The following is a 57,377-nucleotide window of genomic DNA, read 5'->3' as shown; positions in this document are numbered from 1 at the left end:
TATGTCACCGGTTTCCAACATGATGACCGTTGCCCGTACTTCACCCACGCCGGGCATCGTCTTCAGCAACAAATATTCAGGTCGTAGTTTGGGTTGTTGCAGCAGTCGCGCTTCAAGTCCGGCGATTTGTGCCTCGAGCGTCTGGATAACCACCACATTGGCCTTCATCGCCAAAGCCACATCTGTTGGCAGGCCCAGCCTGTCAACAGATGTGGCGCAAAAGCCTTTGATTTCATTACAGCTGAAACCATGGCCGAACTGGCGTGCGGCGATGTTCTCGACCGCCAGAATGTGCTGAGTCCGACTGCGTACCAGTTGAATACGTTTTCGTGCCAAATCTCGCAGCGCACGTTCTTGCGGCGGGTGGATGTATCCGGTCGGTAGAATCCCGAGTCGCAGCGAATGCGCCAGGAAAGTCGCATCATCCTTGTCGTCTGATGCTTCAAACCGTCGTAGCGTTTCATCGCCACGGGGTGGGCCAGCTTGACCTCGAAGCCCGCCGCCTTAAGGCCATCGACCAACCAATACCAGTTGTAGGTGGACTCAACCACGACGCCAACCAGTTCAGCACGATGTGGTTCGAGCAGCGAAAGGATTGGCGTCAGCTCGTTGGGGCAGCGTCGACTGACCAGTACCCGATCCGTTTCGTCGGTAACCACCACAACACTGTTGTTCGAATGCAGGTCTATGCCACAGAATTTCATCACGGCCTCCTCAGCAAAAGTCTAAGTTCGCACCTTGAATTTTGCGCCACCTCCGTGAGGTGGGGAGGCCGGCCAGATGATTCTCAGATTTATTTGTTTGGCCGTGCAATGGATAGAAAATAAATCTGTCCCATTTTTCCCTGTGGAAGAGACCGTCACAAAGATTGTGGAAAGAAATCGTCAGACAGGAGTTATTAAGTAATGAGTTCTTGGCCGGATTTAGTCGCAGCGCTGTGTTTAGGTGAAAATGATGAGGCTGTCAAACAGGTTTTTTTGAAAATTAAGGAATCTCCGAAAATTTCGGAAACTCCAATAAGTTATAATGATCCACTTGGGAAAACAAGGTTCTATAAGTTTCTCAAGACGGGGTTGGAGTTTGGGTTTCGCTTGGAAAAGTTGAATCACGTGCATTTTTTTGTACAGAGTCACGAAGGGTGCTCGGCATACAACGGAGATATTTTCGGAAAAAAAGCGCAAGCCTGGAACCACCAAGAGATCGTTAATCAATTTGGTCATCCCCGCAAAGAAGGCGGAGGTAAGGTCGATATTCTTATTGGATATGTGCAACCTTGGGTTATTTACGATTTCGATCAATATAGTTTTCGTGTTGAGTTTACCGCAGACGGTGGCGTGTGGAAGGCGACTTTGATAGGGCATTAAGGCTATGTCTGGAAAAAAAGGGGACGGATTTATTTGTTTACCGTTTACCCTCTATACAAACCTTAAAGCAGGAAAGAAAAATGGTACTGAAGTTTTACTATGTTTACGGGGGGCGCCACGCTATTGCAGGGGAAGTGTTTTACCGGGGGGCGATGGTTTCTTCGGGAGAAAATGCACAGCGCTATGAACTGTATATATGCTCTGTGCTGGACGCTATTGCCCAGATCCAAGAAGATTGCGATCAATTGCTTAACTATATTGCATCTGTCGAAAACGGCTCGGAAAGGTCTGTCGAAACAGGCGGGAACGATGTTGTTCTGACCATGGACGCCTCAGGTGTACAAGTCGATATCCGCATCAACGACGATTGGAATGGACAGCCCGAGGGAAAATTTACCCTACAGGAGTGGCGTATCGTCCTAGAACAGTGGAGGTGTTTTCTGGGGTTGCCTGAGTCGTTAGATTCAGTAGTTACAGTGAAACTACCGTGAGAAAAATTAACAGCGGAAAGACGTGGGGATTGGTTTATGGCTAAGGAGGGCGGGAGAAAGACCCATAAAAGGAACGATAAAAGGGGGCGATTTATTTGTTTGGCTGTTCAATCGTCAGAAAATAAATCTGTCCCCTTTTTTTGGTCCCCTTTTTTTGGGTGTCCCCTTTTTTTTAGAAGGTGCGGGTTCTACGGTGCTCACCGCATCATCAACCCCCCATCCACCGCGTACTGGCTGCCAGTAACATAAGCCGCATCATCTGAAAGCAAAAATAGCGCCACTGCCGCCGCTTCGCTCGCCGTTCCCATGCGTTTCAATGCCAGCCGGTTTACAACGCCTTCCTCAAATTCCTTGCGCATGTGCTCCAGCATAAAACTCCGAAATGGGCTTTCTATAGGCCCCGGCACTAACACATTAACCCTGATACCACGCTCACCCATCGCTGCCGCAAAACAGCGCGCCATGGATACCAGCGCACCTTTGCTGGCCGCATAAACACTCGCCAGGGGCGCGGCTTCATAGGCAGAAGTAGATGAAGTGAGGACAACCGAGGCGCCTGGGTTCAGCAGGTTTGTCAGGCTGGCGATTTGCAGCATCGGCCCTCGGGCGTTGGCGTTCATCATGCGGTCGAAAAACTCGAAGCGGGTGTCCTCGATCCCTGCGACTCGCGCATAGCCGGCGTTCAGCCATAGTCCATCGAGCCCGCCCAACGTTGCGACGGTGTTGGCCAGTTCTTCGGCTGCTGTCGGTTGTGAAGCGTCGTTCTGGAACACCAGGGCCCCGGCAGGTAGCTTCCGTCGGGCATCATCCAAATGCGCCCGGCTGAGCCCTGTCACTGCCACTGTTCCGCCTTCTTCCACAATACGGATAGCCCCCGCCAGCCCGATGCCGCTGGTGCCCCCAGTGATCAGAATGCGTTTTCCGGTAAATCTGCCCATCCGTCGTCTCCTTGCCGTTTTGGACTCCAATCCAGTATTACGCCAAGGGATTGCTTTGATAATGCGTTAGTATCGGGACGACTTATTAAGGAAACCATACATAATGCGAGGCAGTGAATACGCCCAGCTTCGGGCCTTTGTCGCGGTGGTCGAGCACGGCAGTTTCGTGCGGGCGGCGGCTCATTTGGGGATGTCGGCGTCGGCGCTGAGCCAGACCATCCGCCAACTGGAAGAGCGGTTGGACGTGCGCTTGCTCAACCGCACCACCCGCAGTGTGTCGCCGAGCGATGCCGGTGCGCGGCTGTTGTTGCGCCTGCAACCGGCGCTCAATGAGGTGGACGCGGCTCTGGCCGGGGTTACGCAAGCGCCGGGTACGCCCAGCGGCCGGCTACGCATCAATGCGCCAAGGATCGCTGCGATTCATTACCTGGCGCCGCTAATTGGTCCGTTCCTCAATACCTATCCTGGCGTGAGCCTCGACATCGTTACCGACGAACGTTTGGTGGACATGGTGGCGGGCGGCTTCGATGTCGGCATCCGGCTCGGTGAAAGCCTCGATCAGGACATGATCGCCGTGGAGTTGAGCGGGCACCTGGAAATGATGGTCGTGGCCTCACCGGCGTACCTCGAGCAATTCGGCACGCCGCACACGCCTCATGATTTGGGTGAGCATCAGTGCCTGTCCTATCGCTGGCCCACCGATGGCAGCCTTTATCGCTGGGAGTTCGAGCGTGCGGGTGAACGCCTCGCGATCTCGGTCAACGGTCCGCTGGTGGTCACCGAACCGGAAATGCTCACCCGTGTGACGCTTGAGGGCGCTGGTATTGCGTACCTGTTCGAGCATCAGGTTCGGGAGCACATCAGCGCTGGCCGGTTGGTCCATCTGTTGCAGGACTGGACGCCGGCCTTTCCCGGTTTTTACCTTTACTACCCGAGTCAACGGCAGATGGCGCCAGCGCTGCGGGCGTTTCTGGATTTTGTGAAAAAGCCGATGCCACCGGATTCCTGAGATTGTCTGTGGGAGCTATCCCCCATGACAGCAACTGGACGCCCCCCCGTCTTCATATTTGTCGTGATGCTTCACCCACTCCATGATTTCCTCTTCATTGCGGCCCTTGGGTGTCAGGTCAAGGTAGTTGTAGGCGCCGACCAGCATGTCCAGACCCCGTTCGTAGGTGGAGTAGGTGTGGAAAATGTCGCCGGCTTCGTTGCGATAAAACACGCTGAGGCCGGGGAGTTCTTCTTCGGGCCAATCGGATTTTTCGTAGTTGTAGGTAGCCGTTCCGGCGGCGAGGTCTTCGGCTCGGGCCGACACGCCAAAGTCGTAGTTGAAATCGCAACCTTCCGACGATACCCAATCAAATTTCCAGCCCATGCGCCGCTTGAAGGCCTGGAATTCGGCCAATGGTGCGTGGGAAACCGCCACCACCGCCACGTCATGGTGAGCGAGGTGCTGGTTGGCGCCGTCGATGTGGTCGGAGAGGAACGAGCAGCCGGGGCAACCCTCGTCCCAGCCTTTGGCGAACATGAAGTGATAGATGACGAGTTGGCTGTGGTCGCCGAACAGGTCGGCCAGTTTCAGTTCGCCGTTTGGGCCCTGGAAGCGGTAGTCCTTGTCGATCTTCACCCAGGGCAGGGCGCGGCGTTCGGCGCTGAGTTTGTCGCGCTCTTTGGTGAAGGCTTTTTCGTGGGCCAGGTGTTGCTTGCGGGCAGCGAGCCATTCTTCTCGCGATACGACGGGATGATTCTGAATGTTCATCGGATTTCTCCTGCGCAGTGCTGGGGAGGTCACTTACACCGATTAGTCGTTTGACCTGTGCAAAATTCGACATACCGCCGGTCAGCGCTGTTCAAAACCTCGGCTGAACGGCTGCCCGCCGCGCCGGTCACAACCTATGAAGGCCATCTCACTCTCTGGCTTGGAGGTTGAATCAGGATGACAACTTATAACTGGGATTTGATTGAGCGCTTGCTCCACGAAGTGCAACACGGTGAAGGCAGCTACACGCCACGCGCCTATGCCGAGCAATACGCTGCGGAGAAGGCGTCCGAAGGCGAGCAGACTGAAAACCTGGACCATCTGAAAGCGGTGGCCGGCGAGTACGAAAAATTACTGCTGGAGCGCGGTTATATCGAGCCACGGCCCGAAGAGCAGGGCGGCTCTGGCTCAAACTACATATTGACGCCGCGGGGCTCGAGTCTGTTGAGCCTGATCGACAGCAGCATTCCGGGTAACGACCATCCACGGCAAGTGCTGGATGAACAGGCGGATGCGCTGGATGAAGTGACGTTTGATGAGGTGGCGTCGAAGGCGCAGATTGCTTAGATCGATAAAAGCATCGCGGGCAAGCCTTGCTCCTACAATTCACACGGACTGTAGGAGCAAGGCTTGCCCGCGATAAATCTCACTGTGCCGACGTTACTCCTGCTTCACCGCCTTCAAACATTTCAAATCGTTGAAATCCTTCCTGACCCCATCGATCTTCTTCAATAACCGCTCGCGTTGAGCCGGCGTGCTCTCGGCCATCAAATCCACCAGCAATCCGCGAGCCTGATCTTCGGTATTGGCGTAGGCCTGGCGGTAATCCGGTGTCCATAAACTCTCGCGATTGACCAGAAGCGTCTCGATTCGTTGTGGGAATTCTGGACTCTGGCGCTGCGCGACGGCCGCGCTGAACTGCTTCTGCCAATGCACGCGGTTGGCGATCCATTGCTGGTTTTGATCGCCCAGGGCGTTCGACCAGGCCATCACCCGTTGCTGCTGGGTGGGGCTGAGCGGGCCGAGCCAGTCGTTCAGGCGTTTGTCCATGCGCGCGCCACGATCCTTGATTTGCTGGTCGAGGGATGGTTTGAGGTAGTCCTCCTGGCGTTTACGCTGGTCCTTGGCGAAGGCGTCGTTCATCTCCGCTACTTGCTGGTCATTCAGCCCCTGCAACAACTCGATGGCCGACGGGGTGATTTCCCGGGCAGTCTGGGCGATGGCTTGCTTGGCTTCCTGAGTTCGGGCCTTGAGCGCGTCGTCGGTGACCTGATTGGTCTCGACCATGGTTTGCAAGCGGTCCAGCCAATCAAGGTAACCCGGCAGCTGGGTGGTGCAGTGCCAGCTCAGGTGTTCCTTGAGGCGTTCGTTGAACCAGCCTTTTTGCTCGCCGTTCATGTCCAGGTAGTCGCTGAGCGTCCACGGGATGATCACGTCGAGGTTGCGGTAGGCCAGGCCCACGCGGCTGCACGCGCCGAGGGCCAGAGTGATGGTGATGAGGATGGCAACGCGTTTAAACCAGCGCGACATGGGCGAGTCCTTGCGAAGGCCTGGCTTCTTCAATGTGATTGTCTATGTGAACGCAAGATAAGCCCGGCAGTTCAAGCCAATCAATAGAAGGCGCGTTCGGCCTTGAGGGTCACCAGCCCGTCGCACTGGCTGTTATGCCCGGAGTAGGCGGAGCAGTCGCTGCCGCTGAGGTTGGAGTCGCTGTAGATCAGGTCGAGGTCGACGCCCATGAACGCACGGGACAGTTGCAGCGACCAGTCGGTAAAACTGCCGACCATGCCACCGTCGACGGACACCGGCGCGTTGAGCTGGTGGGTGGTGTATTTCATGCTGATCCCGATGCCGAACGGCTGATTGCCGCCCAGATCGGCGAACACCGTGCTGTTCTGTTTATCCGAGTCGTTGCTGAAAGCGGCGCCGAAACGGCTGCCGAGAAAGGTCAGGCCACCGAACAGCTCCTGGCTATCGAGGGTGTCCACTTTCGGATAGCTGTAATGGATCATGCCGACTTCGTAGCCGAGGGTTCGGTCGAAAGGCTGTTTAAAGCCCATGTAGGAATCGATTTCGAGGTTGCTGCCCGGATTCAGCCCGGCGCTCGGTGACCATTGGCCTACGTAGAAGCCGCTGTCGTGGCTTAAGTCGAGGCCGCCGTGGAATGAGCCGGTGCTGGCAGGCTTGACCAGCCCCTGGGCCATGCTGCGGCTGGGGGTGGTGCCAAGCTTGAGGTCGAAGTCACCCAGTTCGCGCTGGAAGATTTGCGCGTGGGCGGCCGAGCACGACAAGAGCAGGCTGCCGAGCAAAAAGTGGGAGAATTTGAGCATGCGTCACTCCATGACAGCGAGGGAGCAGTCACCAAAAGTCTGCTGAAACGCTTAATCTAGACGTGTGCAAGCATACCGGCGAATGCTCGGCATCGAAGGCCGTTCGTCGATTTCTGAAATATTGATGGGTTTTGCGGGGTGTGGCGGAAGGGTTCCAGTCCAAGCGCTTCGAAGCTCAAAGCGCTTACGGACCAGTTAAAGCAGGTATTACTTCTTGCCGAGCGTGATTTGCTTCGACGGGCCGAATGTCTGGCCGCTGACGCCTTTGGCAATTTGCTGAATCTCGCCGCCGGATTTGAGGAACGCAGCGATCTGGTTGTTGATCGATTCGCTGGTTTCAACGGCTGGAGCTGGCTTTGCTTTGCTGTTGGATGCTTTTACACGCATGGCGGCCATTAACCTGTAGAAAATTAACTTGGCCAGGCATCGTACAGGAAATACTTGACAATTGCTTGGCAAATATCCTCCTGAAATAACCGAGGCCATCACTCGATTATTCACAAGTTGTTGTTCGAAATACCCGGCTAAGCTGCTGTTTTAAATAAGAAGACGCGCCGGGAGAAAGCCCATTTGGCGAAGCGGATGCTGGCCAAGGGCGCCGGATTCGTCTGACGAGCGGCCGGGAGCCTGCCGTGAAAACCCAGGAAAATGAAGGCCTTCGCAGGATTTTCGTGCGCCACCGGGCTGGCTGGCGAACGCTGCCCGCAAAACCGGGTAGAATGCCGCCCACGCAATGAGGGTATTGGAAATGGCTTTAGTCGGGCGCTACAACAGTTTGCAAGTGGTTAAACACACTAACTTCGGTTTATATCTGGACGGTGGCGCGGATGGCGAAATTCTTTTGCCTAATCGTTATATCCCTAAAGATATTCCCAGCGAAGATGAAGATTGGCTCAACGTTTTTGTTTATCTGGACAGCGATGACAAACTCATCGCAACTACCGAAACGCCGAAAGTTCAGGTCGGTGAATTCGCCAGTTTGAAAGTCGTTGAAGTCAACAGCATCGGCGTGTTCCTTGATTGGGGTCTGCCGAAGGATCTGTTGCTGCCGTACTCCGAAGAAAAGCGCCAGATGACCGCCGGCGAGTACGTCGTGGTGCACGTTTACCTCGACAAACACACCCGCCGTATCACCGCGACCGCGCGTCTGGACCGCTACCTGGACAAGACTCCGGCCAACTACACCCCGGGCCAGGAAGTTGATTTGCTGGTGGCCGAAGCAACTGACATGGGCTTCAAGGCGATCATCAACAACAAGCATTGGGGCTTGATCCACAAGAACGAAATCTTCAAGTTCATGCGCGCCGGTAAAGAAGAGAAGGGCTTTATCAAAGAAGTCCGTACCGACGGCAAGATCAGCCTGAGCCTGCAACCGGTCGGCGAAGAAGCCGCCACCAGCCTGAACTCGAAGATCCTCGCCAAGTTGCGCGACAACAACGGCACCCTGCCGATCAGCGACAAGAGCGATCCGACCCTGATCAGCAGCATGTTCGGCGTCAGCAAGGGCAACTTCAAGAAGGCCATCGGCGCGTTGTACAAGAATGGCCAAATTGTCATTCATGCCGATCGCATTGAACTAAGCTGACCGCTCGCCGGCCCATGTAGGGGCAGCCTTCGGCAGCTCGCGAAGTTCACATGAGGCCGGATATCATGAAAAAGGCGTGGTTCGCTTACGTCAGCACCTTGCTGGCGTTTCTCCTGCTCGACGGCCTCTGGCTCGGCGTGTTGATGGCGCCGACCTACAGCGCGCTGCTCGGCCCCTTGATGCTCGATCAACCGCTGCTGGCCCCGGCAGCGGTGTTCTATCTCCTTTATGTCTTCGGTTGTGTGGTGTTCGTGGTGTTGCCGGCCCTGAGCTGGCAGCGGGCCGCGCGCCTGGGGGCGTTGTTGGGGGTGGTGGCTTATGGCACTTATGACTTGAGCAACTGGGCGACGCTGCAGGGATGGTCGGCGCAGTTGGCATTGATGGATATGGCATGGGGCACTTTTGCGACGTGCGTGAGCTGTTCCGTCGGTTATTTTGTGGCGAACAAGCTGACGAAGGCCAAGCTATAGCAACCGGCAGCGCTGATGACGCAATCGGGAATCCAGACGTCCACTTCAGGCGGCATTTTCTGGCCAACTGGTTAATAATCGACAACCTGATTTTTCGCCCCCGACCCTGAGTCGAGGCTTTGCTTTTTACGGTCGAGTCACTGCCATGGATTGTGTTTTCGAGGTGTTCCGGTGAGCGCCTCCCGGCGTAGCGCCGATGGGTTTGCCCTGCAAGTGATGCTCGGGCTGTGCCTGATCTGGGGCGTGCAGCAAGTGATGATCAAATGGGCGGCACCCGACATCGCGCCGGTCATGCAAGCCGCCGGGCGTTCGGGTATTTCGGCTTTGCTTGTAGGACTTCTCATCTGCTGGAAGGGCGGTTGGGATCAGGTCAGCCATACGTGGCGCGGCGGACTACTGGCCGGTGCGCTGTTTGGCCTGGAGTTCTTCTTCATTTCCGAAGGCCTGCAACTGACTACCGCAGCGCACATGTCAGTGTTTCTCTACACCGCGCCGATCTTTACCGCGTTGGGCGTGCATTGGCTGTTGCCGAGCGAACGTTTAAGACCGGTGCAATGGCTGGGGATTTTTCTCGCGTTTGTCGGGATCGCCATCGCGTTTGCCGGCGGTGTGTCCTGGGACAATCTTGATCACCGCATGTTGATGGGCGATGCGTTGGGCGTATTGGCCGGCGCTTCGTGGGGTGCGACCACCGTAGTGGTGCGCGCCTCGCGCCTGTCGGAAGCGCCCGTGACCCTGACCCTGTTCTATCAACTGATCGTCGGTTTCGTCGGCCTGTTGCTGATCGCGGTCCTTAGCGGCCAGGTCACCCATGTCAGCCTGACCACCGTCGCGGTGGCCAGCGTGCTGTTCCAGGGTTTGGTGGTGTCGTTCTTCAGTTACCTGACCTGGTTCTGGTTGTTGCGCCGCTATCTGGCGGCGAACCTGGCGGTGTTTTCGTTCATGACGCCACTGTTCGGCGTGACATTTGGCGTGGTGTTGCTGGGTGAAGACCTGAGCCTCAACTTCGTGATCGGCGCCGTGCTGGTGTTGCTCGGCATCACCTTTGTCAGCGCTGAGCAATGGGTGCGCCGTCGTCTGCGCAAAGCCCTCGGCCAGCAGTGAGCGGGCTCAGCAGCAAACCGCCGGCGATCAGCAAACCGCTGCCGGCGACTATCAGCGCAGGCTGCAAACCGCCACTGAAATGGCTGCTTGATGCGGCCAGTAACGGCCCGGCAAGTTGACCAACCGCGAAGCACGCGGTCAGCAGCCCGGCGTTGCGCTGGGTGGCGTGGGGCGCCAGTTCCCGGGAGCGTTGCATCACCAATTGCATGCAGGCCAGGAATGGCGTGCCGCAGAGGAGCACGCCCAACGCCAGGCCCGGGCCGCTGCCCAGCAAACAGGCGAAGACCCCGGCGGCTTGCAGCCATAAGGTCGCGATCAGCCAATGGCGCGTGGCGTTCAGGGTGTGTCGACGCAAACTCACCAGCAGCACCCCGATCGCAGCCGCGAGACCGAAGCATGGCCAGAACAGATCCGCCATCCATTGCCCGTGGAACTGCGCGTTGGCCATTTGCGAGAGGAATGTGGCCGGGATGATGTAGCCCAAGCCGTACAAGCCGTAAATCACGCTTAAACGGCCGATGCCCTGGTTGCCCGATGACGTAACGGTCGGCGCTGCAACCGAGGCAGTCGGCTGTGGCAGGAACGGCAGAATCCCCAGCAACATCACCAGCGCGACAGCGGCATACACCAGCCACAAGGTCGCGGAAGTTTGTCCCAGCAGGTGTGAGCCCAAGGCCAACAACCCCGTCAGAAAAATCCCCAAACCCGGTCCGGCAAACACCAGCGCGCCAAGCCGTGGACGACCGACTGCGGCTGCAAGTGGCTGGCTCAACGCAGTAATCATCACCAGCACCCAGGCGCTGGCCACGCCAGTGCCGAAGCGCAGCAGTAGATGGGACCAGAAGCCATTGGCCCAGAACGATGCCAGGGTCAGCAGCACACAGAGCCACAAGCCACCCAACAGGCGCAGACGAACATGGTGATGGCGGCGGGCAAACATCGCGTCCACCGCACCGACGAAGTAACCGAGGTAGTTTGCCGCCGCAATCAGACCAGCGGCAGTCAAGTCGATCTGACCTTCGCTGAGCAGGTGCGGCAGTTGCGGCGTCAGGGCGAAACGCCCAATGCCCATGGCCATCATCAGGGCGATGAAACTGGCGGTTAAGCGAATCAGCGGCGACATGGCCCGAACTCCAGCAATGGAACAATGACCGTCAGGCTAGGACTGATTGACTTTCTTTAAAAATGAATAATAGTGAGTAACTTGTTCTGTATAGGAGAAAGGTGTGGAATTCAGCCAATTGCGGATCTTCCAGGCCGTCGCGCAAGAGGGCTCCATTACCCGAGCGGCCGAACGCCTGCACCGGGTGCCGTCGAACCTGTCGACCCGGCTGAAACAGCTGGAAGAGCAACTCGGTGTCGAACTTTTCCTGCGTGAACGTCAGCGTTTGCAGTTATCGCCTGCGGGAAAAGTCCTGCTGGACTACACCGCCAAGCTGTTCGCGCTGCACGACGAAGCCAGCGCGGCGGTGCAGGGCGGGCAACCGGCCGGCGACTTCGTGCTCGGCACCATGTACAGCACGGCCGCTATCCACCTTCCAGGCTTGCTGGCGCGCTATCACCGCACGTACCCGGCGGTGAACCTGCAAGTGCAGTCCGGCCCCAGCGGTGAATTGCTTGAAGGCCTGCTCACCGGGCGCCTCGATGCCGCACTGGTGGACGGCCCGCTGGAGCTGGCTGGCCTCGATGGCGTGCCACTGTGCGACGAGCGGTTGGTGCTGATCAGCGAGGCCGGTCACCCGCCGATCCTCAGCGCACTGGATGTGCAAGGGCGCTCGGTGTTCACCTTTCGCCAGGGATGTTCCTACCGGATGCGCCTGGAAGCCTGGTTCGCCCATGACCACGCGGCGATGGGGCGGGCGATAGAGATCGAGTCCTATCCGGGGATGCTCGCCTGCGTGATCGCCGGCTCGGGTGTGGCACTGATGTCGGAGTCGATGCTCGCCAGCCTTCCGGGCCGTGAAAGCGTAGCGGTGCACCCGTTGGCCGAGCCGTTTGCCAGTGCCACCACTTGGCTGATGTGGCGCAAAGGCATGCTCGGGGCGAATTTGAATGCGTGGCTGGAACAGCAACAGATGGTCTATCCCGCGGTGCCGAGCCAGGCACTGGCGACGGCTTGAACTAACGGTCAGCTATTTTGATCCATTCAGTAACAGATCATTGCGATCTTGGGTGAGCATTGCGTAGGACTTCGGACTATTATCAGTGCGAAGTGGCTACAGAATTCCGCCACTCGGCACTACCCTGAAGGGGGCACCATGAAAGAGAAAATCCAAAACTGGCTGCACGATCTGGGTGTCGCACTCGGTTTGATCGAACCGCCTCTGCAACCTGTGCCTATTCGCACTGACGACGAACAGCGCCGACGCCAGCCGCGCCGCCGGTAACGAAGTGGCCGTAGTCGCCGCCGAGCAGTGCGTGTAGCAGCTGTCGAGCACCGCGAGGCAGCGTTCGGCTGCAAAGCAGCCGTAAACCCTGCGTGCATAATTTTCCTGATACACCGAGCCGGTTGATCTCACGACGACTTCGTCGCCGAACGCTGCCTCGCGGTGCTCGACAGCTGCTACAAGAGCTGCGTTAATTCAATCCCGCCCAATCCTCACCAAAAACCGACTCAAATCTTCCGCCGTCCTGGCGTTCTTGAGCATCTGGTCTTCCTCCGCCGTAAACGCCGTCAACCCCAACTCATCTTCCAAGTGAAAGATCAGCTCTTCGATATCCTCTTTATCCAACCCCAACTGCGCCAGGCTGGTGTTGGCGTCGAAGTCATCCCGTCCTTCCAGCAGGCGGCTGATAAAGCGGTGCACGGCAGCACGAACGGCGGCTCTTTTCATTGTCGTTCTTCGCGGGCGTTATTGTTGTTGTCCCTGGGCTGAGTACAGCAGGCTTCAGCCGTGGCAGCGCTGCCACTCGTCAATCATCGTGCGCAAATGCTCCCCGGAAAAACTGCCGAAATGCCCGCCATGCACCGTGCGGATCGGCAGCGCGCGCAAGCGTTGCAAACTGCGGGCGTAGTCGTCGAGGTTGGAGTGGTAGGCATCTTCGATCAACGGTCCGTCGTAGATGATGTCGCCGCTGAACAGGGTTTCGGTCGCGGCTTCATACAGGCTGATGCCGCCCGGCGAATGCCCCGGCGTGTGCAGCACTTGCAGCACGCGATCACCCAGGTCCAGCACATCACCTTCCTCAATCATCCCGGTGGCCGGCGCGGCTTTGACCCGGTATTCGGCGTAGCACAACGGGCAGTCCGGGTGCGCTTCGAACATCTCGTCGCCGACAAACGCCGTGCTCAAGGTGTTCTCGCCATCGGGCGCGGCGAGGATCTGCGCTTCAGCCGGATGCACCAGCCGTTCAGGGAATTCGTGATGCCCGGCGATGTGGTCGAAATGACAATGACTGGCCACCGCCACCAACGGTCGCTCGGTGATCCACGGCAATTGTTCGCGCAGGCTCACCAGCCCTGAGCCGCTGTCCAGCAGCAAGTCCTTGTCGCGGCCCTGGATGTGCCAGAGGTTGCAGCGGTAGAAGGGCCGAATGTAAGGCTCGTGAATCAGGCGAATGCCGTCGGCCAGGTTTTTCACTTCGAACCACTGATCGCGAGAAACAATCTTCATCAAAGGTTTTCTCCAGACGAAAAAAAACGGGTGTGGCAACCGACGCCACACCCGTCGAAGAAAGCATCAGTTCTTTATGGAAAGCTTAGATCGCGCTCGCCACCACTGCCGGGCGACGGGACAACAGGCTGACCAAGACAAAGCTCACCAGACCCACACCCAGGCTGTAGTAGATCGGCGTGTTGGCATCCAGACCATCCTTGAACATGAATACCAGCGCCGTGGCGAAGCCCATGCCCATGCTGGCGATGGCGCCAGCGGTGGTCGCGCGTTTCCAGAAGATCGCACCCATCAGCGGGATCAGCATGCCGCCCACCAACAGGTTGTAGGCCAGGGTCAGGGCGCTGATCACGTCATTCACAATCAGGGCGATGCCGAGTACGACAATGCCGGTCATCAGGGTGAACAGACGGTTGATGCGCAGGCTCGACTGTTTGCCGCCGCGCAGTTTCGGCAGCAGGTCTTCGGTCAGTGTAGTGGCAGCGGCGAGCAGGCCGGCGCTGGCGGTGGACATCATGGCGGCCAGTGCCGCAGCGATCACCAGGCCACGGATACCGTCCGGCAGGGACAGCTTAACGATGGCGGCGAAGGCGTTGTTGACGTTGTCCAGGTCCGGGATCAGCACGTGAGCGGCCATGCCGATCAGGGCGCAGGCCAGGCCGTAGAGGATGCAATAGAAACCGGCGAACGTACCGGCGTACTGCGCGACTTTGGCCGACTTGACGGTGAACACACGCTGCCAGATGTCCTGGCCGATCAGGATCCCGAAGAAGTAGATCATGAAGTAGGTGATGATGGTGTCCCAACCGATGGTGGTGAAGCTGAAGGCCGTCGCCGGCAGTTTCAGCACCAACTCGTCCCAACCACCGACGCGGTACAGGCAGATCGGCAACAGGATGAACATCAGGCCCACGGTCTTGATCACGAACTGGACGATGTCGGTCAGGGTCAGCGACCACATGCCGCCGATCGCCGAGTAGATCACCACCACGCCACCGCCGAGCAACACCGAAATCCAGAACGGCAGGCCGAACAGCACTTGCAGCACGGTGCCGATCGCCAGGATCGAGGTCACGCCGATCATCAGCGCGTACGCCAGCATGATCACCGCGCTCGCCGAGCGGGCCATCGGGTTGTAGCGTTTTTCCAGAACCTGGGTAACGGTGTAGATCTTCAGTTTCAACAGCGGTTTGGCGAGGAACAGGTTCAGCGCGACGATCCCGCAACCCAGGGCAGCACACAGCCAGAAACCGGAGATGCCATGGACGTAGCCCAGACGCACGGTGCCGACGGTGGACGCACCGCCCAGCACGGTGGCGGCCATGGTGCCCATGTACAGGCTCGGGCCGAGGTTACGACCGGCGACCAAAAAGTCTTCGTTGGTCTTGGCTTTGCGCATGCCGTAATAGCCGAGAATCAGCATCGCGGCGGCGTAGATGAGTACGACGAATAAATCCAATGCCATGATGGCGTGTCTCCGATTGTCTTTTTTATGGTGAGCTGAATTGCATTGCTATGATGGGGGTTTTGTGGCGAGGGAGCTTGCTCCCGCTGGGCTGCGAAGCAGCCCCAAACCCTGCAACCGAATTTCTGCTGAAGAAACTCAATCGCCTGTTTTGCGACTGCTGCGCAGTCGAGCGGGAGCAAGCTCCCTCGCCACAGGTATTCGCCCTATCAGCACGTTTTGTTTATCAGGCGGCTTGGCGCATCGCTGGTTTACCGAGCGAATCCGTGCCTTTGCTACGCGCATCCTGCGGGCCGAACACTTCCCGCGGTTCCGGAAACAGGCTCAGCAGCGCGAAGTACACCAGCGAGGCCAGGCCCAGGGTCACCGGCAGGCTGATGTCGATGCCGCCGGCCAAATTGCCCAGCACACCGACGAACTGCCCCGGCAGGTTCACGAAGCACAAACCCACCAGCGCACTCGGGATCCAGGCACCCAGGCCACGCCAGTTCCAGCCGTGGGTGAACCAGTAGCGGCCACCTTTTTCGCCGCGGGTGAACACTTGCAGGTCGTCCGGGCAGTAGAAGCCGCGACGCACCACCAGGCCGATGATCATGATCACCATCCATGGCGTGGTGCAGGTGATGATCAGCACGGCGAAGGTCGACACGCTCTGCACCAGGTTCGCTGCGAAGCGCCCGATGAAGATGAAGGCAATCGACATCACGCCGATCAACAGCGTTGCTTTGACCCGCGACAGCACTCGAGGGAACACGCTGGACATGTCCAGCCCGGTGCCATACAGCGACGTGGTGCCGGTGGACATGCCGCCGATCACTGCAATCAGACACACCGGCAGGAAGAACCAGCTCGGCGAAACCGCCAGCAGACCGCCGACATAGTTGTTGGCCGCGATGTAGTCCGGCGCCTTGATCGCCACGATGGTCGCGGTGGTCAGGCCGAACAGGAACGGGATGAACGTGGCAATCTGTGAGATCACCACCGCCGCCATGATCCGGCCTTTTGGCGTATCGCGAGGGATGTAGCGCGACCAGTCACCGAGGAACGCGCCGAAGGAAATCGGGTTGCTCATCGCCACCAATGCAGCGCCGATGAACGCGGCCCAGAACCCTGGTTGACCCATGCTGACGGTGCCGGCGAAGTTCACATCGAAAGGCCCGGCGAAGGCGAAGATGCCCAGCAGGAACAGCAGGCTGGCGCTCCACACCGCGATCTTGTTGACCCACAGCAGGAAGCGGAAACCGTAGATGCACACCGTCAGCACCAGGATCGCGAACAGACCGTAGGCCAGGCCCAACGTCAGGTCGGTTTCCGGCAGACCGATCAAGCGTTTCGCGCCACCAATCAACGCATCCCCCGAACTCCACACCGAGAGCGAGAAGAAGGCGATGGCGGTCAACAGCGACAGGAACGAACCGACGATCCGCCCGTGCACGCCGAAGTGCGCACCGGAAGACACGGCGTTATTGGTGCCATTGATCGGGCCGAACAGGCCCATCGGCGCGAGGATCAGCGAACCCAGCAACACGCCCAGCACAATCGCCCAGACACCGGCCTGGAATGACAGGCCGAACAGCACCGGGAAACTGCCGAGCACGGCGGTGGCAAAGGTGTTGGAACCGCCGAAAATCATGCGGAACAAGTCCGTCGGGCCTGCGGTACGTTCGCTGTCCGGGATCTGTTCGACCCCGTAGGTTTCAATGTGCGTAAGGCTTTGGTCTTTGTCTTTGTTGTTGTTATTCATGATCAGCTCCGATCATAAAGGCGCGCTCATCGTGTGTGAGCGTCACCTGTTTGGCTAAGGGGGTGGCAGCCCTTCCGGCATTGCGGACAAATGTTCGTGGCAGGCCAGCCATAGGCCTTGTTGTTGTCGGCGAAACACAATCGTCTCGCGCTCCTGGCTGAAGTGTTGCTCCCCTTGCATGCGCAGCTCGGTGGCCACGTCATGGATGAAAATCGCCACGTCACCTTGCAGGCTGACGAAGGCGTTGCTTGAGGTGCATGACAGCACCTCGAAGCCATCCTCGGAACGCCAGTTGTCCCACAACGCCTGGTAGGCGTCGCGCGACAGCAGGGGCTGTTCGAGGGTGTAGAACACGAAGCTGGCATCGGCGCTGAATGCGCCGAAGTAGGCTTCGCGATCGTTACGGGCGAAAGCAGTCACCAGATCGGCGGCGGCTTTCAAAACCTGATCGCGTTCGTTCATGACCAGTCCTCAGCGGTGGGCCACGCCAGGCAGTACGCAGAGCATTTCGTACAGCAGGTTGGCGGCCAGCAGCGAGGTGTTGCCGGTGGTGTCATAAGCGGGCGAGACTTCTACCAGATCGCAGCCGACCAGGTCGAGGCCTTGGCAGCCACGCACGATTTCAATCGCCTGAATGGTCGTCAGGCCACCGATTTCCGGGGTGCCGGTGCCAGGGGCCCAGGCCGGGTCGATGCCGTCGATGTCGAAACTCAGGTACACCGGACCGCCGCCAACTTTCTCGCGAACTTCGGCCATCAGCGGTGCCAGGGATTTGTGCCAGCACTCTTCGGCCTGAACCACGCGGAAGCCTTGTTTACGGCTCCAGTTGAAGTCTTCGGCGGTGTAACCCTGGGCGCGCAGGCCAATTTGCACCACGCGGTCCGGGTCGAGAAGACCTTCTTCGACGGCGCGACGGAAGGTGGTGCCGTGGGCGATTTTCTCGCCAAACATGTGATCGTTCACATCAGCGTGAGCGTCGATGTGCACCAGGCCCACCTTGCCGTGCTTTTTATGGATGGCACGCAGGATCGGCAGGGTGATGGTGTGGTCGCCGCCGAGGGTCAGCGGGATCACGTCGTGTTCGAGGATGTCGTGGTACGACTCTTCGATGATCCGCACGGCGTCCAGCAGGTTGAAGGTGTTGATCGCTACGTCGCCGATGTCGGCAACCGACAGCGAATCGAACGGCGCGGCGCCGGTGGCCATGTTGTACGGGCGGATCATTACCGATTCAGCGCGAATTTCGCGAGGTCCGAAACGGGTGCCGGGGCGCAGGGAGGTGCCGATGTCCAGCGGCACGCCAATGAAGGCAGCGTCCAGGCCGGCAGCGGTAGTCAGGTGGGGGAGTCGCATCATGGTGGCGATGCCGCCGAAGCGCGGCATTTCGTTGCCGCCCAGTGGTTGGTGAAGAATCTTGTCCACGGGTAAGGCCTCATCGTCGTTGTTTTATTTATGTCGGCGCGCCGTTCACGGGAGGGACGGGCACCGCTGTGGGCCGATCATGCGAAATGCAGTGGGCGGGAAGAATCGCTACGGGCAAATACTTAGTTCAGATTTTTCTAAACTAATGGCAAGTGCGGCGATAGACTCCTCCGCATGATCGTTCCCACGCTCTGCGTGGGAATGCATCCACGGACGCTCCGCGTCCCGCTCTTTTATGCATGTGACGCAGAGCGTCACGGGCTGCATTCCCACGCAGAGCGTGGGAACGATCGACCGGTGGAGAACCCCATGGCCAACGCTTTACCCGACCTGAAACTGTTGCGCATTTTCGTCAGCGTGGTCCGCCATCAGGGGTTTGCCAACGCCCAGCAGGAGCTCAACCTCTCGACCTCGGCGATCAGCACCTACATGAGCCAGCTCGAAGCGGCGCTGGGCCTGGTGCTCTGTCATCGCGGTCGCGGCGGGTTCAGCCTGACCAGCAAAGGCGAGTTGTTCCACCAGGAAACCCTGCGCCTGTTGGGCGAACTCGAAGGCTTCGAGCAATACGCCGCAGCACTGAAAGGCGAACTGCGCGGCACCCTGAACCTCGGCGTCATCGACTCCACCGTCAGCGACAAGGCCTTGCCCTTCGCCGAAGCCATCGGCGCCTACAGCCAGGAACATCCGGCGGTGCATTTGCATTTGTCGGTGATGAGTCCCTACGAACTGCAACTCGGCGTGCAGGACAACCGTCTCGATCTGGCCATCGGCGCGTTTTCCACGCGCATGAGCGGCCTGGTCTACATGCCGCTGTACCGCGAGCAGCACTGGCTGTATTGCAGCAGCCGTCACCCGTTGTTCACCGAGCGGCGCATTCCCGAGCAAGTCATCACCCAGCAACGGATGGTCGGTCGCGGCTACTGGAGCCAGGCGGAACTGGCCCGTCACGGCTTCAAACACAGCGCCGCCACCGTGGAAAGTATGGAAGCGCAGCTGATCCTGGTGCTGTCCGGCGCCTACATCGGCTACCTGCCGGAGCACTACGCCCAGGCCTGGGCCGACAAAGGCGATTTGCGCGTGTTGCTGCCGGCGACCTTCGGTTATCAGGCACCGTTCTCGATGATCGTGCGCCGAGGCCGCAGCCGCGAACCGCTGATCCAGACCTTCCGCGATTTGCTCAAAGCTCAGCTCAACCAGGCTTAAGACTATGTCCAGAATCCAATGCCCCCGCTGCCTGCGTCCGCAAACCCATTGCCTGTGCCCGCTGATCCCGAGCCTCGACAGCCGCACCCGAGTGTTGCTGTTGCAGCATCCGAGCGAAGTGAACCATGCGTTGAACACCGCGCGGTTGGCAGCGTTGGGCCTGAAGAATGCCGTGTTGATCGTCGGTGAGGTGTTCGAGGATTTGCCGGCCTTGTTGAAGCAACCCGGTTATCAGGCGCGGTTGTTGTTCCCCGCCGAAGAGGCGCAGCCATTGCAGGGTTATGCCGAAAATGATCAGCCGCTGTTGCTGGTGGTCCCGGACGGCACGTGGCGCAAGGCGCGCAAGATGTTGCACCTCAATCCGTTGCTGGCGGCGTTGCCCCGCGTGACGTTGGTGGAGGGCGGCGTGTCGCGGTATCGCTTGCGCAAGGCACCGGGGCCGGGGGCGTTGTCGACGGTGGAGGCGATTGTGCAAGCGTTGCAGACGCTCGAAGCGCCGACGTCATTCGAGCCGTTGTTGAAGCCCTTCGACGCGTTGATCGAGGGGCAGATTGCGGCGATGGGGGAGGAGGTTTTTCAGCGTAATCACGGCCCCCAATGATCGTTCCTACGCGGAGCGTGGGAACGATCACCGATCAGCGTTCGCGCATCGCCTCAGTCCGCGCCTTCAGCACCGGTTTGAGCAGGTAATCCAGCACACTTTTCTCCCCGGTAATAATGTCCACCGTCGCCACCATCCCCGGAATGATCAGCAGCGGTTTCACATCCCCGCCCAAGTGATTCTTGTCGGTGCGCACCTGAATCAGATAGAAGCTGTTGCCCTTGTCATCGGTAATTGTGTCCGCGCCGATCAACTCCAACTTGGCGCTCAACCCACCGTAGATCGTGTAGTCATAGGCACTGAACTTGACCATGGCTTTCTGCCCCGGATGCAGGAACGCCACGTCCTGCGGCCGGACCTTCGCTTCGATCAGCAGATTGTCTTCCAACGGTACGATTTCCACCATGTCGCTGCCCGGCTGGACCACGCCGCCGATGGTGTTGACCTTCAGCACCTTGATGATCCCGTGCACCGGCGACACCACCGTGGTGCGGGTCACGCGGTCGTCGATGGCAATGCTGGAGGCGGTGATTTTTGACAGGTCGGTGCGTTTCTCATTCAGCTCCTTGGCCGCGTCCGAGCGGAAAGATTGTTCCGATTCATCGATCTTGCTTTTGATCTCGTTGATTGCCGATTCCGCCCGGGGGATGGCCAGGGTCGTCGCATTCAACGACCCGCGAATCTCCACCGCGCTGCGTTTCAACCGCAGGATCTCAACCGGCGAAACCGCCCCGGTGCCCACCAGCGGCGCGGACATGTTCATCTCTTGGTTCAGCAACGCCAGGCTCGAACTGAATTGCCCCTGTTTCGAGCGGAATTCCGCCAGTTCCTGGGTTTTTTGCCGAAGTTGTTCGGTCAAGGTGCGTTGTTCGCTGGCCAGGCGCCGTTGCCGTTGTTCGTACAGCGAGCGTTCGTCCTCGGCCACTTGCGGTGCCTTGGCGATCACTTCGGGGGAGAGCTTGAACGGCCGTCCTTCAGCCTCGGCGGACAAGCGCTCGACCTGCGCGGTCAGGGCATAACGATCCGCCTCGCTTTCGCCCTTGTTCGACAGAAACCGCGTGTCATCCAGGCGCAGCAGGGTGTCGCCCTTGTTCACCATTTGCCCTTCACGGACGAAAATCTCAGTGACGATGCCGCCCTCCAGGTTCTGGATCACCTGGACCTTGCTTGACGGAATCGCCTTGCCTTCGCCCATGGTCACTTCCTGCAACACCGCAAACTTGGCCCAGACCAGTGCCGAAATCAGCAACCCTGCCGCCAGCCACACGGTGATCCGCGACAGGCGCGGAGAATCCTGCAACGCCGCGCCGGCGGTTTCCGGCATGTATTCGCTTTCCGCGCTTTTACTGAAGCTGCCGAAGTAGCCGCGATCCTTTGAAACATCGGACGATGAGCGAGCCATGGGCAACTCCTAGACGGCCGCAGAGCCGACACGGCCCTTGCGCAGTGCATCGATGACCGCTTCTTTCGGACCGTCAGCCACGATCCGTCCGTTGTCCAGCACCACCAGCCGATCCACCAGGCTCAGCATCGAAGTACGGTGGGTCACCAGCAGCAAAGTCTTGCCCTGGACCCAACTGTGGAGTTTTTGCCGCAGAACGTCCTCGCTGCTGTTGTCCATGGCGCTGGTGGGTTCGTCGAGCAGCATGATCGGCGGGTCGAGCAACAACGCCCGGGCCAGTAATACCGCCTGACGTTGACCGCCGGACAGCAATTGCCCGCGCTCACCCACCGGCCGGTCGAAGCCTTGCGGATGTTGGCGCGCGAGTTCGGTGACGCCAGTCAACTCGGCCACTTCGAGCATGCGCGAATCGCTGACGTAACGGGCGCCGAGGGTCAGGTTGTCGCGCAGGCTGCCGGCCAACAGCGGCAAGTCATGGGCGACGTAGCCGATCTGTTGGCGCAGGTCGGCGACGTCCAGTTGCCGCAGGTCCAGCCCATCGAGCAGCAGTTGGCCTTCTTCCGGTGTGTAGAACCCCATCACCAGTCGCGCCAGGGTGCTTTTGCCCGAACCGCTACGGCCGATGATGCCGATCCGCTCACCAGGTTTGACGCTGAAACTGATGTTGGCCAGCGCCGGGGCGTTCTGGCCGTTGTAGTGGAAGGTCACGCCGCTGACGTCCATCGCGCCTTGCAGTTGTGTGCGCTCCAGCGGCCGTTGTTTGGGATCGCGTTCTTGCGGCAAGGACATCAGCGCATCTGTGCTTTTCATGGTCAGTTGCGCTTGCTGGTAGCGGGTGATCAAACCGGCGATCTGCCCCAGCGGCGCCAACACGCGGCTGCCGAGCATGTAGGTCGCCACCAGTGCGCCGACGCTGAGGTTGCCGGCGATGATGCTGTAGACCCCGGCGACGATGGTCGCCATGCCGGAAAATTGTTGGACGAACAGTGTGCCGTTGGTCGCCAGCGCCGAGAGGTTGCGCGCATGGCTGTCGAGGCGGGTGAGGGCGCCGTGGGTGCTTTCCCATTTGTGCTGGCGCTCGCTCTCGGCGCTGCAGGCCTTGAGGGTTTCCAGGCCGCCGAGGGTTTCGATCAGCAGCGCCTGGCGTTCGGCACCGAGGCTCAAACTTTTCTGCACGGTATCGCGCAGACGCACCTGAATCACCATCGCGAAGATGATCGTGATCGGAAACGCCAGCAGCGGAATCACCACCAGCCAGCCGCCGAGCAAGCCGATCACCACCAGCATCAGCACGGCGAAGGGCAGGTCGATCAGGCTGGTCAGGGTCACGGCGGTGAGGAATTCCCGCAGGCCCTGGAAGTCATGGATGCTCTGGGCGAAACCGCCGATGGTCGCCGGCCGCGCTTTCATCGACATGCCGGTGATGCGTTCGAACAGGGTTGCCGAGAGGATCACGTCGGTTTTCTTGCCGGCGGTGTCCAGCAAGTGGGCGCGGACCACCCGCAGTACCAGCTCGAATCCGGTGCCGATCAGCAAGCCGATAGCCAACACCCACAGGGTCGAAACGGCCTGGTTCGGCACCACCCGGTCGTAGGTCTGCATCACGAACAGGGGCACCATCAGCCCCAGCAGGTTGATCAAAAAACTCGCGAGGATGGCATCGCTGTACAGCCATTTCGACAGTTTCAGCGTGTCGCGAAACCACGCTTCGACGCGCGGTACCAGCGGCGAGCGCAGGTCTTCGAGTTCATGGCGCGGCCGGGCGAACAACGCCTGGCCACTGTAATTGGCGGTCAGCTCTTCACGGCTGACCCATTGTTCACCGCCCTCGGCTTCGCTGGGCAGGATCAGCAACTGACCGTCGTCGCCAAAGCGCCGCAGTACGGCGGTGCGGCCATTGTTGAGGATGAGCAGAACCGGCAGGTTGAGCGCGGAAATATCTGCCAGGTCGCGCCTGAGCAAGCGCGCCTGCAAACTCGCCCGGGCCGCTGCGCGGGGCAGCAAATCCAGGCTCATGCGTTGCTTGTTCAGGGGCAGGCCGGCACTCAGGCTGGCGCGGCTGACGGCCGCGTCGTGGAGTTTGCAGAGGATCAACAGACCGTCCAGAAGCGGGTCATCGAAGCTCAGGCGCGGATCGACACCACTGTTGCCGGGTTCCATGCTGGTCAAATTGATCGCTCCTGTTGGCATAGGTAACCACACACCTCCCGGCGTAGGAGCTGCCGCAGGCTGCGATCTTTTGATCTTAAAAAATCAAAATCAAAAGATCGCAGCCTGTGGCAGCTCTTACGGGGGTTATTTCAGTTCAGGCAAACGGGCTTCGTTTTTCACTTCCGAGGAGGCGATCGCATCGGCGGGCAGCACCACCCGTTGTTTGCTCAGCAACTGGCCCATGTTCGCCAGTACGCGGTACATCGAGTACTCCTCGGTGTAGCGCACTTCGGTGTAGCGGCGGTTGGCGTTGTAGAGCTCGTTTTCACTGTCGAGCAAGTCGAGCAGGGTCCGTTGGCCGAGGCCGAACTGATCCTGATAGGCCGCGCGTACACGCCGGGTGGTTTCCGCGTATTCGCGGGCGGTCGGGGTTTGTTTCTTGGCATTGACCATGGCGTTCCAGGCCAGGTGAATGTTTTCGTTGAGCTGGCGCAGGGCGTTGTTGCGGATGTCCATCGCCTGGTTGATCTGGTGCGCATCGGAGGCCAGGCGTGCCTTGTCGCTGCCGCCGCGGAACAGGTTGTAGTTCATGATCACGCCGACGCGCCATTCGTTGTCGTGGCCTTCATCGCCCTGCACGTTGTTGTTCGCGCCCACTGCGGCTTCGGCGTCGAAGCGTGGGTAGAACGGCGACTTGGCGACTTCGTACTGGCTCTCGGCCGATTGCACGTCGGCCTGGGCGGATTTCAGGTACGGGTTGTTCTCGACCATGCTCTGCTGGGCTTCCGGCAGGCTGGTGGGCAATTCGCCGCGGGTCGAGGGCGGTGCTTCGAGTTCATCGGGCATGCGCCCGACGACGCTGTAGAAGTTTGACTCGGCATCGGCCAGATCGACTTCGGCGGTGTCGAGGTTGTTTTGCGCCAGGGCCCGGCGAGCGGTGGACTGATCGGAGTCGGCGTTGCTGCCGACACCGCGCTGGGTGCGCAGGCCGATCTGGTCGTTAACGCGCATGTGCGCTTGCAGGTTGTTGGTGGCCAGCGTCACCAGCTCACGGCGTTTGAGCACTTCGAGGTAGACCTCGATGGTGCGCAGGGCCAGATCCTGGGCGGTGCCCTGGGCGTAATAGGCCCGGGAGTTGGACACGCCTTTGGTGCGCTCGACTTCATTGGCGGTATTGAACCCGTCGAACAGCATCTGCCGCAGGCGCAATTCCGACTGGGTGTAATTGAGGATTTCGGTGTGGTGATTACCGAAGGCCCGGGTGTTGGTGTTATCGCTGTAGCCGCGCCCGTAGGCAGCGTTCAAATCCACCGATGGATAGAAGCCCCCTTTGGCGACTTTCACTTGTTCATCCGCTGACAGACGCGCGTCCACGCGCGATGCAAGCTCGGGGTGTGTCGCGATGGTGCTTTGGATCGCGTCGGTCAACGACATGGCCTGAGCCTGAGAAGTGCAGGCCATGGCCAGCAAAACCGCGCTGCAGAGGGGGGTTAAAAGGCGCATGGGTACTTCTCCCTGTTTCCTGATGGTGCTTACTTGTCGTCAAATACTTGACGTTTTTTTAGGCGAAACCGTTTCACTCTTGTAACAACAGAGCTAAGAACATTCTAGGGAAAACCTAAGAACTATTTCTCATAAGGCTTATGTCAAAAAAAACTTATGCGCTCTGAAAAATCCAGCACATTGTTCAATCCGAAAGCCCTTGATTTATGAGCCCTAGGGAGCTCCAGAGGGTTTGAGGAAAGTTCCATCCACTTAGCGACATAGGGCGGAGAAGTGCTGGAGGGGAGGGAAGTGGGACGGTTTTGAGGTGACATTTTTTTGTCACTCGAGTGAATCAAGACCGTTACGCATCGCTCGCAGGGAGGTTGTTCCGCAGTTGGAACCCGATGCCATTGATTGCAGAGGGTTTTATGCCGAGCCGGACAAATGGCCCGCGAACGACACGCTTGGCGAGAACGTCGCCAGGAATGCGTTTTACCTCGGTAAACACGTATTCCGGTAGACGACCGCCAGACAAGCCCGCTTTCGCCATGAGCACGTTCTTCGCGCAACCAGATGCCGACAGCGGTTGGCAGCGCAGGAGATTTGCACATGGCTACGCTCATTGGGATCGTCAGTAAGGTCATTGGTCAGGTGTTCGCGGTTGCGGCCGACGGTACCCGACGCGCGTTGGTCGAGGGCGACCGGTTGTTTGCCGGCGATCAACTGGTCACCGGGGCCGAAGGCGCGGTGGCGGTGCATTTGCAAAATGGCCAGGAGCTGACGCTGGGGCGTGGCAGCAGCCTGCAAATGACTTCCCAACTGCTCGCGCATCAGGTGCCCCACGTGGACACCGCTGAAGCGGTGACGCCGAGCCAGGCGCAACTCACTGATGTCGAACAACTGCAAAAAGCCATCGCGGCCGGCGCTGACCCGACCCAAACCGGTGAAGCCACCGCGGCCGGCCCGACTTCGAGCGGCGCCCCTGGCGGTGCCTTGGGTGGCGGTCACAGTTTCGTGCTGCTGGAAGAAGTGGGCGGGCGGGTCGATCCGAACATCGGTTTCCCGACTGCCGGTTTTGGCGGCATTCCGGAGTTTCCTGAAGAACGGCACAACGCCGATGTGCAGCAGAACGACGACGCTCCGGTGATCGTGCCGCCGCCGGTGAATAACATCGTGACCCTCGGCGGCCTCGACGCCGCGGGCGGTGAACTGACCCTCAACGAAGCCAATCTGCCTGACGGCACGGCGAGCAATCCGGCGGCCCTGACCCAGAGCGGCACCTTCACCGTGACCGCGCCCGACGGCCTGCTGAGCCTCAACATCGGCGGCATCAGCGTGATCAGCGGCGGGGCGGCCTCGGGTTTCCCGCAATCGATCACCACCCAACTCGGCAACACCCTGACCATCACCGGCTACAACCCGGCCACCGGCGTGGTGAGCTACAGCTACACCCTCAACGGCAACGACACCCATTCGGCCGGCGATGGCGCCAACAGCCTCAGCGAACAATTCACCGTGGTCGCGGGTGACACCAACGGCGATACCGCGACCGGTTCCCTGGACATCAACATCACCGACGATGTGCCCAAGGCGGTGGATGACAACAATGGCACCGCGTCTGAAACGCTGCTGACGTTGACCGGTAACGTGCTGACGAATGACGTGCAAGGCGCCGACCGCGTTGCGACCGGCCCAACCAGCGGCCCGATCACCCCCGGCACCTTCACCGGCACTTACGGCACCCTGGTGCTGAATGCCAACGGCACCTACACCTACACGCTGAATACCAGCGATGCGGATTTCAAAGCCTTGCACGGTGGCGGTAACGGCACGGAAACCTTCGCCTACACCCTCACCGACGCTGACGGCGATACCAGCACTGCCAACCTGGTGCTGCAAATCCACAACAACGACGACCCGGTCACGCTGGGCGGCTTGAACGTTGAAGGTGGCGAACTGACGGTTTTCGAGAAAAACCTCAGTTCGGGCAGTGCGCCGGATTCCACGGCGCTGACTCAGAGCGGGACGTTCACCATCACCGCTTTGGATGGCGTGCAGACGTTAAGTGTCGGCGGGATCACCGTCGTCAGCGGCGGCGTGGCTGCGGGTTTCCCACAATCGATTTCTACCGGGTTGGGCAACACCCTGACCATCACCGGGTTCGACGCGACCACTGGCGTGGTCAGTTACAGCTACACGTTGAACGGCAATGACGCGCATCCAACGGCGGGCGGCGCGAACAATCTGCCTGAGCAATTTGCGGTGACGGTGGTCGACGACAACGGCACCACGGCCAACGGCTCGCTGGACGTCAATGTGATTGATGATGTGCCAAAAGCGGTGGACGACAGCAATGCGAGCACCGCTTCGGAAACCCTGCTGACGTTGAACGGCAATGTGCTGACCAACGATGCGCAAGGCGCGGATCGGGTGGCCACCGGACCGGTGACGCCTGGCACTTTCGCCGGGACATACGGCACGTTGGTGCTCAACGCCAACGGCACTTACACCTACACGCTCAACACCAGCGATGCGGATTTCAAAGCGCTGCACGGCGGCGGCAACGGCACCGAGAATTTCACCTACACCCTCACTGACTCCGACGGCGATGCGAGCACCGCCACCCTGGTGCTGCAAATCCACAACAACGACGATCCGGTCATCATCGATGGCCTGAACGTTGAGGGCGGCGAACTCACCGTTTTCGAGAAAAACCTAAGCTTGGGCAGTGCGCCGGATTCCACCGCACTGACCCAAAGCGGCACCTTCACCATCACCGCCCTTGATGGCGTGCAAACCCTCACTGTCGGCGGCATCACCGTCGTCAGCGGCGGCGTGGCTGCGGGTTTCCCACAATCGATTTCTACCGGGTTGGGCAACACCCTGACCATCACCGGGTTCGATGCAACCACCGGCGTGGTCAGCTACAGCTACACCTTGAACGGCAATGACGCACACCCAACGGCGGGCGGCGCGAACAATCTGCCTGAGCAATTTGCGGTGACGGTGGTCGACGACAACGGCACCACGGCCAACGGCTCGCTGGACGTCAATGTCATCGACGACGTGCCAAAAGCGGTGGACGACAGCAATGCGAGCACCGCTTCGGAAACCTTGCTGACGTTGAACGGCAATGTGCTGACCAACGACGTGCAAGGCGCGGATCGCGTATCGACCGGGCCTGTGACTCCAGGCACCTTCACCGGCACTTACGGCACATTGGTGTTGAATGCCAACGGCACTTACACCTACACCCTCAACACCAGTGACGCTGATTTCAAAGCGTTGCACGGCGGCGGCAACGGCACCGAGAATTTCACCTACACCCTCACTGACTCCGACGGGGATGCGAGCACCGCCACCCTGGTGCTGCAAATCCATAACAACGACGATCCGGTCATCATCAATGGCCTGAACGTCGAGGGCGGCGAACTCACTGTCTACGAGAAAAACCTCAGTCTCGGCAGCGCCCCTGACAGCACCCAGCTGACCCAAAGCGGCACGTTCACCATCACCGCGCTGGATGGCGTGCAAACCCTCATTGTCGGCGGCATCACCGTCGTCAGTGGCGGCGTGGCGGCGGGTTTCCCGCAATCGATTCCGACCGGTTTGGGCAACACGTTGACCATCACCGGGTTCGACGCAACCACCGGCGTGGTCAGCTACAGCTATACCTTGAACGGCAATGACACCCATCCAACCGCCAACGGCGCAAACAATCTGCCTGAGCAATTTGCGGTGACCGTGGTTGATGACAACGGCACCACGGCCAATGGTTCGCTGGACGTTAACGTCATCGACGACGTGCCAAAAGCGGTGGACGACAGCAACGCCGGCACGGCCTCGGAAAGCCTGTTGACCCTCAACGGCAACGTACTGACCAACGACGTGCAAGGCGCGGATCGCGTAGCGACCGGGCCTGTGACTCCTGGCACCTTCACCGGCACTTACGGCACCCTGGTCCTCAACGCCAACGGCACTTACACCTACACCCTCAACACCAACGACGTCGACTTTAAAAACCTGCACGGCAATGGCAACGGCACGGAAACCTTCGCCTACACCATTACCGATGCTGACGGCGATACCAGCACCGCCAATCTGGTGCTGAACATCCACAACAACGATGACCCGGTAACCCTCAACGGCCTCGACGTCGTGGGTGGCGAACTAACGGTCTACGAGAAAAACCTCAGCGACGGCACCAGCCCCAACGCGCCAGCCCTGACCCAGAGCGGCACCTTCACCGTCACCGCACTGGACGGCTTGCAAACCCTCGATGTCGGCGGCATTCATGTGGTGGTCGGCGGCGTGGCTGCCGGCTTCCCGCAATCGATCGTCACGCCGCTCGGCAGCACGCTGACCGTCACCGGTTACGACGCGACTACTGGCGTCGTCAGCTACAGCTACACCCTGGTAGGCACCGAAACCCATCCGAACGCCAACGGTGCGAACAGCATCACCGAAAACTTCAACGTGGTGGCGACGGACACCGACGGCAGCACGGCCACCAATCAAATCAATGTCAACATCGTCGACGACTTGCCGACGGCGCACCCGGACAGCGCTTCGGTGGCCGAGGGGGCAACGGTCTCGGGCAATGTGCTGGATAACGACATCGGCGGTGCCGACGGCCCGGCCGTTACGGGTGCTGTTGTCGGCGTGCGCGCCGGTGGCGACACCTCGACCTCGGCCATCGGTGGCTTGGGCTCGAACATCAACGGCACCTACGGTTACCTGACCCTGGATGCCAACGGCAACGCGGTCTATCACAGCAATCCGAACGCGGTGAACGGCCCGGGCGCCACCGATGTATTCACCTACACCGTGCGCGATGCCGATGGCGATGAAAGCACCACTACCATCACCATCGACGTGTCGAACAGCTGCATCAAAGCGGTCAGCGATACCGACGTGACCGTCTACGAAAAAGCCCTGGACCTGACAAAAGATGGCCAGGACCTGGCGGCCGGCACCGTCGTCGGCAGCGACCCGACCAGCACCGGCGAAACCGCCAGCGGCACGCTGGTTGGCTCGGTCACCGGGGCGATCGGCGCGATCACTTACACCCTGGTGGGCAGCGCCAATGGCAACTTTGGCCAGATCCAGCTCAACCCCAACGGCACCTATACCTACACCCTGACATCGCCTGCGAGCACCACACCGCATGCCGACGACGGTGCCAATTCGCTGACTGAAAGCTTCACCTACCAGGCCACCGATTCGCTGGGTAACATCAGCACCAGCACCATCGTCGTGCAGATCGTCGATGACGTACCGCAGGCCGTGAACGACAGTAATGCTGTCGCGGCGTCGGAGACCGCGTTGACGCTCAACGGCAACGTCCTGACCAACGACATTCAGGGCGCGGACCAGGTCGCCACTGGACCGAACGCCGGGCCGGTCACCCCTGGCACCTTCACCGGGACTTACGGCACCCTGGTGCTGAATGCCAACGGCACCTACACCTACACCCTGAACACCAATGATGCAGACTTCAAAAACCTGCACGGCGGTGGCAACGGCACGGAAACGTTCGCCTACACCCTCACCGACTCAGACGGCGACACCAGCACCGCCAACCTGGTGCTGAACATCCACAACAACGACGACCCGGTGACGCTCAATGGCCTCAACGTCAATGGCGGCGAGCTGACCGTCTACGAGAAAAACCTCAGCGACGGCACCAACCCCAACACGCCAGCGCTGACCCAGAGCGGCACCTTCACCGTCACCGCGCCGGACGGTTTGCAAACCCTCGATGTCGGCGGCATTCATGTCGTTGCCGGCGGCGTGGCGGCAGGCTTCCCGCAATCGGTCACCACCGCGCTCGGCAGTACGTTCACCGTCACCGGTTACAACGCGAGCACCGGCGTGGTCAGCTACAGCTACACCCTGGTGGATAACGAAAGCCACCCGACCGCCAACGGCGCCAACAGCATCACCGAAAACATCAACGTGGTGGCGACGGATGCGGACGGCAGCACGGCGTCGGGGCAGATCAACGTCAACATCGTCGATGACCTGCCAACCGCTGCTCCAGACACCAGCACCGTGGCCGAAGGCGCGACCGTCAACGTAAGCGTGCTCGGCAACGACGTGCTCGGTGCCGACGGCGCAGCGGCGGGCGGCGCGGTGATCGGCGTGCGCGCCGGCAGCAACACCGGGACCTCGGCGGTGGGCGGCTTGGGCACCAACATCAACGGCACCTACGGCTACCTGACCCTGGATGCGGCGGGCAACGCCGTGTACCACAGCAACCCGAACTCGGTCGGCGTGGCGGGAGCGACCGATACCTTCGTCTACACCGTGCGCGATTCCGACGGTGACGAAAGCACCACCACCCTCACCATCAACGTCACCGACAGCGGCCTCAAAGCGGTGGTCGATCAGGACGTGACGGTCTTCGAAAAAGCCCTCGATCTGAGCAAGGATGGACTCGACCTGGCCCCCGGCACGGTCACCGGCAGCGACCCTACCAGCACTGGCGAAACTGCCACGGGCACGCTGGTCGGTTCGGTCACCGGCGGCACCGGTCCGTTGACGTACAGCGTGGTCGGCAGCGCCACCGGGACCTACGGGCAAATCCTGATCAACCCGGACGGCAGTTACACCTACACGTTGACCTCGGCGCCGAAAACCTCGCCGAATGCCAACGATGGGCCGAACACCCTGAGCGAAAGTTTCACCTACAAAGCCACCGATGCGCTGGGCAACAGCACCACCAGCACCATCGTGGTCAACATCGTCGATGACGTGCCAAAAGCCGTGGCGTCGGACCGTTCGGTGACGGCGGTGGAAGTCGATTCCAACTTGCTGCTGGTCATTGACGTCTCCGGCAGTATGGCCGACGCCTCCGGGGTGCCAGGCCTGTCGCGGCTGGCGCTGGCGAAACAGGCGATCAGTGCCTTGCTCGACAAATACGATGACCTGGGTGATGTGAAAGTGCAGATCGTCACCTTCAGCAGTAGCGCCACCGACAAAACCACCGTGTGGGTCGATGTGGCGACGGCCAAGTCGATCATCGCCGGCCTTACCGCTGGGGGTGGCACCAACTACGACGCGGCTGTGGCGACCCTGCAAACTGCGTTCAACACCTCGGGAAAACTCACCGGGGCGCAGAACGTCGGGTATTTCTTCTCTGACGGCAAACCTAACGAAGGGGACATCGGCACGGCGGACGAGGCCGCGCTGAAAAACTTCCTCGACGCCAATGGCATCAAGAACTATGCAATTGGGCTGGGCAGTGGCGTCAGCAACGCCAACCTCGACCCGCTGGCCTACGACGGCAGCACCCACACCAACACCAACGCGGTGGTGGTCACCGACCTCAACCAACTCAACTCGGTGCTCTCGGGCACGGTGCAGGGTGCACCTGTGACTGGCACGCTGCTGGAGGGCGGCTCGTTCGGCGCCGATGGCGGCTTCATCAAAACCATCGTGATCGATGGCACCACTTACACCTACGACCCGAAAGGCAACAGCAACCAGGGTTCGCTGACCTTCAGTGGCACTAACCACGGCACATTCAACACGGTGAACAACACCATCAGCATCGCCACCAACAACAGCGGTACGCTGGTGGTGAACCTCGACACCGGCGAATACACCTACACCTCGCAGAAAACCACCGCCGTGGTGATCACTGAAAACATCGGCTTCACCGTCAGCGACAACGATGGCGACCTGGCCAGCTCGACACTGACGGTCAAAGTGATCCCGAACGCGCCACCGGTAGCGGTCGATGACCACATCATTACCAACGTGTTGTCGAGCACCATCGTGGTGCCGGGCGAATTGTTGCTGGCCAACGACACCGACGCCAATGGCGATCCGATGACGGCCACCCCGACCACGTTCAACACCGGCTGGGTGGCCAAGGGCGCGGACTTCACCGGCACTGGCGCGATCAGCTTCGCCGGCACCGGCAACAACGCCGCCAACCAGGCACTGGCGGATGTGCGTAACTCGTTTGCGGCCAACACGGCAGCGATGACCGCCGTGCTGGTGATCAGCGGCTACTTGGGCACGGTCACCAGTGCCAACGCCAACGATGAAGACCTCATCACCGTCAAACTGAAACAGGGCGAAACCCTCAACCTGGACCACAACCTGGCGGCCGGTCACGTCACCATGGAGTACTCGCTCAATGGCGGTGCGTTCGTGACCATCGCCGACGGCGGGACCATCACCGCGACGTCCGATGGCACCTACAAGATCCACGTCACCAACATCACCAACACCAGTGGCAGTAACACCTCGGGGTCCGAGAACTATCAACTGACCATGACCGTCAACTACGCCGGGGCCCACGACCTCACCCCGGACTACCACGGCACCTACACCGCCAACGACAACCATGGCGGCAGCGACACGGCGAACGTGACCATCAGCTACCAGGACGGCCACACCCTCACCGGCACTTCGGGCGATGACGTGTTGGTGGCCGGCACCGGCAACAACATCCTCAACGCCGGCGACGGCAACGACGTGCTCACCGCAGGCTCAGGCAACAACGAATTGCACGGCGGCGCCGGCAACGACTTGTTGTACAGCGGACCGGGCAATGACCTGCTCGACGGCGGCACCGGCACCGATACCGCCAGCTACGCCCACGCCACGGCCGGCGTCACCGTCAACCTGGGGCTGCTCACCGCACAAAACACCCTCGGTGCCGGCACCGACACCCTCACGGGCATCGAGAACCTGACCGGCTCCAACTTCAATGACACCCTCACCGGAGACAACAACAGCAACGTGATCAACGGTGGCCTGGGCAACGACGTGCTCAACGGTGGCGGCGGCGACGACTTCCTCATCGGCGGCCTGGGCAACAACACCCTAACCGGCGGCGCGGGCGCCGACACCTTCCAGTGGCTGGCCGGCAACAGCGGCCACGACGTGGTCACAGACTTCACCCCCGGCACCGACAAACTCGACCTGTCACAACTGCTGCAAGGCGAAAACGGCACGGCGGCGTCGCTGGATGACTACCTGCACTTCAAAGTCACCGGCAGCGGCGCAAGCCTGGTCACCAGCATCGACGTCAGCGCCATGGCCGGCGCCATGCCGAACCAGACCATCGACCTGGCCGGCGTCAACCTCGCCAGCCACTACGGCGTCACGCCAGGAGCGGGCGGCGTGGTGGCGGGCGGGCACGACACGGCGACCATCATCACTGGCATGCTCAATGACCATTCGTTGAAGGTGGATACCGTTTGATGCCGTAAAGCTGAAACGACAAAACCCGCCATCCTTTTGAAAGGGGATGGCGGGTTTTTTTGTGGTCGCGGGGATCGTTCCCACGCTCTGCGTGGGAATGCCTCAACGGACGCTCCGCGTTCGGCTTTGAATGGGACGCGGAGCGTCCCGGGCTGCATTCCCACGCGGGAGCGTGGGAACGATCAATCCGCGTTAGCCCTTCGGGTCGAGGTTATCCAGCGCCCGATTCACCGTCAGTTCGCCGAGCATGATGACCTGCGCGATGCCGAGCAATGTGTGGCGGTGAGGACTTTCCAGGAAGCCTGCAAGATCGTTGGCCATGACATGGGCCGAGGCCAGAGATTCACAGGCGTTGGCCAACAGGCTTTCGGTGTTGATGCCGGGTGCAACCAGGAAAAACGGACTGGGCTTGCGCGGAGGGTTGGGTGTGGCTTTGAACATGGTGCTGCTCCTTGATTAATGAAGCCGCCACGGTTCGCGGTCAACCGAATAAGGTGGCAGCTGTACGCGGGTTGACCGACCGGAAATCAAGGAATCCGGCACACCCGAAGGTGTCCCACGCACAGCCACCGCGACACGATGCTTCAGACGATTTCCTGAAACAGGTCTTGGACGCTGGGGCGCCTTGATTGAGTCGGACGGTCAAATCCGATCGCTGATGTTTCAGCTACCCGCAAACGATAAAACCCGACCCCAAGGCGCACAAGCCGGCGGATTCTGGCGTAGCTGTAGGCCGCTACGCAAGGGTATGTAGGGTGAGAGAGTGTCTGGAGATGTTGATTAAACATCTCCGTTTACTGCTCACTCAGGACGGTTTTTTACTACGTCGAATTGATAAATAAATACGTCCCCTTTTCTACCGCGGGGATCGTTCCCACGCTCCGCGTGGGAATGCCTCAACGGACGCTCCGCGTTCGGCTTTGAATGGGACGCGGAGCGTCGCGGGCTGCATTCCCACGCGGAGCGTGGGAACGATCAATAATGCTGCGTCCCGCACCATCCTCCTGTGGGAACGAGCCTGCTCGTGAAGACGATAACGCGGTTATCTGACGAACTCACATCGGCTCCGGCGGCCCGATCAACCGCCCCATGACCCCAAATAACCCTAGGGACTTGATCGCTTCCAACTCGCCCTGCGTTTCAACCCTCTCTGCAATCAACGGTAAATCAATGCTGTTAGTCGCCCTGAATATCGCTTCGATAAAGAGCCGTTTATCACGCTGCTCATCAATCCCGCGAATGTAACTCCCATCAATTTTCAAGTACGCCAACCCCAACTGCGTCAAGTTGCCGATCTGGCTGAAACTCCCGCCGAAATGCTGCAAGCCGATGCGGTAACCGGTGTTGAGCAAGTTGTGGCTCAGGCGCTGCAATTCGTCCGGGGGCGGCAGTTGGCGTTCGTCGATTTCCAGGATCAGCAGCGGCGCGAGTTCCGGCAGGGAGTCGAGGGACTGCACGATCTGTTGCAGCGACGCCGGATCGCGCAGGGTGGTGCCGGACAGGCTCAACGCCAGGGGCCAGCGATTGACCGCGAGGTAGTCGAGGGTGGCGTCGAGCATGGCCAGGTCGAAGCGGGCCGACCAGCCGAGGCGTTCGATCCACGGCAGGAAGTGCCCGGCGGCAATCGCTTCGCCCTGTGGGTCGAGCAGGCGGGCGAGGACTTTGTGGTGCAGCACTTGGCTTGTGTCGGCGCATTGCACCACCGGTTGGAAATACAGCTGCAGCTTGCCGTGGGTCAGGGCGTCGTCGATCCAGTTGCGCCAATCGTGTTGGGATTGGTTTGGCGCGGTGCTGGAATGATCCAGGTGTACCCACGGCCGCTCGGGATGTTGCTGAGCCTGGGTCAAGGCCTGATCGAGGCGCAGCAGCACCTCGCCGGCGGGCTCGCCCGGTTGGTAGGCGACGATGCCCAGGTGCGCCACCGGCATGCTGTCGCTGGCACCGGTCAGGCGCAGGTTTTCCAGGGTGGCGCTGATTTCGGCGCACAGGCGCGCGGCGTCCTTGTCGTCCAGGCCCGGGGTCAGCAGGCTGAATTCGCCGCCGCGATTACGCGCTGCCAGCCAGGTGCGCCGCTCCGGCAGTTGCGTCAGGCGCTTGAGCAACTCGCCGACAACGCCGATCAAGGCATCGGTGCGCTGGCCGCCCAGTCGCTGGTTGAGGCCGGCGAGGTCGTTGATCCGCAGCATCAGCAAATGGCCGTCGCTGCTTTGTTCGCTGACCAGCAAATGATCGGCCAATTGCTCATCCAGCAAGCGACGGTTGGCCAAGCCCGTGAGGCTGTCCTGATAGGAGTCGGCCCGCAGCTTTTCACTGCGCGCCGCTTCTTCGGCGAACAGCGCCTTGAGCTTTTCGACCATCTGGTTCATCGCCAGCACCACCCGTTTCAGCTCAGGTGTACGCGGCAGTTTCGGCAGGCTCAGAAATTCCCGTTTGCTGATGGCTTCGGCCTGTTTGACCATCTTGTCCAGCGGGCGCAATTGCCGACGCAGCAGCCAGCCGCCGAACATCGCGCTGAACACGCCGCACAGCAGCAACCAGGCCAGGCTGCCAAGGGTGCTGTCCCAGAGCTTGGCCAACGCGAACTGCGGATTGCTCAGCACTTCGACCCGCGCCACTTGCTCCCAGCCGCGCATGATCAACGCGTCGCCCCCTTGCGCGTGCAGGTTTACCAGGCGCACGAACCACTCGGGCACGCCCTCGATCCGCGCAGGGGCGTCGCGCTCCACCAGCACCTGTTCATCGACGATGTTGACGACGCGGATGCTGCTGAAATAGCCACTGTCGAAAATCGAGCTGACCATCAATTCAATCATCGCCGGGTCGTCGATCTGCGTGGTCAGCGACAGCCCCAACGCGGTGGCGGCGTCCTGGGCATGGGAGCGCAATTGTCCGAGCATTTGCTCGCGGGAGCTTTCCAGGCTGACAAAAAAACTGCCGCTGAACGCCACCAGCAGAAACAGGCAAATGGCGAGAAACAATTGTTTGCGCAGTGACATAAAACGCTCCTTGCTCTGGCGGCTAGCCGTCGCCCACGGCGAACCCTTCGGCCTGCATCTTTTTCAACACGTCTTGCCAGCGCGACAGCTTTTTCGAATCGCTGCTGCGCTTGCCACCATTGGCCCCAGGCAAATACAGGCCTTCGGCGTTGAAGGCGTACACCGGCAGCAGGTCTTTGCGTTGCGAGGCGGGGCGGATCTCGCCGATCAGGTTGTCCAGCACCAGCGGATCGGCCGTGGGGCTACTGTAGAAGGTCAGCACCATGTGTGCCTGGTTCTGGGTCAGGGCCTTGACGTAGGTAATGCGCAGTTGCTCGCTGGGCACCCCGAGCTGACGCAGGCTGAAATATTTCGCCAGGGCATAGTCCTCGCAATCGCCGGCGCCCTTGATCAAGGACTCTTCAGGCGTGGCCCAGTAATCGATCTGCTGCCAGATGCGGCTGTCGTCCTGAAAACTCAATTGCTGATTGAAGAAGCGATTGACCGCATTCAGTTGTTCGCGTTCTGGCTGGTTGCGTTCGCTGTGCAGCATCTGGTTCCAGGCCTCGATCCGCCCCTGGGCCGGGCCGAGGGGGCCGTAGCGTTGTTCGGCGGTTTGCAGGATCAGCCCGAAATCCCAATCGGCACAGACACGGCCCAACCCGGCCAGCAAAAAAACCGCCAGCAGCCAACCGCCGAACCGAAGTCGGAGCGCTGGCCATCCTGGACTACGCCGACTGCAAGACATGTCTGGCTGCTCGGGTGCAGATGACTGGAGTTTAGGTGGTGTTTTGGCTGGGGGAGGGTTGATCGTCGGACCGGCGGCGCCCGATCGTTCCCACGCTCTGCGTGGGAATGCAGCCCGGGACGCTCCGCGTCCCCTCTGAAGCCGAACGCGGAGCGTCCGTTGAGGCATTCCCACGCAGAGCGTGGGAACGATCAACCAAAAGCCCTTTACCACGGAGATAGGATCAGGGTTTTTGAAGGGTTTTTTGCTTGAGGATGTAGACCGTGACCAACACCGCACTGGTCAACATAAACCCCCGCGCCCACGGCAGCGGCACCAGGTAGCAGGAAAACAGAATGCTCGCCCACATCAGGCCGATGGCGTAGACCTTGCCCTTGAGCGGGATGCCGTTGCCGTCCAGGTAGTCGCGAATCCACGGCCCAAGCCGCGGATGTTCGACCAGCCATTGATAGAAACGCGGCGAACTGCGGGCAAAGCACGCGGCCGCCAGCAGCAGGAACGGCGTGGTGGGCAGCACCGGCAGGAAAATCCCGATCACCCCCAACGCCACGCTCAGCCAGCCGATGGCCAGCAGCACGTAGCGCAACATCAGGGAGCGGTTGCCTATGGGGTTGTCCATAGGCAAAACCTTAGTGGTGACGTGGCTTGAGGATCGCCGGTTTTTCGTCGGGTGCCTGGCACAGCAGGTACAACGCGGTCAGGGCTTCCGGGATCTGCACGATCATGTCGTCCATCAGGTTGGCGTCCTTGGCGATGTCTTCGAACTCCGGCTGCTCGTCGAACAGACCGGAACCGACCATGATCGGCAGCAGCATTTCGCTGACTTCGTCTTCAGCGGTTTCGAACCAGGCCGCTTCGCGCAGGAACACGCCTTCCATAAAGCCAATGCACCAGCCGCGCAGGTCGGAATCGTCCGGCTCTTCGCCCAGGTCCAGGTCGCACGGCAGCTCGAATTCTTCGTCGGACGCCAGTTGGCGGGCGATGTGAGCCTTGAGGGCCAGCAGAGTGGATTCGATCGCTTCACGCTCGGTGTCGTCGGCGTAATGCGGCTCTTCGGCGAAGAGGGCGTCGATCCATTCACGGTCGGGAACGCTTTCGGAACAGATGGACAGCGCGGTGAGGTAGCCGTGGGCGGCCACGTAGTCCAGCGCCTCGTCATGCAGTTCATCAGCGTCGAGGAAGACTTGCAGGCGGGTTAGTTGCTCAGCGAAGGACATTAAAAGCTACCTTGGGGAATTAAACAGATGCGGGAATTCTAGGCCTTCTTGAGCCCTCAGGCCAGCCGCGCGGGATATTTGCCCTCGATGCGCACCGCCTCATCAAAAGATCGCAGCCTGCGGCAACTCCTACACGGGATCAGTGTTTGTCCTGATGTGTCTTATCAGCGGCACCCTTTGCCGGGAAGGGCTCGGGTATACTCGCGCGTTTTGTGATGCCCTGCTGGCGTCGCGGCTGAGATGTGAAGCGTCATGCAATGCGTACTTACGATTTGTCAGTGCAGCCTGCGTGGTTCTGAACCAGCCTTGCAGGGATGTTTCGGTGATTTTTGGAGTTTTTATGCTCGAACAGGCTCAACGCGTCCTCAAGGACATCTTCGGCTACGACAGTTTCCGTGGCCGCCAGGGTGCAATCATTGAGCGCGTGGCCAATGGCGGCGACGCCCTGGTGCTGATGCCCACCGGTGGCGGCAAGTCCTTGTGCTTCCAGGTTCCGGCGCTGCTGCGCGAAGGCCTGGCGGTGGTGGTGTCGCCGCTGATCGCTTTGATGGACGACCAGGTCGCGACCCTCGAAGAACTGGGCGTCGCGGCCGCCGCGTTGAATTCGACCCTGAGCGCCGAGCAACAGCGCGACCTGGCCGCACGGATCAAGCGCGGAGAAGTGAAAATGCTCTACCTGGCGCCCGAGCGCCTGGTGCAGCCACGGATGCTGGCCTTCCTGCAAAGCCTCGAAATCGCCCTGTTCGCCATCGACGAAGCGCATTGCGTATCCCAATGGGGTCATGATTTCCGCCGCGAATACCTGCAATTGGGCCAGTTGGCGGAACTGTTTCCCAACGTCCCGCGCATCGCCCTGACCGCCACCGCCGACAAGCGCACCCGCGAAGAAATCGTCGATCGCCTGCATTTGCAGGATGCCGAGCGCTTTCTGTCGAGCTTCGACCGTCCCAATATTTTCTACCGCATCGTCCCCAAGGAGCAGCCACGCAAGCAATTGCTGGCGTTCCTCGCCGAGCGGCGCAGCGATGCCGGCATCGTTTACTGCCTGTCGCGCAAGAAAGTCGACGAAGTGGCGGTGTTCCTCAGTGAACAAGGCTTCCCGGCGCTGCCGTACCACGCCGGCCTGCCCAACGAAACCCGGTCCCACCACCAGAAGCGCTTCCTTAACGAGGAAGGCCTGATCATGGTCGCCACCGTGGCGTTCGGCATGGGCATCGACAAACCCAACGTGCGCTTTGTCGCGCACCTTGATTTGCCGAAATCCCTTGAGGCGTATTACCAGGAAACCGGTCGTGGCGGCCGTGACGGCTTGCCGGCGGACGCCTGGATGGCCTACGGCCTGCAAGACGTGGTGATGCTCAAGCAGATGCTGCAAAACTCCGAAGGCGACGAGCGCCACAAGCGTCTGGAGCAGCACAAGCTCGACGCCATGCTCTCGCTCTGCGAAGAAACCCGCTGCCGTCGCCAGACCCTGCTGGCTTACTTCGACGAAGACATGCCCGAGCCTTGCGGCCACTGCGACAACTGCGTCGACGGCGTGCAGACCTGGGACGCCACCGAGCCGGCCCGGCAGGCGCTCTCGGCGATTTATCGTACCGGCCAGCGCTACGGCGTCGGGCATCTGGTGGACGTGCTGCTGGGCAAGGACAACGAAAAAGTCCGCAGCTTCGGCCATCAGCATCTGTCGGTCTACGGGGTCGGCAAGGCGATAGGCGAGAGCGAATGGCGCTCGCTGTTCCGCCAGTTGGTGGCCCGTGGCCTGGCGGACATTGACCTTGAAGGCTACGGCGGCCTGCGCCTGAGCGACACCTGCCGACCGCTGCTCAAGGGCGAAGTGACCCTGGAACTGCGCCGCGACCTCAAGCCGCAAACCACCGCCAAAAGCAGCAAGAGCCAGGCGAGCCAATTGGTGCGTGGCGAAGAGCGCGAACAGTGGGAAGCGTTGCGGGCCCTGCGCCGCAAGCTCGCCGAAGAACACGGCGTGCCGCCATATGTCATCTTCCCCGATTCGACCTTGCTGGAAATGCTCCGCAGCCAGCCGACCTCGCTGGCGGAAATGGCCACGGTCAGCGGCGTCGGCGCTCGCAAGCTCGAGCGTTACGGCGAAGCCTTCCTCGAAGTGCTCGGCGGCCAGGTCGAGGCGCCAAAAGTGGTGGCCGACGTCCGTCACGAACTGATCACCCTGGCCCGAGCCGGCATGACGCCGCTGCAGATTGCCGGTCAGCTGCAATGCTCGGAGAAGAACGTCTACACCATGCTCGCCGAAGCGATCGGCAAGCAGCAGTTGTCGCTGGAACAGGCGCTGGACTTGCCGGAAGAGTTGATGGGCGAAATCCAGGACGCGTTCCTCGACGGCGAAGGCGAGTTGCCGCCGGTAGCAGAGATCGCGGCGTTGTTTGCCGGTCGTGTGCCGGAAGGGGTTTTGTACTGCGTTCGTGCGGCGCTGCAGTCGGAATTCGAGATTTAAGTGACCGTGCGCATAGATGTAACGATTCAGTACAGAGCAAACCTTGCCTATAGCCAAAGGTCATGCTTAGCTGACTAATAATTAGTTTTTCTCTATTTCAGTCTAATCATGAGTTTTTTATGCCGTTAACCGATCAACACCGTTTTGGCATGCAATTGGCCCAGATGTCGCGCGGCTGGCGTGCCGAACTGGACCGCCGTTTGGCTGGCCTGGGCTTGTCCCAGGCGCGCTGGCTGGTGCTGCTGCACCTGGCGCGCTTCGATGAAGCCCCGACCCAGCGCGAACTGGCGCAAAGCGTCGGCGTCGAAGGGCCGACCCTGGCCCGTTTGCTCGACAGCCTGGAAAGCCAAGGCCTGGTGCAGCGCCAATCGGTGGTGGAAGACCGCCGGGCGAAAAAAATTGTCCTGTGTGCTCCGGCCCGGCCGTTGATCGAACAAATCGAAACCATTGCCACACAACTGCGCCACGAGCTGTTCCAGGGTGTCGATGAGGCGGATTTGAAGGTCTGCATGCGTGTGCACGGTCACATTCTGGGCAACCTCGAAAAGTCTTGAGGTAAAACCGCGCACCGTATTTTTGAGATACCCCGTTGGGCAGACTATAAAGAACTACTAGGCAATATCGTGTTCGTACCGGATGTGCGAACGCGTACAGGTTGGTTCTGCTTAATCTAAGGGATGCTCATGCTCGAGAGTTGGCACGTGGTTTTGCGGTATTGCACCCGGTTGCTTGTGATCGGTGGTGCGGTGACTTACTCGGCATTGGCTCCGGCCCTGGGGCTGGGTGACATCACCCTGCATTCGGCGCTTAACCAGCCGTTCAGCGCCGACATCGCGCTGATAGATGCCGGTGGTCTGGCGGAAGGCGATCTCTCGGTCAGCCTGGCCACGGCCGACGAGTTCAGCCGAGCGGGCGTTGAGCGGGTATTTTTCCTCAACAACCTGAAATTCACCCCGATCCTGCGGGGTAACCGCACGTTGATCCGGGTGACCTCCAGCAAGCCGGTCAATGAACCCTTCCTGAATTTCCTGGTGCAGCTCAATCAGCCCAACGGGCGCTTGCTGCGCGAGTTTACCGTGCTGATCGATCCGCCGGGCTCGCCGGGGATTGTTCCGGCGACTGACGAACCGACAGCCAGCGCCCCGACCTCCGGGTTCCCGAGCGTCGAACCGAGCGTGGCACCCAAGGCCAAGCCTTCGGCGAAAGTATCTGCGCTCGCCGCAACCGCACCTCCACCGGCGGCAGCGCCGGCGAACGACGCGGTGGCCGAACAACTGGCCGCCAGCATCCTGCAAAACCAGCAACTGCAAAAAACCATCGATGAGTTGAATGCCCGGCTCAAGACCCAGGATGGGCAAATCGCTGACGAGAGGAAGCAGGTCAGCGACTTGCAGACCCGCTTGTCCGAAGTCGCGCAGACGCCTGTTGCTGCGCCAGTCGCCGTGGCGCCTGCACCGGTCGTGGTTGAACAACCTGAGTCCAGCCACTGGCTGTTGATGGCCGGATTGCTGGCGTTGCTGCTGCTGGTGCTGCTGGGGCTGTTCATGCGCCGCCAACGGCAGCAGGGGTTGACCGAGCCGTTAGCGATCGCGCCCGATGAGCCCGTGAGTGAGGTGCCACCACCATCGCTCAGCCTTGCGAAAGCCCCCGTCCACCACGAAGAAACCCCCGCCGGCGATGTGCTGGAAGGTGTGGGCATCTACCTGGCTTACGGTCGGTTTTCCGAAGCGGCCGGTCTGCTGCGTGAGGCGTTGGCCAAAGAACCGCAACGCACTGACCTGGCGGTGCAACTGTTGGAGGTGCTGGGTAAACAGGGGGACGTGGCGGCCTATGAAGCGCAGGAAAGCAGCTTGCGCGACGCCGGGTTTGATCCGCAGCAACTGGCGGACATTCGCGCCCGCTATCCGAAACTGGCGAATGCCGCACCGGTCGTGGCCATCGCACCGGTCGCGGTCGTGACGCCTATTGCAGCGGCGGTGGCCGAAGCCACACCTCGCGATGAATTCCAGCTGAACCTGGACGACCTGTCGATGGATTCCAATTGGGATCTGGTCAGTCCGTTCGACGATGCACCAACGGCTAAACCGTCGACTCAGGCGCCGCTGCCAGACGAGCCAGCATTTACTTCAAATCTGCACGTATTGCCCGACGTCTACGAAATGCCGGATGAGCCGGCACTGGGCGAGCCTGAGTTGGAGTGGGATGCCGTAGCCGATGCAGAATCGCTGGACGACAGCTTCCTCGACGCTTTCAACGAGCCCGGTCAATCGCTGGAGCTTGAACCTATGCCGGGCAGCGTAGGCAAACTGGAACAAGCCCAGACCTGCATCGATGATGGCGACCTGGACAGCGCCATCGAACTGCTCAACGAATTGCTCAAGGAAGGCGACGAACCCCTGAAACAGACCGCGCGCAATCTGTTGGCCGGAATTCGTTGAAGATCTTTTGCTTTTAGAACGTCTGCCCCAGATTCAAATAAACCGCCTGCTCATCCGCGTCATTGAGGCCATAGCTGAAGTTCAGCGGCCCCAATGGCGTGTCAAAACCGATGAACACACTGGCGGCGTTGATGTAGCCGCTGTCGAACTCATTGTCGTTGTTCCACGCCCGACCACGCTCCAGCGAGCCGCCGATGTACAGCGGGAAGTCCAGCGGCAGATACGAGCGCGGGGTCAGGCGCCGGTAGTAAACACCGCGCATCAGGCTGACGTTCTGCCCGGAAATCGCATCCTCGCGAAAGCCCGACAACTGCCGCGCACCACCGAGCAGGAAGCTTGAGGTCACCACGTTGGCATCGTCCAGGGTGCGGCCATAACGCCCGCCGAGAATGAGGGTGTCGGGCCCGCTGCTCATGGCCTTGTCCAGTTTGAACTCCCATTGGCGGTAACGCTGGTCCGAGCCCAGCCCCGGTTCGAACTGCCGGAACGCGAGGCTGATGTCCTTGCCTTCGTGGGGGAAGTAGACGTTGTCGAACGAATCGAACGAGTACTTCAGTTCGTAGAAACCCTCGTTGAAGCTTTCACTCGGCAAGTCCTGATCGCCGATGCGCACGTCCGCCTTGCCCCAGGCCTCGCCGACGCCGAAGCGGATCTCGCCGCTGTTGCCGATCTGTCGGCCGACGTTCAGGCCGAAACCGTAACGCTCGACGCGGTACTGGGCGATCGGGTCGTTATCGAGGATCGACTCGACGTTCTGTGCCTCAAACGCAGCGTAAGGCGCGATGAAGTAGCGTGAGCCGACGTCCAGTGGTTGATAGAACTCACTGTAGAGTTCCTGTTTGTCGCCGATCTGCGCCCGGGTCAGCCATTCCGCGCCGAGGCGATTGATGCCGTTGACCCGGTAACTGGCGCCGAGATTGAAGGCGCTGTCGCCGCGCATGTCGTCCGACAGGTTCAAGCCGACCCGCAAGTAATCGGTGCCACTGCGTTTGCCCCGGGCGCTGATCACCAGGGTGTGATCCTGACCCTTGTGCACCACGCGGTATTGCACTTGCTCGAAGTAGTCGAGGCCGTACAGGGTGCCCATGTCGGTTTGCAGGCGGCCCATGTCCAGCGGCTCCCCGACGTGTTGGCGGATGTAGTAGCGGATCACGTCGTCGCCGACTTTCGAGTCGTTTTCCACCTTGATCGCGGTGATGATCGGCGTGCGCTGGCTCGGGGCCCGGGCAGCGGTCAGTTCGGCATCCAGCGCTTGTGTCGGTTTGAGTTGGGTCAGGCGCGGTTCGAGGATTTTGGTGGCTCGGTAACCGGCGTCGATCATGTCCTGGGCGCGGCCGAAGTCGGTCACACCGAAACTCGCCAGTGACGGCTGAATCAACACATCGTCCTTGTGCAGGGCGGCGAGCTGTTCTTCGGAGTTGCGCCGGGTCATCAGGGTGATCGACTGATTCAGCACATCGACCACAGTGGTCAATTGTTTGCGGTTGCGCAGCGGGGTGCCGATGTCGACCACGATGGCGATGTCGACGCCCATCTCCCGGGCCACGTCGAGTGGGATGTTGTCGGTCATGCCGCCGTCCACCAGCAGCCGACCGCCCAGCTCGACCGGGGCGAACACCGCCGGGATCGACATGCTGGCGCGAATCACTTGGGGCAAATGGCCTTTGCGAAACACGACTTTTTCGCCAGTGGAAATGTCGGTGGCGACCGCGCGGAACGGGATCGGCAGTTTGTCGAAGTCGCGGGTGTCACTGGCGTGGGCCAGCAGGCTTTCCAGCAGCAGGGCCAGGTTCTGGCCTTGAATCACCCCGAGCGGCAGGCCGAGGCTGCCGTCATCGCGGAAACTCAGTTTCTGCTTTACCAGGAAGTCGCGGTCATCCTGCTTGCGCCGGAACGGCACGTCTTCCCGTGGCGGCGCGTCGGACAGGGCTTGTTGCCAGTCGATGTTCAGCGCCAGTTTTTCCAACTCGTCGATCTTGTAGCCCGAAGCGTACAGCCCGCCGACCACCGCGCCCATGCTGGTACCGGCAATCGCATCGATCTTGATGCCCTGTTCTTCCAGAGCCTTGAGCACACCAATGTGCGCCAGGCCACGGGCGGCGCCGCCAGACAGCACCAGGCCGATTTTCGGTCGGGGCGCATCGACGGCTTCGGCGATCAAGGGGAAGAGGGAGAGCAACAGACAAAAGAATAAACGGCGCATCGTGAATCTCGGGGCAAGCGACAAAGGCGGCTATTATAGCGGCGCCTCTCTAGCTCAGGAGTTTCAACGATCATGACCGTACAAAAAGCGGAAATCGTCATCACGTATTGCACGCAATGCCAGTGGCTGTTGCGCGCCGCCTGGCTGGCCCAGGAATTGCTCAGCACCTTTGGCGATGACTTGGGCAAAGTGTCGCTGGTGCCGGGCACGGGCGGGGTCTTTCATATTTTTTGCAACGATGTGCAGATCTGGGAGCGCAAGGCTGACGGCGGTTTTCCCGAGGCCAAGGTGCTGAAGCAGCGGGTACGCGATCAGATCGACCCGGACCGCGACCTCGGGCACAACGACCGTACTCAGTGAGAGGCGACTTCGGCGGCCACCGCTTTCTTGCTGCTGCCGGATAAGCGGCTGGACACCACGATCGCAACGATGATCAACGCACCACCGAGCAGCATGCGCAGGGTCGGGTTTTCATCGAACAGCAGCCAGGCCATGGTAATGCCGTAGACCGGTTCCAGGGCAAATACCACGGCGGCGGTCCGCGCCTTGATCACCGCCAGGCTGGCGACGAACAGACTGTGAGCGACGCCGGTGCAGAACACCCCGAGCAGGCCGATCCACAACCAGTCGAGGGCGCGCACTTCGCTCAACTGCGGCGCCGCCACCGGCAACAGGCACAGCGCGACCACCACGTTCTGGCACAGCGCCGCCTGCACCGCCGGGATACGTCCGGAACTGGCGCGGTTGGTCAGGGACAGCAGGGCGAACAGCAAGCCGGAACCCACCGCCCACAGTAGGCCGACGGTCGCGCCGGTGCCCAAGTCGAAGGCGGGGGTAACGAGCACCAGGCCGACGCTGACCAGCACCACCAGCAGGATTTCATTGGCGCGGATGCGCTCGCGGAAGATCAGCCCTTCGAGGATCACCGTAAACGCGGGGAAACTGGCAAAACCCAGCGTCGCAATCGCCACCCCCGCGACTTTGACCGCGATGAAAAAGCTCACCCAATGCCCGGCCAGCAGCAAGCCGCTGAGCAACAGACGGCGCCAGTCCACGGCTTCGAGTTTCTGCCAGCGGGTGTTGCTGGCGAACCGCGCAAAAAACGCCAGCGCCAGCACCGCAAATGCCGCGCGACCGAAAACGATGACCGCAGGGGAGGCGGCCGCGAGTTTGCCGAATACGCCGGTCAGGCCAAACATCAATGCGCCGATATGCAGGGCGCCGAGGGCGGTACGGGGAGTCATTGCAGTCCTTGATAAAAGTAGTAGGCCGACGATACCGCCGTCCTACATTTAATCGCGCAACGGTCACGTGTGTCTGTCGTCTAACTATCGTCTTTTGTCGCCAGCCTCGCGCCGCAATGTTCCCGGCGATGCGCCGAACTCGCGCAATACCGCTGCGGCAAACGCACTCTGGGAACTGTAGCCGACACGGCAGGCGATCTCGCCAATGGGCAATGCCGAATCCCGCAACAACCCCACCGCTATATGCAGCCGTCGACTGCGAATGTAGTCCATCGGCGTCTGCCCGCATTCCGCCACGAATCGCGCGTGCAACCGCGCATTCGACAAATCGGCGATGCGCGCCAGATCCGCCACTTGCAGCGGATAGGCCGCGTGTTGATCGATGTGCGCGTTCATCGCCGCGTACGGCAGGCGCCGACCGCCGATGGCGTCCGGTTTGACGTTGTTGAGGCTGGCCAGCAACAGCACCGCGCCTTGCTGGGCGATCAGCGGATCGCTCACCGGGCTGCCCGCCAGCCAACTGACCAGTTGGCTTTGCCCGGCATCCAGCGGCAGGCGCCCGGCGTTGTCGAGCAAGCGGCGGCTGGCGTCGGCGTGTTCCCCCAGCGACTGTGAAACCCACTGGTCGCTCGGCACATCCAGCACCAGGCAGCGACTGCCATTGGCGCTGCCACAGGCGTGGTGCATGCCGGACGGGACCACCACGAAACTCTGCTGGATCACCTGGCTGCCGTGGCCGCCGACCTCGAAATCCAGCGCACCCGAGAGCCCGAACACCAGTTGCGCGTGGTCGTGGCTGTGGATGATCAGGTCTTCGGTGTACTGGCGCAGCGTGAGGATCGGTCTCATCGCTAGTCTCCTGGCAAGGTGCGGCCAGTCTACACCGGCCGGGCGCTGTCACAGGATTGACTCGTCACTGTCATGGGCAATTAACCCGACCGGCGCAAGCTTGTAAAAACATCGTAGAGGGTTGCCCATGACCAGCGCCGAGCTTGCCAAACCCAGCCGTAAACAACGTGTGCGCACCCTATGGATTTCCGATGTGCATTTGGGCACCCGGGATTGCCAGGCCGAACACTTGTCGCAGTTTCTCAAGGGCTACCATGCGGACAAGGTCTATCTGGTCGGCGATATCATCGACGGCTGGAAACTGCGCAGCGGCATGTATTGGCCCCAGGCCCACACCAACGTGATCCGCCGTTTGCTGACCATGAGCAAACGCGGCACCGAAGTGATCTACGTCACCGGCAACCACGACGAATTCCTGCGGCGTTATTCGAAGCTGATCCTGGGCAACATCCAATTGGTGGACGAGGCGGTGCACGTGACCGCCGATGGTCGGCATCTGCTGGTGATCCACGGCGACCAGTTCGACGTGATCACCCGTTATCACCGCTGGCTGGCCTTTCTCGGCGACTCGGCCTACGAATTCACCCTGACCCTCAACCGCTGGCTCAACCATTGGCGTGCCCGTTATGGCTACGGTTACTGGTCGCTGTCGGCGTACCTCAAGCACAAGGTGAAAACCGCGGTCAGCTTTATCAGCGACTTCGAAGAAGCCATTGCCCATGAATGCGTCAAACGCGAGTTGCATGGCGTGGTCTGCGGGCACATTCACCATGCCGAGATTCGCAAGGTCGGCGGGGTGGATTACCTCAATTGCGGGGATTGGGTGGAATCGTGCACGGCGTTGATCGAGCATTGGGATGGGTCGATCGAGTTGTACCGGTTGGCGGATGCCCAGGCGCGGGAGGCGGAGTTGAAAGCGGTGAAGGTGGCGGAACCGGCGTAGACAGGTCAAACGCCTTCGCGGGCAAGCCTCGCTCCTACGGTTGGAATGCATTTCCCTGTAGGAGCGAGGCTTGCCCGCGAAGAGGTCATCACTGTCACCATTGATCAGGCCGGCGCGTGCTCTTCCATCGCCGCCTTGTAGATCGAATTCTTCGGCTGCGCAAACAAGCGCTCCATCATCGGTTCGAAGAAACTCAACGGCAAATTCTCATACCCCGGATCAAATGCCGCCGCATCGTATTTGGCACAGAACTCAATGGTCGCCTGGTACTGCGGATGCCCGCTGAATTGTTCGCGCAGGTGCCGATCCATGCCCAGGTGATGAAAGAAGTAATAGCCCTGGAAAATCCCGTGTTTCTCCACCATCCACAGATTCTCGGCGCTGACGAAGGGCTTGAGGATCGCTGCGGCGATGTCCGGGTGGTTGTAGGAGCCGAGGGTGTCGCCAATGTCGTGGAGCAGGGCGCAGACCACGTATTCCTCGTCGCGGCCATCGCGAAAAGCGCGGGTGGCGGTTTGCAGGGAGTGGGTGAGTCGATCCACCGGGAAGCCGCCAAAGTCACCCTCCAGTAATTTCAGGTGCGCCACAATCCGTGTCGGCAATTGTCTGGCGTAGGCACTGAAGTCGGCGGCGATGATCGCCCAGTCTTCCTGTGTGCCGTCCTGCATGTGGGTGAAGCGGGCATTGGCGTTCATCGGCGATCTTCTTGTTTTTGGCGAAATGATGGATTGAGTGTAGAAGCTGGATCCATTGCCGCACTGGCTGCACGGGACGCATTGCTGGCCCGCGGAGCCTAGAACGGCACGCGGCCCAGAATCATGTCGCGGTACATGACGAAATCGCCGAGCAGGCTGTAGAACGGATGCTGGAAGGTAGCGGGGCGATTCTTCTCGAAAAAGAAATGCCCGACCCAGGCAAAGCTGTAACCGGCCAGCGGCAGGGCGATCAGCAGCAGCCAGGCGCCTTTGCCGATGGTCAGCGCCAGGATGAAAATAACCAGGGTGGTGCCGATGAAGTGCAGGCGCCGGCAGGTGCTGTTGCTGTGTTCGCTGAGGTAATACGGGTAAAACTCAGCGAAGCTATTGAAGCGCTTGATGTTTTCCACGACTGCGATCTCTGTGGTTATTGTTCTGGCGACAAGTTGTTCTGCGGGTAGCTTATTTGAGTCTAGAGTGATCATTGGCATCAGCCAGTGACAATAGGCGCCACTTTAGTATCCTTCGGTAATTGGCCGTAGCATGCGGCTCATCATTTAAGTACACGCCATGAGCGAACGAACGACTTCTGCAAGCTGGGCGATGGGGATTGTCAAAGCACTGGAAATGGACGGCCTGGATTGCCGGGTTTTGTTCAAGCAGCTGGGGCTCGACTACGCGTCGCTGGATGATCCGGATGCGCGCTTCCCGCAAGATTCCATGACGCGGCTGTGGCAGCGCGCGGTCGAGCTGTCCGGTAACCCGGCGATCGGCCTGAACATGGGCAAGGTGGTGCGACCGGCATCCTTCCATGTCGCCGGTTACGCCTTGATGTCGAGCCAGACGCTGGCCGAAGGCTTTCAGCGGCTGGTGCGTTATCAGCGGATCATTGCCGAAAGTGCCGACCTGAGTTTCCGCTTGCTGGACGAGGGTTACGCACTGATCCTGACGGTTCACGGCGATCATCTGCCGCCGACCCGGCAAAGTGCCGAAGCCTCGTTGGCTTGCGCCCTGGCGCTGTGCGGCTGGCTGACTGGCCGCACCCTGCAACCGCGCAAGGTGCTGGTGCAGGGCGATGAACCCGCCGACCTCGAACCCTATAAACAAGCCTTCCATGCGCCGCTGGTGTTCAACGCCCCTTATGACGCGTTGATCTTCGAGCGCGCCGATATGGAAGCGCCGCTGCCGACCGCCAACGAGGCGATGGCGCTGCTGCATGACCGGTTTGCCGGTGAGTACCTGGCGCGGTTCTCCGAAAGTCGCGTGACCCACAAGGCCCGCCAAGTGCTGTGCCGTTTGCTGCCCCAGGGTGAACCGAAGCGCGATACCGTGGCGCAGACGTTGCACCTGTCACAACGCACCTTGCAGCGCCGCTTACAGGAAGAAGGCACGAGTTTCCAGACCTTGCTCGACGACACCCGCCGTGAACTGGCCGAGCAGTACCTGGCGCAGCCGAGCATGACCCTGCTGGAAATTGCCTACCTGTTGGGGTTTGCCGACCCGAGCAATTTCTTCCGCGCCTTCCGCCGCTGGTTCGACGCCACGCCCGGCGAGTACCGGACGCGATTGCTCGACGCGCCGAAACTGATCAGTGACGCCAGAACGCCGGAATACACAGAACGAACACCGTAATGATCTCCAGTCGGCCCAGCAGCATGCCGAACGAAAGAATCCATTTGGCGGCGTCCGGCAGGGTCGCGAAGTTACCCGCCGGGCCAATGGTTTCCCCAAGGCCCGGGCCGACGCCGGACACGGTGCTGGCGGCGCCGGTCAGCGCGGTCATCCAGTCCACGCCGAGCAGCGACAGCAGCAGGGCGATCACGCAAATGGTGATGGCGAAAAAGAAGGAAAAGGTCAGGATCGAGCGCACGATTTCTTCGTCGAGGCGGTGGCCGTTGTACTTCTGCTTGATCACCGCGCGCGGGTGAATCAACTGGTTAAGGTTGGCCTTGAGCAGGATGTAGGCGACCTGGAAGCGGAAAATCTTGATCCCGCCCGCCGTCGAGCCCGAGCAGCCGCCGACAAAGCCCAGATAAAAGAACAGCATCAGCGAGAAATTGCCCCACAGGCTGTAGTCCCCCAGCGCGAAACCGGTGGTCGTGACCACCGAGGTCACGTTCAGCGCCACATGTCGCAGCGCCTCCAGCCAATGCAGATTGGTGGTCCACCAATACCAGGTGCCCAGCACCAGCCAGGTCACCAGCAGCATGCCGAGCAAACCCTGGACCTGCTGATCCTTGATCAGGGCCCGGCGGTTGCCGCGCAAGGTCGCTACGTACAGGGTGAAGGGCAGGCTGCCGAGAATCATGATGACGATCGCAACCCAGTGCACTGCCGGTTGCTTCCACTTGGCCAGGGACAGGTCGGAGGTGGAGAACCCGCCAGTGGAAATCGCCGACATCGCATGGTTGATCGCATCGAACAAGCTCATCCCGGCCCACCAGAACGCCAGGCTGCCGACAATGGTGATGCCGACGTACGCCGCGACGATCAGGCGCGCCACCATGTGCGAGCGGGGCATGACCTTTTCCGAGCGGTCCGACGATTCGGTCTGGAACAGGCGCATGCCACCGATGCGCAGCAGCGGCAGAATCGCCACCGCCATGCCGATAAAGCCGATGCCGCCGATCCAGTGCAGCAACGAGCGCCACATCAGGATGCCAGGGGACATGTCATCCAGGTGGTTAAGCACCGTGGAGCCGGTGGCGGTGATGCCGGACATGCTTTCGAAGAACGAGTCGGTGTAGCTGATGTGCTGGGTCAGCAGGAACGGCAGCGCGGCAAAGATGCACACCACCAGCCAACTGCTGACCGTCAGCAGGTACATGTCCCGCGGGCGCAGGTGCACGTGTTCCGGACGGCCGGGGATCACCAGGGCCAGGCCGGCGACGAAGGTGATCATGCTGGCCCAGAGGAATGACGGCAGGTCGCCCGTGCGATCGAAAATCACCAGCGTGGCCATGGGCACGACCATGGCGATGGCCAGGGTGATCAGGAAGATGCCGATGATGAAACCAATAGTCCGTAAGGTCGGCAACGCCATGAAGTCCGCTCGGGCTGAAATAGGGAAGGGCGCCATTCTACCTGTGGGGCGGGGCATGTAAACCGGCACTCCCGAGGTGGATCCCGCTAGAATAGCCAAACATTTTTTACAGGAGGTGGCCGATGCAGGCTCTCGACGCTTTGCTCAACCGTGTTTCCGTTCCACGACTGGTCGAACCGGCCCCGACCGCCGAGCAGCGGGAAGTGCTGTTCGCCGCCGCCATGCGCGCGCCGGACCACGGCCATCTGCAGCCATGGCGCTTCCTGACCGTCGAAGGCGCGGCGCGGGAGCAAATGGGTGAGATGCTGGCCGAGGCGGCGAAATTACAGGACAGCGAGGCGCCCGAAGCAGTGCTGGACAAGGCGCGCAACGGGCCGCTGCGCGCGCCGCTGGTGGTCGTGGTGATCGCGCGGTTGCAGGATCACGTCAAGTATCCGAAGTCCGAGCAACTGCTGGCGGCAGGCTGTGCGGCCCACGGAATTCTGCTGGCGGCCTATGCGCAAGGGATTGGCGCGGTATGGCGTACGGGTGAGTTGGCGTATTCAGCGCACGTGGCCAAAGGCCTGGGGCTGGCGGACGGGGAAGAGGTGATTGCGTTCCTGTACCTCGGCACGCCGCAAAAAGAACCGCGGGTGGCGGAGAAAGTCGACCTCGCCGAGTTCGTCAGCGCCTGGCCTGTCGCCTGACGATCGTTCCCACGGGAATGCCTCAAGGGACGCTCTGCGTTCCAATGGGACGCGGAGCGTCCCGGGCTGCATTCCCACGCGGAACGTGGGAACGATCTAAGCAGGCACTCCCGGCACCAACGGCAATTCCAGGCTGGCAATAAACCCGCCCTGCGGGTGATTGGCCAGCACCAGGCTGCCGCCATGCCGCTCAGCAGCGCGCCGCGCAATGGCCAGCCCCAGGCCATGCCCGGCCGCAGTTTGCCCCGGCGCGCGATAAAACGGTTCGCCCAGCAGGTTCAAATGCTCGGCCTCGACCCCCGGCCCATGGTCACGCACGCTCACCACCATTCGCTCGCCCTGACGCGAGGCCTGCAGTTCAATCGGTTGGCCCACCGGGTTAAAGCGCTGGGCGTTGCGCAGCAAATTGTCCACGGCACGCTCGATCATGGTCGGCCAACCCTTGAGGTTGAGCTGCGGCTCGGCGTCCAGGTGCACGGTCTGTTCCGGGAAGCCCAGTTGCGCATCTTTTTGCAGGGTTTGGAGCAAGGCGTTGAGATCGACCTCTTCGGCGCTGGCGTTATCGGCATCGACCCGGGCCAGGACCAGGATTTCGCTGATCAGCGCTTCCAGTCGATCGCATTCACGGGTCAGGCGCGGCCAGAGTTTCTGCCGTTCTTCCGGGTTGGCCCGCTCGGCCAGGGCCAGGGCAATCCGTAACCGCGCCAGCGGCGAGCGCAATTCGTGGGACACGTCCCGCAGCAATTGCCGCTGGCTGCCGATCAGGCTTTGCAGGCGCGCGCCCATGCGGTTGAAGTCGTTGGCCAGCACGCCGAATTCATCGCGCCGGTTGGCCAGTTTCACCAAACTGTTCTGCTGATAGGTGGTTTGCCCCAGGTCATGCACCGCGCCACGCAAACGGCTGAGCGGGCGCGTGATCGAGAGCGTCACCAGCAAGCTGAACAAGGTCAGCACCACCAGCGCAATCCCCAGCGCGCTTAACGGCCAGAGCAGGCTTTCGCGGTGCCAGGAGTCGAGTTCCGGGTGCGGGATGCGGTAGATCAGCAGGTAGGTGTTGCCGGTTTTTTCGCTGGTGTATTCAGCGGTCAGACGGCGCCACGGCAAGCGGCGATCATCATCATTCTGCCGTGCTTCAAACGCAGCGGCCCGACGCGGGAAGGTGCCGCGCACCACCGGGTCGCCGCTCTCGTTGAGCACCTGGACGTCGATGTGATATTGGCGTTTGCGCTGTTCGAGGATGTCCTGGGCAGCGTCTTCGCCCTGGGCTTCATAGGTTTGCGTCCACTCTTCGGCCAGGGTGTTGAGGCCCGGATGGCGGCTGAGAATCCACGCGTCCTGGTTGAGCATGTGCCCCAGCAGAATGGATAGCCCTGCAACCAGAGCGATGGCCAACCAGAAGCTGGCCAGGATACGCCAGAACAATGAGCGCACAGAAAATCCTCAAACAAAGAAAGCCCAACGGCGATTAACCGTTGGGCCAGAGCGAAACACTAGAACATTATTGCGCTTTTTGCGGTTGTTGCGCTTTCCAGGCCTTGAACTCAGCCCACTCGGCACGACGCTCGGCTTGTTTCTTCTGGATTTCGTCGAATTTCTTCTGTTGATCCGGTTTCAGCACGGCGCGGACATCGGCCTGGGCTTTCTGATGCTTGGCGGCCATTTCGTCTTTCATGGCTTTCTGGTCAGCCGGGGAGAGTTTCTCCAGGTACTTGTCGACCAGCTGTTTGCGATCATGCATCTGCTCGCCCATGATTTTGCGGATCTGCTCGCGCTGTTCGCGGCTCAGGTCCAGCTGGCTGTACGGGCCTTTGCCGTGCATGCCGTGCATCTGACCGCCGTGGCGCGCTCCGTCCATCGGGCCACCCATCGGGCCGGCACCTTCAGGCATGGCCATGGCAACGGTCGGCAGGGCGGCGGCGAACATCAGAGCGATAAGAGTCTTGCGCATGGTGAATCTCCTTGTCTCGTTCCCGGTACGTTCCGGATGAGTTCAGATTACGGAGATCAAGGTCAGCGGCGGTCAGCGGAGCGTAAAGCTTGGGTAAAGACAGTTTTGCGCCGACCTGACACTTCTGCCAGGCACTGGTCTGTGGCGAGGGAGCTTGCTCCCGTTGACTGCGCAGCAGTCTGCTTCTTTTCAGGTCAAGAGAGGGCCGCTTCGCAGCCCAGCGGGAGCAAGCTCCCTCGCCACAGGTCGCATTTAGCCAGTTAGAGGCTGTAGTAATAGCCGCGGCTACGCAGGGCGACGATGCGCGGACGCCCATCGGGGTGCGGGCCGATCTTCTTGCGCAGGTTGCTGACGTGCATGTCCAGGCTGCGGTCATACAGGGTCAGCTTGCGGCCGAGGGCGATCTGCGCCAGTTCCTGTTTGTCCAGGGGCTCGCCGGGTTGCTTGATGAGGGCTTCGAGCAAGCGGCTTTCGGAGACGGTGAGGGTGAATTCCTGTTCATCGATGCTGACCACGCCGCGCACCGGGCTGAAGCACAGGTCGCCGAGTTCGAGCTGGCTGGACACCGCCGCCGGATGACTGCGGCGCAATACCGCGCGCAGGCGGGCTGTCAGTTCCCGTGGATCGCAGGGCTTGGCCAGGTAATCGTCGGCGCCCAGTTCCAGGCCGAGGATGCGGTCCAGCGGTTCGCCACGGGCCGAGAGCATCAACACCGGCAAGTCCGGGTGGTCGCTGCGCAATTGCTTGAGCAGTTCCAGGCCACTGCCGTCGGGCAGCATCACGTCCAGCACCACGGCCGCCGGGGAGGTTTCGGCCAGCGCACGGCGGGCACTCTGGCCGTCGTGACAGGCACGGACCACAAAGCCTTCCTGGCTCAACCAACTGCTCAGGAGCTCGCACAGCTCCTGGTCATCATCAATTAATAACAGCTCGCTCATGACTCACTCAATTTAGCCATTGCCGACGTTTTCGACTTGCTCCACTGGCAAAGATACCGCAGAGCAGGGCCAATAGCGCTACTCCGGCACCGGTCACGAACCATTGCTGCTGATCAGTCAGCAAGCGTGGCAGTGGACTGCTGGCCAGGGCTTCCTTGAGTTGCAGCTTCAAACGCTGGTTCTCCTGGCGCAACCGGCTCAGCTGGGCGCTTTCGCGTTCGGCATCGGCACTTTGCAGTTGCTTGTTCAGTTCTTCTCGTTGCTGCTCGCTGACCTTCAAGCGTTGCTGCAACTCGGCGATCTGGCTGCCGGCGCTCAACGACAACGGCGTGGAGTTACTGCCGGGGGCAGTCTCTTCACCGTGCACGGGGGCCACGACCGACAACGTCACCAACATCAGACACAACGGACCCTTGCGCATCACGACTCCTGATTCCAATCGAGTTATTGGGCAAGTTGTCGGCAGGCAAACGAGAATAATGAGCGATTGAGAGCGCGATGAACCGACAAGGTTCATCGCGAGGGGGAAATTTACGGCAGGACTTGCTTGAACGGCTTCACGGAAACATTGGCGTAGACGCCTGCGGCCACAAATGGGTCGGCTTCGGCCCAGGCCTGTGCGGCGCCCAAAGA

52 protein-coding genes (2 of these 52 running past the window's edge) are annotated in these 57,377 nt (G+C 60.6%); 19 read left to right on the top strand and 33 right to left on the bottom strand.

What is annotated here, in order from left to right; translation table 11 throughout:
- On the bottom strand, positions 1 to 168 hold the 5' portion of the coding sequence (locus HKK53_RS32640; RefSeq protein WP_237150780.1) for a transposase. 108 nt of this gene lie to the left of the window's left edge; only the first 168 of its 276 coding nucleotides appear in the window; it begins with the start codon at positions 166 to 168; the stop codon falls past the left edge of the window.
- The gene (locus HKK53_RS12750) at positions 165 to 704 is read right to left on the bottom strand and encodes an IS110 family transposase (RefSeq protein ID WP_237150779.1); all 540 of its coding nucleotides are present in this window, start codon (positions 702 to 704) and stop codon (positions 165 to 167) included. Before HKK53_RS12750 ends, HKK53_RS32640 begins: the two co-directional genes overlap by 4 nt.
- A 201-nt stretch (positions 705 to 905) precedes the next feature.
- Between HKK53_RS12750 and HKK53_RS12745 the strand changes: the two genes are divergently transcribed.
- Both HKK53_RS12745 and HKK53_RS12740 read left to right on the top strand, forming a co-directional pair.
- Entirely contained in the window at positions 906 to 1,364 is a 459-nt protein-coding gene (locus HKK53_RS12745; RefSeq protein ID WP_169371106.1) for a hypothetical protein, read from the top strand.
- A complete protein-coding gene (locus HKK53_RS12740; protein ID WP_237150778.1) occupies positions 1,337 to 1,855 on the top strand; it encodes a hypothetical protein in 519 nt (172 codons plus the stop codon). The genes HKK53_RS12745 and HKK53_RS12740 overlap by 28 nt, the downstream gene beginning before the upstream one ends.
- 197 nt (positions 1,856 to 2,052) lie before the next feature.
- On the opposite strand, the gene HKK53_RS12735 is transcribed toward HKK53_RS12740, so the two are convergent.
- Positions 2,053 to 2,793, bottom strand: coding sequence for an SDR family oxidoreductase (locus HKK53_RS12735; RefSeq protein ID WP_169371105.1), 741 nt, complete (start codon positions 2,791 to 2,793; stop codon positions 2,053 to 2,055).
- A 103-nt stretch (positions 2,794 to 2,896) separates the two neighbouring features.
- Here HKK53_RS12735 and HKK53_RS12730 point away from each other — a divergent pair, with 103 nt between their 5' ends.
- On the top strand, positions 2,897 to 3,802 hold the full coding sequence (locus HKK53_RS12730; RefSeq protein WP_169371104.1) for a LysR family transcriptional regulator: 906 nt from the start codon (positions 2,897 to 2,899) through the stop codon (positions 3,800 to 3,802).
- 15 nt (positions 3,803 to 3,817) lie between these two features.
- Here the strand turns inward: HKK53_RS12730 and HKK53_RS12725 are convergent, their stop codons facing one another.
- Complete coding sequence (locus HKK53_RS12725) at positions 3,818 to 4,552, bottom strand: DUF899 domain-containing protein (protein WP_169371103.1); 735 nt, start codon at positions 4,550 to 4,552, stop codon at positions 3,818 to 3,820.
- A gap of 177 nt (positions 4,553 to 4,729) precedes the next feature.
- Here HKK53_RS12725 and HKK53_RS12720 point away from each other — a divergent pair, with 177 nt between their 5' ends.
- Positions 4,730 to 5,119 carry a transcriptional regulator gene (locus HKK53_RS12720; protein ID WP_169371102.1) on the top strand — a complete coding sequence of 130 codons (390 nt, stop codon included), beginning with the start codon at positions 4,730 to 4,732 and terminating at the stop codon, positions 5,117 to 5,119.
- Positions 5,120 to 5,212: 93 nt separating this feature from the next.
- Here the strand turns inward: HKK53_RS12720 and HKK53_RS12715 are convergent, their stop codons facing one another.
- The 3 genes from HKK53_RS12715 to HKK53_RS12705 form a co-directional block, all read right to left on the bottom strand.
- Complete coding sequence (locus HKK53_RS12715; RefSeq protein WP_169371101.1) at positions 5,213 to 6,082, bottom strand: DUF6279 family lipoprotein; 870 nt, start codon at positions 6,080 to 6,082, stop codon at positions 5,213 to 5,215.
- Between the two features lie 80 nt (positions 6,083 to 6,162).
- Positions 6,163 to 6,882, bottom strand: coding sequence for a TorF family putative porin (locus tag HKK53_RS12710; protein WP_169371100.1), 720 nt, complete (start codon positions 6,880 to 6,882; stop codon positions 6,163 to 6,165).
- Positions 6,883 to 7,089: 207 nt separating this feature from the next.
- Entirely contained in the window at positions 7,090 to 7,278 is a 189-nt protein-coding gene (locus HKK53_RS12705; protein ID WP_017337097.1) for a hypothetical protein, read from the bottom strand.
- A gap of 352 nt (positions 7,279 to 7,630) precedes the next feature.
- On the opposite strand from HKK53_RS12705, the gene HKK53_RS12700 reads away from it, so the two are divergent.
- The 3 genes from HKK53_RS12700 to HKK53_RS12690 all read left to right on the top strand — a co-directional run bounded on the left by HKK53_RS12700 (position 7,631) and on the right by HKK53_RS12690 (position 10,041).
- On the top strand, positions 7,631 to 8,467 hold the full coding sequence (locus HKK53_RS12700; RefSeq protein ID WP_054049140.1) for a CvfB family protein: 837 nt from the start codon (positions 7,631 to 7,633) through the stop codon (positions 8,465 to 8,467).
- A gap of 65 nt (positions 8,468 to 8,532) precedes the next feature.
- Complete coding sequence (locus HKK53_RS12695) at positions 8,533 to 8,937, top strand: DUF2177 family protein (RefSeq protein WP_169371099.1); 405 nt, start codon at positions 8,533 to 8,535, stop codon at positions 8,935 to 8,937.
- 171 nt (positions 8,938 to 9,108) lie between these two features.
- Entirely contained in the window at positions 9,109 to 10,041 is a 933-nt protein-coding gene (locus HKK53_RS12690; protein WP_169371098.1) for a DMT family transporter, read from the top strand.
- Here the strand turns inward: HKK53_RS12690 and HKK53_RS12685 are convergent.
- On the bottom strand, positions 9,986 to 11,164 hold the full coding sequence (locus HKK53_RS12685) for an MFS transporter (protein WP_169371097.1): 1,179 nt from the start codon (positions 11,162 to 11,164) through the stop codon (positions 9,986 to 9,988). The two genes, HKK53_RS12690 and HKK53_RS12685, sit on opposite strands and share 56 nt — an antisense overlap.
- Positions 11,165 to 11,267: 103 nt before the next feature.
- Between HKK53_RS12685 and ptrR the strand changes: the two genes are divergently transcribed.
- Both ptrR and HKK53_RS32800 read left to right on the top strand, forming a co-directional pair.
- Positions 11,268 to 12,161, top strand: a complete 894-nt coding sequence (ptrR, locus tag HKK53_RS12680; RefSeq protein WP_169371096.1) for a putrescine utilization regulator PtrR — start codon at positions 11,268 to 11,270, stop codon at positions 12,159 to 12,161.
- 138 nt (positions 12,162 to 12,299) lie between these two features.
- A complete protein-coding gene (locus HKK53_RS32800; RefSeq protein ID WP_003184145.1) occupies positions 12,300 to 12,428 on the top strand; it encodes a PA1414 family protein in 129 nt (42 codons plus the stop codon).
- 195 nt (positions 12,429 to 12,623) lie between these two features.
- Here the strand turns inward: HKK53_RS32800 and HKK53_RS12675 are convergent, their stop codons facing one another.
- The 6 genes from HKK53_RS12675 to speB form a co-directional block, all read right to left on the bottom strand.
- Positions 12,624 to 12,875: an acyl carrier protein gene (locus tag HKK53_RS12675; protein WP_169371095.1), complete on the bottom strand. Its 252-nt coding sequence runs from the start codon at positions 12,873 to 12,875 to the stop codon at positions 12,624 to 12,626.
- A 54-nt stretch (positions 12,876 to 12,929) separates the two neighbouring features.
- Positions 12,930 to 13,655, bottom strand: coding sequence for an MBL fold metallo-hydrolase (locus HKK53_RS12670; RefSeq protein WP_169371094.1), 726 nt, complete (start codon positions 13,653 to 13,655; stop codon positions 12,930 to 12,932).
- An 85-nt stretch (positions 13,656 to 13,740) separates the two neighbouring features.
- Positions 13,741 to 15,120, bottom strand: a complete 1,380-nt coding sequence (locus HKK53_RS12665) for a sodium:solute symporter (RefSeq protein WP_169371093.1) — start codon at positions 15,118 to 15,120, stop codon at positions 13,741 to 13,743.
- Between the two features lie 226 nt (positions 15,121 to 15,346).
- A complete protein-coding gene (locus tag HKK53_RS12660) occupies positions 15,347 to 16,864 on the bottom strand; it encodes a purine-cytosine permease family protein (RefSeq protein ID WP_169371092.1) in 1,518 nt (505 codons plus the stop codon).
- 54 nt (positions 16,865 to 16,918) lie between these two features.
- The gene (locus HKK53_RS12655; RefSeq protein WP_169371091.1) at positions 16,919 to 17,326 is read right to left on the bottom strand and encodes a YybH family protein; all 408 of its coding nucleotides are present in this window, start codon (positions 17,324 to 17,326) and stop codon (positions 16,919 to 16,921) included.
- A gap of 9 nt (positions 17,327 to 17,335) precedes the next feature.
- Entirely contained in the window at positions 17,336 to 18,286 is a 951-nt protein-coding gene (speB, locus tag HKK53_RS12650; RefSeq protein WP_123406413.1) for an agmatinase, read from the bottom strand.
- A 309-nt stretch (positions 18,287 to 18,595) separates the two neighbouring features.
- On the opposite strand from speB, the gene HKK53_RS12645 reads away from it, so the two are divergent.
- Positions 18,596 to 19,489 (top strand): LysR family transcriptional regulator, encoded by an 894-nt coding sequence (locus tag HKK53_RS12645; protein ID WP_007945995.1) that lies wholly within the window; start codon positions 18,596 to 18,598, stop codon positions 19,487 to 19,489.
- Positions 19,490 to 19,493: 4 nt separating this feature from the next.
- Entirely contained in the window at positions 19,494 to 20,090 is a 597-nt protein-coding gene (locus HKK53_RS12640) for a tRNA-uridine aminocarboxypropyltransferase (protein WP_169371090.1), read from the top strand.
- Between the two features lie 34 nt (positions 20,091 to 20,124).
- Here the strand turns inward: HKK53_RS12640 and HKK53_RS12635 are convergent, their stop codons facing one another.
- The 3 genes from HKK53_RS12635 to HKK53_RS12625 all read right to left on the bottom strand — a co-directional run bounded on the left by HKK53_RS12635 (position 20,125) and on the right by HKK53_RS12625 (position 25,146).
- A complete protein-coding gene (locus tag HKK53_RS12635) occupies positions 20,125 to 21,492 on the bottom strand; it encodes an HlyD family type I secretion periplasmic adaptor subunit (protein ID WP_169371089.1) in 1,368 nt (455 codons plus the stop codon).
- Positions 21,493 to 21,501: 9 nt separating this feature from the next.
- Complete coding sequence (locus tag HKK53_RS12630) at positions 21,502 to 23,661, bottom strand: type I secretion system permease/ATPase (protein ID WP_169371088.1); 2,160 nt, start codon at positions 23,659 to 23,661, stop codon at positions 21,502 to 21,504.
- Between the two features lie 126 nt (positions 23,662 to 23,787).
- Positions 23,788 to 25,146, bottom strand: a complete 1,359-nt coding sequence (locus HKK53_RS12625; protein ID WP_169371087.1) for a TolC family outer membrane protein — start codon at positions 25,144 to 25,146, stop codon at positions 23,788 to 23,790.
- A 591-nt stretch (positions 25,147 to 25,737) separates the two neighbouring features.
- Here HKK53_RS12625 and HKK53_RS12620 point away from each other — a divergent pair.
- On the top strand, positions 25,738 to 34,350 hold the full coding sequence (locus HKK53_RS12620; RefSeq protein ID WP_169371086.1) for a retention module-containing protein: 8,613 nt from the start codon (positions 25,738 to 25,740) through the stop codon (positions 34,348 to 34,350).
- A 192-nt stretch (positions 34,351 to 34,542) separates the two neighbouring features.
- Here the strand turns inward: HKK53_RS12620 and HKK53_RS12615 are convergent, their stop codons facing one another.
- From HKK53_RS12615 to HKK53_RS12595, 5 genes are all read right to left on the bottom strand, one after another.
- Positions 34,543 to 34,791, bottom strand: coding sequence for a DUF6124 family protein (locus tag HKK53_RS12615; RefSeq protein WP_169371085.1), 249 nt, complete (start codon positions 34,789 to 34,791; stop codon positions 34,543 to 34,545).
- Between the two features lie 614 nt (positions 34,792 to 35,405).
- Positions 35,406 to 37,346, bottom strand: coding sequence for a cyclic di-GMP receptor LapD (gene lapD, locus HKK53_RS12610; RefSeq protein ID WP_169371084.1), 1,941 nt, complete (start codon positions 37,344 to 37,346; stop codon positions 35,406 to 35,408).
- A 22-nt stretch (positions 37,347 to 37,368) separates the two neighbouring features.
- A complete protein-coding gene (gene lapG, locus HKK53_RS12605; RefSeq protein WP_169371083.1) occupies positions 37,369 to 38,073 on the bottom strand; it encodes a cysteine protease LapG in 705 nt (234 codons plus the stop codon).
- Positions 38,074 to 38,296: 223 nt separating this feature from the next.
- A complete protein-coding gene (locus tag HKK53_RS12600; RefSeq protein ID WP_123509075.1) occupies positions 38,297 to 38,692 on the bottom strand; it encodes a YbaN family protein in 396 nt (131 codons plus the stop codon).
- 10 nt (positions 38,693 to 38,702) lie between these two features.
- A complete protein-coding gene (locus HKK53_RS12595) occupies positions 38,703 to 39,290 on the bottom strand; it encodes a UPF0149 family protein (RefSeq protein ID WP_030130067.1) in 588 nt (195 codons plus the stop codon).
- A 340-nt stretch (positions 39,291 to 39,630) separates the two neighbouring features.
- On the opposite strand from HKK53_RS12595, the gene recQ reads away from it, so the two are divergent.
- The 3 genes from recQ to HKK53_RS12580 all read left to right on the top strand — a co-directional run bounded on the left by recQ (position 39,631) and on the right by HKK53_RS12580 (position 44,195).
- Positions 39,631 to 41,757, top strand: a complete 2,127-nt coding sequence (gene recQ, locus HKK53_RS12590) for a DNA helicase RecQ (protein WP_169371082.1) — start codon at positions 39,631 to 39,633, stop codon at positions 41,755 to 41,757.
- A gap of 119 nt (positions 41,758 to 41,876) precedes the next feature.
- A complete protein-coding gene (locus tag HKK53_RS12585; RefSeq protein ID WP_169371081.1) occupies positions 41,877 to 42,311 on the top strand; it encodes a MarR family transcriptional regulator in 435 nt (144 codons plus the stop codon).
- Positions 42,312 to 42,440: 129 nt separating this feature from the next.
- On the top strand, positions 42,441 to 44,195 hold the full coding sequence (locus HKK53_RS12580) for a FimV/HubP family polar landmark protein (protein WP_169371080.1): 1,755 nt from the start codon (positions 42,441 to 42,443) through the stop codon (positions 44,193 to 44,195).
- Positions 44,196 to 44,208: 13 nt separating this feature from the next.
- Here the strand turns inward: HKK53_RS12580 and HKK53_RS12575 are convergent, their stop codons facing one another.
- Entirely contained in the window at positions 44,209 to 46,398 is a 2,190-nt protein-coding gene (locus tag HKK53_RS12575) for a patatin-like phospholipase family protein (protein WP_169371079.1), read from the bottom strand.
- A gap of 72 nt (positions 46,399 to 46,470) precedes the next feature.
- On the opposite strand from HKK53_RS12575, the gene HKK53_RS12570 reads away from it, so the two are divergent.
- On the top strand, positions 46,471 to 46,758 hold the full coding sequence (locus tag HKK53_RS12570; protein ID WP_169371078.1) for a SelT/SelW/SelH family protein: 288 nt from the start codon (positions 46,471 to 46,473) through the stop codon (positions 46,756 to 46,758).
- Here the strand turns inward: HKK53_RS12570 and HKK53_RS12565 are convergent.
- Both HKK53_RS12565 and HKK53_RS12560 read right to left on the bottom strand, forming a co-directional pair.
- On the bottom strand, positions 46,752 to 47,642 hold the full coding sequence (locus tag HKK53_RS12565) for a DMT family transporter (RefSeq protein ID WP_169371077.1): 891 nt from the start codon (positions 47,640 to 47,642) through the stop codon (positions 46,752 to 46,754). The two genes, HKK53_RS12570 and HKK53_RS12565, sit on opposite strands and share 7 nt — an antisense overlap.
- Positions 47,643 to 47,726: 84 nt before the next feature.
- On the bottom strand, positions 47,727 to 48,491 hold the full coding sequence (locus HKK53_RS12560) for a helix-turn-helix transcriptional regulator (protein ID WP_169371076.1): 765 nt from the start codon (positions 48,489 to 48,491) through the stop codon (positions 47,727 to 47,729).
- Between the two features lie 127 nt (positions 48,492 to 48,618).
- Here HKK53_RS12560 and HKK53_RS12555 point away from each other — a divergent pair, with 127 nt between their 5' ends.
- Positions 48,619 to 49,434 carry a UDP-2,3-diacylglucosamine diphosphatase gene (locus HKK53_RS12555; RefSeq protein WP_095051704.1) on the top strand — a complete coding sequence of 272 codons (816 nt, stop codon included), beginning with the start codon at positions 48,619 to 48,621 and terminating at the stop codon, positions 49,432 to 49,434.
- Positions 49,435 to 49,538: 104 nt separating this feature from the next.
- On the opposite strand, the gene HKK53_RS12550 is transcribed toward HKK53_RS12555, so the two are convergent.
- Both HKK53_RS12550 and HKK53_RS12545 read right to left on the bottom strand, forming a co-directional pair.
- Complete coding sequence (locus HKK53_RS12550; RefSeq protein ID WP_169371075.1) at positions 49,539 to 50,129, bottom strand: HD domain-containing protein; 591 nt, start codon at positions 50,127 to 50,129, stop codon at positions 49,539 to 49,541.
- 98 nt (positions 50,130 to 50,227) lie between these two features.
- Entirely contained in the window at positions 50,228 to 50,539 is a 312-nt protein-coding gene (locus HKK53_RS12545) for a DUF962 domain-containing protein (protein ID WP_169371074.1), read from the bottom strand.
- Between the two features lie 160 nt (positions 50,540 to 50,699).
- On the opposite strand from HKK53_RS12545, the gene HKK53_RS12540 reads away from it, so the two are divergent.
- Positions 50,700 to 51,761 carry an AraC family transcriptional regulator gene (locus HKK53_RS12540; RefSeq protein ID WP_202027637.1) on the top strand — a complete coding sequence of 354 codons (1,062 nt, stop codon included), beginning with the start codon at positions 50,700 to 50,702 and terminating at the stop codon, positions 51,759 to 51,761.
- Here the strand turns inward: HKK53_RS12540 and HKK53_RS12535 are convergent.
- The gene (locus HKK53_RS12535; RefSeq protein ID WP_169371073.1) at positions 51,718 to 53,172 is read right to left on the bottom strand and encodes a TrkH family potassium uptake protein; all 1,455 of its coding nucleotides are present in this window, start codon (positions 53,170 to 53,172) and stop codon (positions 51,718 to 51,720) included. The genes HKK53_RS12540 and HKK53_RS12535 overlap by 44 nt on opposite strands.
- A gap of 122 nt (positions 53,173 to 53,294) precedes the next feature.
- Between HKK53_RS12535 and HKK53_RS12530 the strand changes: the two genes are divergently transcribed.
- Positions 53,295 to 53,858 (top strand): NAD(P)H nitroreductase, encoded by a 564-nt coding sequence (locus HKK53_RS12530; protein ID WP_169371072.1) that lies wholly within the window; start codon positions 53,295 to 53,297, stop codon positions 53,856 to 53,858.
- Between the two features lie 96 nt (positions 53,859 to 53,954).
- Here HKK53_RS12530 and HKK53_RS12525 read toward each other — a convergent pair whose 3' ends face one another.
- The 5 genes from HKK53_RS12525 to HKK53_RS12505 form a co-directional block, all read right to left on the bottom strand.
- Positions 53,955 to 55,289, bottom strand: coding sequence for a sensor histidine kinase (locus tag HKK53_RS12525; protein WP_169371071.1), 1,335 nt, complete (start codon positions 55,287 to 55,289; stop codon positions 53,955 to 53,957).
- 67 nt (positions 55,290 to 55,356) lie between these two features.
- Positions 55,357 to 55,806, bottom strand: a complete 450-nt coding sequence (locus HKK53_RS12520) for a Spy/CpxP family protein refolding chaperone (RefSeq protein ID WP_169371070.1) — start codon at positions 55,804 to 55,806, stop codon at positions 55,357 to 55,359.
- A gap of 260 nt (positions 55,807 to 56,066) precedes the next feature.
- Positions 56,067 to 56,744, bottom strand: coding sequence for a response regulator transcription factor (locus HKK53_RS12515; RefSeq protein WP_123509090.1), 678 nt, complete (start codon positions 56,742 to 56,744; stop codon positions 56,067 to 56,069).
- A gap of 7 nt (positions 56,745 to 56,751) precedes the next feature.
- On the bottom strand, positions 56,752 to 57,165 hold the full coding sequence (locus HKK53_RS12510) for a translation initiation factor 2 (RefSeq protein ID WP_169371069.1): 414 nt from the start codon (positions 57,163 to 57,165) through the stop codon (positions 56,752 to 56,754).
- A gap of 110 nt (positions 57,166 to 57,275) precedes the next feature.
- Positions 57,276 to 57,377, bottom strand: partial view of a YciI family protein gene (locus HKK53_RS12505; RefSeq protein ID WP_169371068.1) — the 3' portion only. Its footprint extends 198 nt past the window's final position; 102 of the gene's 300 nt are visible here — the last part of the coding sequence; its start codon lies beyond the right edge, outside the window; the stop codon is at positions 57,276 to 57,278.

This window comes from Pseudomonas sp. ADAK7, from assembly GCF_012935675.1.
Lineage (GTDB): Bacteria > Pseudomonadota > Gammaproteobacteria > Pseudomonadales > Pseudomonadaceae > Aquipseudomonas.
The sequence above is the reverse complement of the archived record's forward strand: the minus strand, read 5'-3'. Positions and strand labels throughout refer to the sequence as shown.

Coding starts and splice junctions, on each gene's coding strand:
- HKK53_RS12560 (WP_169371076.1), bottom strand. CDS start 48,491: ATGAGACCGATCCTCACGCTGCGCCAGTACACCGAAGACCTGATCATC.
- HKK53_RS12695 (WP_169371099.1), top strand. CDS start 8,533: ATGAAAAAGGCGTGGTTCGCTTACGTCAGCACCTTGCTGGCGTTTCTC.
- HKK53_RS12665 (WP_169371093.1), bottom strand. CDS start 15,120: ATGGCATTGGATTTATTCGTCGTACTCATCTACGCCGCCGCGATGCTG.
- lapD (WP_169371084.1), bottom strand. CDS start 37,346: ATGTCACTGCGCAAACAATTGTTTCTCGCCATTTGCCTGTTTCTGCTG.
- HKK53_RS12730 (WP_169371104.1), top strand. CDS start 2,897: ATGCGAGGCAGTGAATACGCCCAGCTTCGGGCCTTTGTCGCGGTGGTC.
- HKK53_RS12700 (WP_054049140.1), top strand. CDS start 7,631: ATGGCTTTAGTCGGGCGCTACAACAGTTTGCAAGTGGTTAAACACACT.
- lapG (WP_169371083.1), bottom strand. CDS start 38,073: ATGTCTTGCAGTCGGCGTAGTCCAGGATGGCCAGCGCTCCGACTTCGG.
- HKK53_RS12725 (WP_169371103.1), bottom strand. CDS start 4,552: ATGAACATTCAGAATCATCCCGTCGTATCGCGAGAAGAATGGCTCGCT.
- HKK53_RS12745 (WP_169371106.1), top strand. CDS start 906: ATGAGTTCTTGGCCGGATTTAGTCGCAGCGCTGTGTTTAGGTGAAAAT.
- HKK53_RS12675 (WP_169371095.1), bottom strand. CDS start 12,875: ATGAAAAGAGCCGCCGTTCGTGCTGCCGTGCACCGCTTTATCAGCCGC.
- HKK53_RS12735 (WP_169371105.1), bottom strand. CDS start 2,793: ATGGGCAGATTTACCGGAAAACGCATTCTGATCACTGGGGGCACCAGC.
- HKK53_RS12510 (WP_169371069.1), bottom strand. CDS start 57,165: ATGCGCAAGGGTCCGTTGTGTCTGATGTTGGTGACGTTGTCGGTCGTG.
- HKK53_RS12715 (WP_169371101.1), bottom strand. CDS start 6,082: ATGTCGCGCTGGTTTAAACGCGTTGCCATCCTCATCACCATCACTCTG.
- HKK53_RS12655 (WP_169371091.1), bottom strand. CDS start 17,326: ATGAACGAACGCGATCAGGTTTTGAAAGCCGCCGCCGATCTGGTGACT.
- HKK53_RS12750 (WP_237150779.1), bottom strand. CDS start 704: ATGAAATTCTGTGGCATAGACCTGCATTCGAACAACAGTGTTGTGGTG.
- HKK53_RS12570 (WP_169371078.1), top strand. CDS start 46,471: ATGACCGTACAAAAAGCGGAAATCGTCATCACGTATTGCACGCAATGC.
- HKK53_RS12600 (WP_123509075.1), bottom strand. CDS start 38,692: ATGGACAACCCCATAGGCAACCGCTCCCTGATGTTGCGCTACGTGCTG.
- HKK53_RS12615 (WP_169371085.1), bottom strand. CDS start 34,791: ATGTTCAAAGCCACACCCAACCCTCCGCGCAAGCCCAGTCCGTTTTTC.
- HKK53_RS12565 (WP_169371077.1), bottom strand. CDS start 47,642: ATGACTCCCCGTACCGCCCTCGGCGCCCTGCATATCGGCGCATTGATG.
- HKK53_RS12640 (WP_169371090.1), top strand. CDS start 19,494: ATGTCCAGAATCCAATGCCCCCGCTGCCTGCGTCCGCAAACCCATTGC.
- HKK53_RS12710 (WP_169371100.1), bottom strand. CDS start 6,882: ATGCTCAAATTCTCCCACTTTTTGCTCGGCAGCCTGCTCTTGTCGTGC.
- HKK53_RS12645 (WP_007945995.1), top strand. CDS start 18,596: ATGGCCAACGCTTTACCCGACCTGAAACTGTTGCGCATTTTCGTCAGC.
- HKK53_RS12550 (WP_169371075.1), bottom strand. CDS start 50,129: ATGAACGCCAATGCCCGCTTCACCCACATGCAGGACGGCACACAGGAA.
- HKK53_RS12585 (WP_169371081.1), top strand. CDS start 41,877: ATGCCGTTAACCGATCAACACCGTTTTGGCATGCAATTGGCCCAGATG.
- HKK53_RS12515 (WP_123509090.1), bottom strand. CDS start 56,744: ATGAGCGAGCTGTTATTAATTGATGATGACCAGGAGCTGTGCGAGCTC.
- HKK53_RS12540 (WP_202027637.1), top strand. CDS start 50,700: ATGAGCGAACGAACGACTTCTGCAAGCTGGGCGATGGGGATTGTCAAA.
- HKK53_RS32800 (WP_003184145.1), top strand. CDS start 12,300: ATGAAAGAGAAAATCCAAAACTGGCTGCACGATCTGGGTGTCGCACTC.
- HKK53_RS12595 (WP_030130067.1), bottom strand. CDS start 39,290: ATGTCCTTCGCTGAGCAACTAACCCGCCTGCAAGTCTTCCTCGACGCT.
- HKK53_RS12685 (WP_169371097.1), bottom strand. CDS start 11,164: ATGTCGCCGCTGATTCGCTTAACCGCCAGTTTCATCGCCCTGATGATG.
- HKK53_RS12575 (WP_169371079.1), bottom strand. CDS start 46,398: ATGCGCCGTTTATTCTTTTGTCTGTTGCTCTCCCTCTTCCCCTTGATC.
- HKK53_RS12620 (WP_169371086.1), top strand. CDS start 25,738: ATGGCTACGCTCATTGGGATCGTCAGTAAGGTCATTGGTCAGGTGTTC.
- HKK53_RS12660 (WP_169371092.1), bottom strand. CDS start 16,864: ATGAATAACAACAACAAAGACAAAGACCAAAGCCTTACGCACATTGAA.
- HKK53_RS12705 (WP_017337097.1), bottom strand. CDS start 7,278: ATGGCCGCCATGCGTGTAAAAGCATCCAACAGCAAAGCAAAGCCAGCT.
- HKK53_RS12625 (WP_169371087.1), bottom strand. CDS start 25,146: ATGCGCCTTTTAACCCCCCTCTGCAGCGCGGTTTTGCTGGCCATGGCC.
- HKK53_RS12635 (WP_169371089.1), bottom strand. CDS start 21,492: ATGGCTCGCTCATCGTCCGATGTTTCAAAGGATCGCGGCTACTTCGGC.
- recQ (WP_169371082.1), top strand. CDS start 39,631: ATGCTCGAACAGGCTCAACGCGTCCTCAAGGACATCTTCGGCTACGAC.
- HKK53_RS12670 (WP_169371094.1), bottom strand. CDS start 13,655: ATGAAGATTGTTTCTCGCGATCAGTGGTTCGAAGTGAAAAACCTGGCC.
- HKK53_RS12530 (WP_169371072.1), top strand. CDS start 53,295: ATGCAGGCTCTCGACGCTTTGCTCAACCGTGTTTCCGTTCCACGACTG.
- HKK53_RS12720 (WP_169371102.1), top strand. CDS start 4,730: ATGACAACTTATAACTGGGATTTGATTGAGCGCTTGCTCCACGAAGTG.
- HKK53_RS12555 (WP_095051704.1), top strand. CDS start 48,619: ATGACCAGCGCCGAGCTTGCCAAACCCAGCCGTAAACAACGTGTGCGC.
- HKK53_RS12580 (WP_169371080.1), top strand. CDS start 42,441: ATGCTCGAGAGTTGGCACGTGGTTTTGCGGTATTGCACCCGGTTGCTT.
- HKK53_RS12520 (WP_169371070.1), bottom strand. CDS start 55,806: ATGCGCAAGACTCTTATCGCTCTGATGTTCGCCGCCGCCCTGCCGACC.
- HKK53_RS12535 (WP_169371073.1), bottom strand. CDS start 53,172: ATGGCGTTGCCGACCTTACGGACTATTGGTTTCATCATCGGCATCTTC.